Source organism: Paenibacillus sp. BAC0078, from assembly GCF_054483875.1.
The window spans coordinates 57,672-115,342 of sequence record NZ_JBTLRW010000019.1 but is presented as its reverse complement, the minus strand read 5'-3'; the positions used below and the strand labels follow the sequence as shown (position 1 = coordinate 115,342).

At 48.4% G+C, this 57,671-nt stretch carries 49 protein-coding genes and 1 pseudogene (1 of these 50 only partly in view); 36 read left to right on the top strand and 14 right to left on the bottom strand.

Annotated features, from left to right (window positions below; genetic code table 11):
* Positions 1 to 406: 406 nt before the first annotated feature.
* From purM to ilvA, 8 genes are all read left to right on the top strand, one after another.
* Positions 407 to 1,447 (top strand): phosphoribosylformylglycinamidine cyclo-ligase, encoded by a 1,041-nt coding sequence (gene purM, locus ACX1DY_RS25825; RefSeq protein ID WP_458967063.1) that lies wholly within the window; start codon positions 407 to 409, stop codon positions 1,445 to 1,447.
* Complete coding sequence (gene purN / locus ACX1DY_RS25820) at positions 1,447 to 2,061, top strand: phosphoribosylglycinamide formyltransferase (RefSeq protein ID WP_458967062.1); 615 nt, start codon at positions 1,447 to 1,449, stop codon at positions 2,059 to 2,061. The genes purM and purN overlap by 1 nt, the downstream gene beginning before the upstream one ends.
* 229 nt (positions 2,062 to 2,290) lie before the next feature.
* Positions 2,291 to 3,838, top strand: a complete 1,548-nt coding sequence (purH, locus tag ACX1DY_RS25815; RefSeq protein ID WP_458967061.1) for a bifunctional phosphoribosylaminoimidazolecarboxamide formyltransferase/IMP cyclohydrolase — start codon at positions 2,291 to 2,293, stop codon at positions 3,836 to 3,838.
* A 24-nt stretch (positions 3,839 to 3,862) separates the two neighbouring features.
* Positions 3,863 to 5,128, top strand: coding sequence for a phosphoribosylamine--glycine ligase (gene purD, locus ACX1DY_RS25810; protein WP_458967060.1), 1,266 nt, complete (start codon positions 3,863 to 3,865; stop codon positions 5,126 to 5,128).
* 184 nt (positions 5,129 to 5,312) lie between these two features.
* Positions 5,313 to 6,626 carry an SEC-C metal-binding domain-containing protein gene (locus ACX1DY_RS25805; protein WP_458967059.1) on the top strand — a complete coding sequence of 438 codons (1,314 nt, stop codon included), beginning with the start codon at positions 5,313 to 5,315 and terminating at the stop codon, positions 6,624 to 6,626.
* Between the two features lie 628 nt (positions 6,627 to 7,254).
* Positions 7,255 to 8,664: a helix-turn-helix domain-containing protein gene (locus tag ACX1DY_RS25800; RefSeq protein WP_458967058.1), complete on the top strand. Its 1,410-nt coding sequence runs from the start codon at positions 7,255 to 7,257 to the stop codon at positions 8,662 to 8,664.
* Between the two features lie 234 nt (positions 8,665 to 8,898).
* Positions 8,899 to 9,156 (top strand): aspartyl-phosphate phosphatase Spo0E family protein, encoded by a 258-nt coding sequence (locus ACX1DY_RS25795; RefSeq protein ID WP_458967057.1) that lies wholly within the window; start codon positions 8,899 to 8,901, stop codon positions 9,154 to 9,156.
* 326 nt (positions 9,157 to 9,482) lie between these two features.
* Positions 9,483 to 10,745: a threonine ammonia-lyase IlvA gene (gene ilvA / locus ACX1DY_RS25790; protein ID WP_458967056.1), complete on the top strand. Its 1,263-nt coding sequence runs from the start codon at positions 9,483 to 9,485 to the stop codon at positions 10,743 to 10,745.
* A gap of 58 nt (positions 10,746 to 10,803) precedes the next feature.
* Here the strand turns inward: ilvA and ACX1DY_RS25785 are convergent, their stop codons facing one another.
* Both ACX1DY_RS25785 and ACX1DY_RS25780 read right to left on the bottom strand, forming a co-directional pair.
* Positions 10,804 to 11,757 carry a hypothetical protein gene (locus ACX1DY_RS25785; protein WP_458967055.1) on the bottom strand — a complete coding sequence of 318 codons (954 nt, stop codon included), beginning with the start codon at positions 11,755 to 11,757 and terminating at the stop codon, positions 10,804 to 10,806.
* A gap of 40 nt (positions 11,758 to 11,797) precedes the next feature.
* A complete protein-coding gene (locus ACX1DY_RS25780) occupies positions 11,798 to 12,460 on the bottom strand; it encodes a DUF1129 family protein (RefSeq protein WP_458967054.1) in 663 nt (220 codons plus the stop codon).
* 182 nt (positions 12,461 to 12,642) lie between these two features.
* On the opposite strand from ACX1DY_RS25780, the gene ACX1DY_RS25775 reads away from it, so the two are divergent.
* The 8 genes from ACX1DY_RS25775 (at position 12,643) to corA (ending at position 18,991) form a co-directional block, all read left to right on the top strand.
* Positions 12,643 to 12,843 (top strand): hypothetical protein, encoded by a 201-nt coding sequence (locus tag ACX1DY_RS25775; protein ID WP_458967053.1) that lies wholly within the window; start codon positions 12,643 to 12,645, stop codon positions 12,841 to 12,843.
* A 171-nt stretch (positions 12,844 to 13,014) separates the two neighbouring features.
* Positions 13,015 to 13,845 (top strand): alpha/beta hydrolase family protein, encoded by an 831-nt coding sequence (locus ACX1DY_RS25770; RefSeq protein WP_458967052.1) that lies wholly within the window; start codon positions 13,015 to 13,017, stop codon positions 13,843 to 13,845.
* A gap of 84 nt (positions 13,846 to 13,929) precedes the next feature.
* The gene (locus tag ACX1DY_RS25765; RefSeq protein ID WP_458967051.1) at positions 13,930 to 14,706 is read left to right on the top strand and encodes a DODA-type extradiol aromatic ring-opening family dioxygenase; all 777 of its coding nucleotides are present in this window, start codon (positions 13,930 to 13,932) and stop codon (positions 14,704 to 14,706) included.
* A gap of 184 nt (positions 14,707 to 14,890) precedes the next feature.
* The gene (locus ACX1DY_RS25760) at positions 14,891 to 15,994 is read left to right on the top strand and encodes a DUF3048 domain-containing protein (protein ID WP_458967050.1); all 1,104 of its coding nucleotides are present in this window, start codon (positions 14,891 to 14,893) and stop codon (positions 15,992 to 15,994) included.
* 208 nt (positions 15,995 to 16,202) lie between these two features.
* Complete coding sequence (locus tag ACX1DY_RS25755) at positions 16,203 to 16,820, top strand: DUF47 domain-containing protein (protein WP_458967049.1); 618 nt, start codon at positions 16,203 to 16,205, stop codon at positions 16,818 to 16,820.
* A 13-nt stretch (positions 16,821 to 16,833) separates the two neighbouring features.
* Positions 16,834 to 17,823 carry an inorganic phosphate transporter gene (locus ACX1DY_RS25750; protein WP_458967048.1) on the top strand — a complete coding sequence of 330 codons (990 nt, stop codon included), beginning with the start codon at positions 16,834 to 16,836 and terminating at the stop codon, positions 17,821 to 17,823.
* Positions 17,824 to 17,837: 14 nt separating this feature from the next.
* Positions 17,838 to 17,984 carry a hypothetical protein gene (locus ACX1DY_RS25745; protein WP_458967047.1) on the top strand — a complete coding sequence of 49 codons (147 nt, stop codon included), beginning with the start codon at positions 17,838 to 17,840 and terminating at the stop codon, positions 17,982 to 17,984.
* A gap of 47 nt (positions 17,985 to 18,031) precedes the next feature.
* Positions 18,032 to 18,991 carry a magnesium/cobalt transporter CorA gene (gene corA, locus ACX1DY_RS25740; RefSeq protein ID WP_458967046.1) on the top strand — a complete coding sequence of 320 codons (960 nt, stop codon included), beginning with the start codon at positions 18,032 to 18,034 and terminating at the stop codon, positions 18,989 to 18,991.
* A gap of 53 nt (positions 18,992 to 19,044) precedes the next feature.
* Here corA and ACX1DY_RS25735 read toward each other — a convergent pair whose 3' ends face one another.
* Both ACX1DY_RS25735 and tnpB read right to left on the bottom strand, forming a co-directional pair.
* Positions 19,045 to 19,596, bottom strand: coding sequence for a tyrosine protein kinase (locus ACX1DY_RS25735; RefSeq protein WP_458967045.1), 552 nt, complete (start codon positions 19,594 to 19,596; stop codon positions 19,045 to 19,047).
* 443 nt (positions 19,597 to 20,039) lie between these two features.
* Positions 20,040 to 21,119 (bottom strand): IS200/IS605 family element RNA-guided endonuclease TnpB, encoded by a 1,080-nt coding sequence (tnpB, locus tag ACX1DY_RS25730; RefSeq protein ID WP_458967044.1) that lies wholly within the window; start codon positions 21,117 to 21,119, stop codon positions 20,040 to 20,042.
* A gap of 174 nt (positions 21,120 to 21,293) precedes the next feature.
* On the opposite strand from tnpB, the gene ACX1DY_RS25725 reads away from it, so the two are divergent.
* From ACX1DY_RS25725 to rlmD, 4 genes are all read left to right on the top strand, one after another.
* Positions 21,294 to 21,584, top strand: a complete 291-nt coding sequence (locus tag ACX1DY_RS25725; RefSeq protein WP_019913624.1) for a YerC/YecD family TrpR-related protein — start codon at positions 21,294 to 21,296, stop codon at positions 21,582 to 21,584.
* A 3-nt stretch (positions 21,585 to 21,587) separates the two neighbouring features.
* Positions 21,588 to 22,358 carry a sirohydrochlorin chelatase gene (locus ACX1DY_RS25720; protein WP_458967043.1) on the top strand — a complete coding sequence of 257 codons (771 nt, stop codon included), beginning with the start codon at positions 21,588 to 21,590 and terminating at the stop codon, positions 22,356 to 22,358.
* A 261-nt stretch (positions 22,359 to 22,619) separates the two neighbouring features.
* Positions 22,620 to 23,513, top strand: a complete 894-nt coding sequence (locus ACX1DY_RS25715; protein WP_458967042.1) for a diacylglycerol kinase — start codon at positions 22,620 to 22,622, stop codon at positions 23,511 to 23,513.
* Between the two features lie 203 nt (positions 23,514 to 23,716).
* On the top strand, positions 23,717 to 25,282 hold the full coding sequence (rlmD, locus tag ACX1DY_RS25710; RefSeq protein ID WP_458967041.1) for a 23S rRNA (uracil(1939)-C(5))-methyltransferase RlmD: 1,566 nt from the start codon (positions 23,717 to 23,719) through the stop codon (positions 25,280 to 25,282).
* 144 nt (positions 25,283 to 25,426) lie between these two features.
* Here rlmD and ACX1DY_RS25705 read toward each other — a convergent pair whose 3' ends face one another.
* On the bottom strand, positions 25,427 to 26,182 hold the full coding sequence (locus tag ACX1DY_RS25705; RefSeq protein WP_458967040.1) for an SDR family NAD(P)-dependent oxidoreductase: 756 nt from the start codon (positions 26,180 to 26,182) through the stop codon (positions 25,427 to 25,429).
* Positions 26,183 to 26,399: 217 nt separating this feature from the next.
* Here ACX1DY_RS25705 and ACX1DY_RS25700 point away from each other — a divergent pair, with 217 nt between their 5' ends.
* On the top strand, positions 26,400 to 27,299 hold the full coding sequence (locus ACX1DY_RS25700) for an AraC family transcriptional regulator (protein ID WP_458967039.1): 900 nt from the start codon (positions 26,400 to 26,402) through the stop codon (positions 27,297 to 27,299).
* A 164-nt stretch (positions 27,300 to 27,463) separates the two neighbouring features.
* Here the strand turns inward: ACX1DY_RS25700 and ACX1DY_RS25695 are convergent, their stop codons facing one another.
* Positions 27,464 to 27,697, bottom strand: coding sequence for a TetR/AcrR family transcriptional regulator (locus tag ACX1DY_RS25695; RefSeq protein ID WP_458967038.1), 234 nt, complete (start codon positions 27,695 to 27,697; stop codon positions 27,464 to 27,466).
* 95 nt (positions 27,698 to 27,792) lie between these two features.
* On the opposite strand from ACX1DY_RS25695, the gene ACX1DY_RS25690 reads away from it, so the two are divergent.
* Positions 27,793 to 28,005: an amidohydrolase family protein gene (locus ACX1DY_RS25690; RefSeq protein ID WP_458967037.1), complete on the top strand. Its 213-nt coding sequence runs from the start codon at positions 27,793 to 27,795 to the stop codon at positions 28,003 to 28,005.
* 126 nt (positions 28,006 to 28,131) lie between these two features.
* Here the strand turns inward: ACX1DY_RS25690 and ACX1DY_RS25685 are convergent, their stop codons facing one another.
* The 6 genes from ACX1DY_RS25685 to ACX1DY_RS25660 form a co-directional block, all read right to left on the bottom strand.
* On the bottom strand, positions 28,132 to 29,190 hold the full coding sequence (locus ACX1DY_RS25685; protein ID WP_458967036.1) for a hypothetical protein: 1,059 nt from the start codon (positions 29,188 to 29,190) through the stop codon (positions 28,132 to 28,134).
* Positions 29,191 to 31,029 (bottom strand): HSP90 family protein, encoded by a 1,839-nt coding sequence (locus tag ACX1DY_RS25680; RefSeq protein WP_458967035.1) that lies wholly within the window; start codon positions 31,027 to 31,029, stop codon positions 29,191 to 29,193. It lies immediately after the preceding gene.
* Between the two features lie 183 nt (positions 31,030 to 31,212).
* Positions 31,213 to 32,775, bottom strand: coding sequence for a response regulator transcription factor (locus ACX1DY_RS25675; protein ID WP_458967034.1), 1,563 nt, complete (start codon positions 32,773 to 32,775; stop codon positions 31,213 to 31,215).
* 26 nt (positions 32,776 to 32,801) lie between these two features.
* Positions 32,802 to 34,427, bottom strand: a complete 1,626-nt coding sequence (locus ACX1DY_RS25670; protein WP_458967033.1) for a sensor histidine kinase — start codon at positions 34,425 to 34,427, stop codon at positions 32,802 to 32,804.
* Between the two features lie 264 nt (positions 34,428 to 34,691).
* Complete coding sequence (locus tag ACX1DY_RS25665) at positions 34,692 to 35,573, bottom strand: carbohydrate ABC transporter permease (protein ID WP_458967032.1); 882 nt, start codon at positions 35,571 to 35,573, stop codon at positions 34,692 to 34,694.
* A gap of 17 nt (positions 35,574 to 35,590) precedes the next feature.
* Positions 35,591 to 36,535: an ABC transporter permease gene (locus tag ACX1DY_RS25660; RefSeq protein ID WP_458967031.1), complete on the bottom strand. Its 945-nt coding sequence runs from the start codon at positions 36,533 to 36,535 to the stop codon at positions 35,591 to 35,593.
* A gap of 241 nt (positions 36,536 to 36,776) precedes the next feature.
* Here ACX1DY_RS25660 and ACX1DY_RS25655 point away from each other — a divergent pair, with 241 nt between their 5' ends.
* The 11 genes and pseudogenes from ACX1DY_RS25655 to ACX1DY_RS25605 all read left to right on the top strand — a co-directional run bounded on the left by ACX1DY_RS25655 (position 36,777) and on the right by ACX1DY_RS25605 (position 54,102).
* Positions 36,777 to 38,291, top strand: coding sequence for an ABC transporter substrate-binding protein (locus ACX1DY_RS25655; protein ID WP_458967030.1), 1,515 nt, complete (start codon positions 36,777 to 36,779; stop codon positions 38,289 to 38,291).
* A gap of 61 nt (positions 38,292 to 38,352) precedes the next feature.
* On the top strand, positions 38,353 to 39,549 hold the full coding sequence (locus ACX1DY_RS25650; protein WP_458967029.1) for an MFS transporter: 1,197 nt from the start codon (positions 38,353 to 38,355) through the stop codon (positions 39,547 to 39,549).
* Positions 39,550 to 39,571: 22 nt separating this feature from the next.
* Positions 39,572 to 41,041, top strand: a complete 1,470-nt coding sequence (locus tag ACX1DY_RS25645) for a CE1 family esterase (protein WP_458967028.1) — start codon at positions 39,572 to 39,574, stop codon at positions 41,039 to 41,041.
* A 29-nt stretch (positions 41,042 to 41,070) separates the two neighbouring features.
* Positions 41,071 to 42,009: a hypothetical protein gene (locus tag ACX1DY_RS25640; protein WP_458967027.1), complete on the top strand. Its 939-nt coding sequence runs from the start codon at positions 41,071 to 41,073 to the stop codon at positions 42,007 to 42,009.
* 21 nt (positions 42,010 to 42,030) lie between these two features.
* The gene (locus tag ACX1DY_RS25635) at positions 42,031 to 43,734 is read left to right on the top strand and encodes an alpha-amylase family protein (RefSeq protein ID WP_458967026.1); all 1,704 of its coding nucleotides are present in this window, start codon (positions 42,031 to 42,033) and stop codon (positions 43,732 to 43,734) included.
* Positions 43,712 to 44,581 carry an alpha/beta hydrolase gene (locus ACX1DY_RS25630; protein WP_458967025.1) on the top strand — a complete coding sequence of 290 codons (870 nt, stop codon included), beginning with the start codon at positions 43,712 to 43,714 and terminating at the stop codon, positions 44,579 to 44,581. Before ACX1DY_RS25635 ends, ACX1DY_RS25630 begins: the two co-directional genes overlap by 23 nt.
* 739 nt (positions 44,582 to 45,320) lie before the next feature.
* A complete protein-coding gene (locus tag ACX1DY_RS25625; RefSeq protein ID WP_458967024.1) occupies positions 45,321 to 46,031 on the top strand; it encodes a hypothetical protein in 711 nt (236 codons plus the stop codon).
* A 125-nt stretch (positions 46,032 to 46,156) separates the two neighbouring features.
* A pseudogene (locus tag ACX1DY_RS25620) lies at positions 46,157 to 47,341 on the top strand (IS4 family transposase); the annotation flags it as partial.
* A gap of 763 nt (positions 47,342 to 48,104) precedes the next feature.
* Positions 48,105 to 48,692 (top strand): TetR/AcrR family transcriptional regulator, encoded by a 588-nt coding sequence (locus ACX1DY_RS25615; protein ID WP_458967023.1) that lies wholly within the window; start codon positions 48,105 to 48,107, stop codon positions 48,690 to 48,692.
* Positions 48,689 to 49,552, top strand: coding sequence for an alpha/beta hydrolase family protein (locus tag ACX1DY_RS25610; protein WP_458967022.1), 864 nt, complete (start codon positions 48,689 to 48,691; stop codon positions 49,550 to 49,552). The genes ACX1DY_RS25615 and ACX1DY_RS25610 overlap by 4 nt, the downstream gene beginning before the upstream one ends.
* A gap of 545 nt (positions 49,553 to 50,097) precedes the next feature.
* The gene (locus ACX1DY_RS25605) at positions 50,098 to 54,102 is read left to right on the top strand and encodes an S-layer homology domain-containing protein (RefSeq protein ID WP_458967021.1); all 4,005 of its coding nucleotides are present in this window, start codon (positions 50,098 to 50,100) and stop codon (positions 54,100 to 54,102) included.
* Positions 54,103 to 54,430: 328 nt separating this feature from the next.
* Here ACX1DY_RS25605 and ACX1DY_RS25600 read toward each other — a convergent pair whose 3' ends face one another.
* Positions 54,431 to 54,937 carry a phenolic acid decarboxylase gene (locus ACX1DY_RS25600; RefSeq protein WP_458967020.1) on the bottom strand — a complete coding sequence of 169 codons (507 nt, stop codon included), beginning with the start codon at positions 54,935 to 54,937 and terminating at the stop codon, positions 54,431 to 54,433.
* A gap of 15 nt (positions 54,938 to 54,952) precedes the next feature.
* A complete protein-coding gene (locus ACX1DY_RS25595; RefSeq protein ID WP_458967019.1) occupies positions 54,953 to 55,912 on the bottom strand; it encodes an NmrA family NAD(P)-binding protein in 960 nt (319 codons plus the stop codon).
* A 123-nt stretch (positions 55,913 to 56,035) separates the two neighbouring features.
* Between ACX1DY_RS25595 and ACX1DY_RS25590 the strand changes: the two genes are divergently transcribed.
* The 3 genes from ACX1DY_RS25590 to ACX1DY_RS25580 form a co-directional block, all read left to right on the top strand.
* Positions 56,036 to 56,917 (top strand): LysR family transcriptional regulator, encoded by an 882-nt coding sequence (locus ACX1DY_RS25590; protein ID WP_458967018.1) that lies wholly within the window; start codon positions 56,036 to 56,038, stop codon positions 56,915 to 56,917.
* A gap of 96 nt (positions 56,918 to 57,013) precedes the next feature.
* Positions 57,014 to 57,301, top strand: a complete 288-nt coding sequence (locus tag ACX1DY_RS25585; RefSeq protein WP_458967017.1) for a YciI family protein — start codon at positions 57,014 to 57,016, stop codon at positions 57,299 to 57,301.
* Positions 57,302 to 57,325: 24 nt separating this feature from the next.
* Positions 57,326 to 57,671: the 5' end (the start) of a tRNA dihydrouridine synthase gene (locus ACX1DY_RS25580; protein WP_458967016.1), read on the top strand. It continues 644 nt past the right edge of the window; only the first 346 of its 990 coding nucleotides appear in the window; it begins with the start codon at positions 57,326 to 57,328; its stop codon lies off the right edge, out of view.

The window sequence follows — 57,671 nt, the reverse complement described above, 5'->3', positions numbered from 1 at the left end:
GGGGGAGCTCTTGCCTAATGGCGCGCACGGCTTCGCCCCGTGCGCGAGCAAGCTCACGCCCCCCGCCCTGTTTGCTGCGCAAAAGCGGGGGAGCTCTCGCTAAGTGAGGCGCCCTTGGCGAAGCCGGGCGCCGAGCCTGCTGCCCCTGTGCAAGGCGCGTACAGCGGCTTGCGGCTGGGTTTGCCCCGGTGGCTTGAGTCATGGAGAGGAAGTTTGGAACTGTAGGAGCGATAGCGTTCGCCTTTATGGTTGGATTTCTACCGCAAACAGCGGTTCAAATCAAGGAAATCCAACCATAACAGCGACCGGAAGTCCAAACATTCCTCGTAATGACGATTATAGCCACCAACCAAATCCTGCCGCCCCGAAACCGCGCTCTAAACTAATTTAAATGAGGTGTCCAAAAGTGTCCGAAGCTTATAAAAACGCCGGAGTGGATATTGCGGCTGGCAATGAAGCGGTAGAACGCATGAAGAAGCATGTGAAGCGCACCTACCGTCCTGAAGTCATGACGGAGCTGGGCGGCTTCGGCGCGCTTTTCGGCTTGAATAAAGACAAATATGAAGAGCCGGTGCTCGTATCGGGAACCGATGGCGTAGGCACGAAGCTCAAGATCGCTTTCGCGGCTGACCGCCACGACACGATTGGCATTGATGCCGTAGCAATGTGTGTGAATGATATTGTGGTACAGGGTGCAGAACCGCTGTTCTTCCTGGATTATCTGGCTTGCGACAAGGTCGTGCCGGAGAAGATCGAGGCTATTGTAGCCGGAATCGCTGAAGGCTGCCACCAGGCAGGCTGCGCCTTGATCGGCGGTGAGACCGCCGAGATGCCAGGGATGTACGCTGCGGGCGAATATGATATCGCCGGATTTACGGTTGGCGTGGCTGACAAGGCCAAGCTGGTGACAGGCGCGGATATTGCGCCGGGGGATACGGTAATCGGCCTTGCTTCCAGCGGTGTGCACAGCAACGGTTTCTCGCTGGTGCGCAAGCTTTTGCTGGAGGATGGCGGTTACGGGCTGAACGATGTGGTTCCTGAGCTGGGTGCTCCGCTTGTGGATGTGCTGCTGGCTCCTACCAAGATTTATGTGAAGCCGTTGCTGGCGCTGCTGGAGCAGCTTCCAGTCAAGGGTATGGCCCATATTACAGGAGGCGGGTTCATCGAGAACATTCCGCGCGTGCTGCCTGAGGGTGTGAACGTGGAAATTAATCATGGCTCCTGGCCGATTTTGCCGATCTTCGATTTGCTGCAGAGCAAAGGCAATGTTAGCAACCGTGATATGTTCACCACCTTTAACATGGGTGTGGGCCTGGTGCTGGTTGTAGCTGAGGCGGATGGACAACGTGCACTCGAGCTGCTCCAAGCAAGCGGAGAAGAAGCCTACCTGATCGGCACAGTGACTGAAGGAGAACGCAAGGTTACCTTTACGGGAGCTGAAGTGTGATGCAGTGGAGCCGGATCGCTGTGTTTGCCTCCGGGCAGGGCAGCAATTTTGCCGCACTGGCAGAGGCCGAGAAGGCCGGTAAGCTTGGCGGGGGACGCATTGAGCTGCTGGTCTCCGACAGGCCGGAAGCGCCTGTGGCACAGCGCGCGGAGGCGGCGGGCATTCCCGCTCTTCTGCTGCGGCCGAAGGACTTTGCAAGCCGGGAGCTCTACGAGGCTGAGATTGTAGCCGAGTTGCAGCGCCGGGACATCGGGCTGGTCGTGCTGGCAGGGTACATGCGCCTGATTACTTCGGTACTACTGACGCCATACGCCGGACGGATCGTCAATATTCATCCCTCGCTGCTGCCGGCTTTTGCCGGAAAAGACGCGATAGGCCAAGCGCTGGATTATGGTGTGAAGCTGACAGGAGTGACAGTGCATTTTGTCGATGGGGGCATGGATACCGGTCCGGTAATCGCCCAGCGCAGTGTTGCCGTAGAGCCTGAGGATACTGCTGAATCATTAGCGGAACGTATCCATAAGGTGGAGTATGAGCTGTATCCTGAAGTTGTGGGCGCTTTAGCTGCCGGGAAAATAGAACTGGATGGCAGAAAGACGGTTATCCGGGAGTAGCGGCATCCATCGACATTCCACGGACAAGCCTCAGCGTTTCTGATATTTCTCGGGAAATATCGCGCGGGCGGATACCCGGGTGTCGAGCGACAGTAGATTTTGCTTGCATTGCAGACGATTGTCGCAAGACGCGGGCTTCTATGATCATTTTCACAGCGTTATTTTTCACATAGCAGATCAGCATTACCAGAAACTAAATCTTGTATTTTCCGGAGGAGGACTATTCAAAGTGAGTATCAAAAGAGCGCTGGTCAGCGTATCGGACAAACAGGGCATCGTGGATTTTTGCCGCGAGCTGTCTGCATTGGGCGTAGAAATCATCTCTACAGGCGGCACCAGCACACTTCTCGCCAAAGAAGGCGTACCGGTCATCGGTATTTCCGATGTGACAGGGTTCCCGGAAATTATGGACGGGCGTGTTAAAACACTCCATCCTGCCGTACACAGCGGCCTTCTGGCGGTTCGTGACAACGAAGAGCATACGAAGCAGATGCAGGAGTTGGGTCTCGACTACATCGACCTGGTAGTGGTCAATCTGTATCCGTTCGCGGAGACGATTGCTAAGCCTGATGTATCCTACGAGGAAGCGATCGAGAACATTGATATCGGCGGACCGACAATGCTGCGTTCGGCGGCGAAGAACCATGCTTTTGTCAGTGTGGTGGTGGATGCAGCCGATTATGCGACTGTGCTTGAGGAAGTGCGTGCAGGCGGAGATACAACCCTAGAAACACGCAAACGTCTTGCAGCAAAAGTGTTCCGTCACACGGCGGCTTATGATGCCTTGATTTCCGATTATCTGGCGAATGTGACCGGTGAACCGCTGCCGGAGCGCTATACTGTGACTTACGAGAAAATCCAGGATCTGCGTTATGGAGAGAATCCGCACCAGAAGGCTGCGTTCTACCGCAAGCCGCTGGCTGCACAGGATACGCTCACGGCTGCCGAGCAGCTGCACGGCAAAGAGCTGTCCTACAACAATATCAACGATGCCAACGCAGCGCTGCAGATCGTGAAGGAATTCGAAGAACCGGCTGTTGTGGCGGTTAAGCATATGAATCCTTGTGGTGTGGGTGTAGGGGCAAGCGTATATGAAGCTTATCAGAAAGCCTACAACGCTGATCCGACCTCTATCTTTGGCGGCATTGTTGCGGCGAACCGGATTATTGATGCCGATACTGCGAATTTGCTGAAGGATATTTTCCTTGAAATCGTACTGGCACCGGGCTTCACGGACGAAGCGCTAGAGATTCTCACGAAGAAAAAGAACATCCGTCTGCTCAAAATCGGTAATCTCAGCACCGCTGCGGCCCGTAAATCCAGCTTTGTCGTTACCTCCATTGAGGGCGGCATGGTTGTGCAGGAGAGCGACGTGCATTCCGTCAACCCTGATGAGCTGCAAGTTGTGACTGACCGTAAGCCTACCGAGGAAGAATTGAAGCAGCTCTTGTTCGGCTGGAAGGTCGTTAAGCATGTGAAATCCAATGCCATCGTGCTTGCTGCGGATGATATGACCGTCGGTGTAGGTGCAGGCCAGATGAACCGTGTCGGTGCGGCCAAGATCGCCATTGAGCAGGCCGGGGAGAAAGCCAAAGGCTCCGTACTGGCCTCCGATGCATTTTTCCCAATGGGCGATACGCTGGAAATGGCAGCAAAAGCAGGAATCACTGCTGTTATTCAGCCGGGAGGCTCCATCAAGGATGAAGAGTCGATTAAGGTTGCTAATGAATATGGTATTGCCATGGTCTTTACCGGCGTTCGCCATTTCAAACACTAGAACGCCAGGGAGGGCTTCATGTCTATGGATATTTTAGTAGTTGGCGGCGGCGGCCGGGAGCATGCAATCATCTGGAGCCTGTCCCGCAGCCCCAAAGCCGGTAAAATCTACTGCGCCCCCGGCAATGCCGGGATTGCGCAGCTTGCGGAGTGTGTGCCAATCGGCGTATTCGAGTTCGATAAGCTGGTTGCGTTTGCCAAGGAGCGGAAGATCGACTACGTTGTCATCGGACCGGATGATCCGCTGGCGGCTGGCATCGTTGATGCCTTTGAAGCGCACGGCATTCCAGTATTCGGGCCGCGCAAAAATGCGGCAGAAATTGAAGGCAGCAAAACCTTTATGAAGGATCTGCTCCATAAATACAGCATTCCTACGGCAGCTTACGAGAAGTTCAGCGACTATGATGCGGCGCTTGCCTACTTGCGTGGCCAGGGGCTGCCGATTGTCATCAAGGCGGACGGGCTGGCCGCAGGTAAAGGTGTAACCGTGGCCTACTCGCTGGAAGAAGCGGAGCTGGCCCTGCGGGATATTATGGTGACCAAGGTGTTCGGGGAAGCCGGTGCACAGGTTGTCATTGAGGAATTCCTTGCCGGGCAGGAAATGTCGATTCTGGCTTTTGTGGACGGGGAGACGGTGCGCCCGATGGCTGCTGCCCAGGATCACAAGCCGGCGTATGACGGGGATAAGGGTCCCAATACCGGAGGCATGGGTACGTATTCGCCTCTGCCGCATATTGATCAGGCCATTATTGATGAAGCGGTGGAGACGATTATCAAGCCGACGGCCAAAGCGATGGTGGCGGAAGGCCGTTCCTTCAGCGGTGTGCTGTTCGCCGGTCTGATGATCTCACCGGACGGCAAACCGAAGACGATTGAATTCAACGCCCGCTTCGGTGATCCCGAGACACAAGTGGTCCTTCCAAGGCTGAAGAGTGATCTGCTGGAGATTTTCCTCGCCGTAACCGAGGGCCGGCTGGCTGACATCGAGATCGAATGGAGCGAGGAAGCGGCGGTCTGCGTGGTATTGGCTTCTGAAGGGTATCCCGGAACGTATCCCAAGGGTGTGCCGATTGCCGGGCTTGAGAACAGACCGGATGAGCTGATCTTTCATGCCGGAACTGCACGCGGTGAAGACGGAAGCTGGGTAACGAACGGTGGCCGGGTGCTTGGAGTCGTTGGCATGGGCGCAACCATTGCCGAGGCGCGTGCAGCGGCATACGCCAGCGCGGAGACTATTTCTTTTTCCGGGATGCACAAGCGCAGCGATATTGCAATGAAGGCGCTTGTCTGAGGATAAAGAACTGTATTACAGCAGGCTTTTACGCTATTAGTCCTAAAAAAGGACTGACAAGTGATAGAAGAAGTGCTATAATACAACTCGTACGGGGGAAAAATGTGCGGAAATATACAGATAAAGGGTCTTTCCTTTCAGGAAAGGCCTTTTTTAAATCATTAGCTTCAAGGGGGAATTACTTTTGAGTAAGGTTGGAAGAAATGAGCCATGCCCATGCGGAAGCGGGAAAAAATATAAAAGATGCTGTCTGGACAAAGAAAAATCTGCAGTACAATCCATATTGCGGATGGTAACAGCCGAGGAAGCGGCTGCCCATGAGGCGGCAGACATCCAGCCGGAAATAGAACAGCCGGTCCAGGCAGCCGCGATCCGGCCTGAGAGCAAGCTTACATTGACCAAGCTGAAAAAAATGGTGGCGCGTGAGATGCAATGGGAGCATCCGGCTCATGAGCAGCTGGCGCTGCAGCTTATTGAGAGTATGCGGAATGAGTATGAGCGGGAGCTGATTTTTGAAGCGCTGGTGCTGTGGAACGGCTATTCCCGCCAGGCTAAGCCTGCCGTGAAGAAGGCAGGCTCCTTCTGCGCGGCTATCGAGTATCTGCTGTCCGAAGAATACGGCTTTAATATTTCGCAGGCTAAGCTTGCTGGCAAATATGAGGTTACAACGGCGACGATTTCACGCAAGGTTAAGGAAATGCTTAACTATATTGAGGAGTACGGGATGGGCGGCGAGGCTGATGAGCTCCTGGCGCTGAACGGCCCGGGCACACCTAAGGATAAAGCGCAGGCCCTGCTCTACATGGCGATGGAAGCGACTTCTTCCAAACGGAGAATACAACTGGCACAAGCAGCGCTGGAAATGTATCCGGGCAGCTCTGACGCTTATCTCATTCTGGCCGAGGAGTCGGAGAACGAGGAAGATGCCCGGGCTTATCTCAAGGCGGGAATCACTGCAGGCGAACGCGAGCTGGGTGATCTGTTTTTTGCGAAGAATAAAGGACACTTCTGGGGCCTCCAAGAGACCCGCCCTTATATCCGCATTTGCAAAAGCTACGCCGAGTCCTGCTGGTTTGGTGGAAACGCCGAAGAAGCGGCGCAGACCCTGGAGCATATCCTTGAGCTGAATACGGAAGACAATACCGGTGCACGCTACCTGCTCGCTGCTGTGTACCTGTACAGCAACCAGTTGGACCTGGCGGAGCAGGTGCTGGAGAAGTACGGCAAGGATGATGCCGCTGCCGCTTTTGCCTATGACCGGATCATTCTGGAGTACAAGAAGAACGGAATCACTTCCCAGCTTAAAATGCTGTACCGCGTGGCACGGGGTGTGAACAAGCATGTGCCCGATTACCTGCTGGGTGTGAAGCGTCTGCCGCATAACCTCCCGGATTTTGTCGGGATGGGCGACCCGAATGAGGCAATCGAATATGTGATTATGCACTCCCGTCTATGGGCGAGTGTACCGGACCTGCTCAAGTGGATGCTTAAGCAGTAGGATATCATCCAGACAACCAATCACAGCCGCATGCGGCTGTGATTTTTTTTGTTGTTAGGAGATTATGATTTTCCGCCTCTTGTGGAATAAGGCGTGTATAAAGTTGGGGATAAGCTACTTTTGGTCCCAATTTCCGCAGGACGAATGTGATTTGCTTCGCGGAAGAGGCTTGGAGGTTATGATTCCCGGAGTGAAGTGGAAAAAGTAAACATAAATATACTCAAAAGCGTTCCGTAGGGACGTTAGTGGGAATAAGTAAACTTAATTGGAGCGATTCCAGCTAGAATGTTGCGAATCGACCGGATTAGGTGGACTTTTTCCCACAAACGCTTGCTATGGAGCGGAAGGGGACAAAATTAAGTTCCCTTTTTCCACTTGGGTCTGTCCCCGCAGGGCAAGGTGACTCAATCACAATGCACGATGGGATCACGCGATATCCAACAAAATTCAACGCGAAAATTGACGTATTATATAACATGATGCAGAAAAAAAGAGAATGCAAAAAAAAGAATTGACCTGGGCGAGTTTTATGGTTATATTTGCAATATATTAGGAAATATTATCAAATGCTAGCGAAGCTGCAACGGGGATTTCCGACATTGTGAAGCGTGCCTAAGGGGTGGTTTATTTGAACAATACAACCACGATTCGTACCGAGCTGGAGAGTTTTATAGAACGCGAAGGGCTAAGCTTTAGCCAATTGGGAAGGCTGGCTGGCCTCAACGCAGGTACGGTGAGTTCCATCCTGAAGGGCAACCGGATTATGGCTGTGGATCAGTTGGACCGGATGACTGCGGTGCTGGATCTGAATCAAGGTCATTTCTACGAGCAGTACATTCAGGAGTGTATGGTGCAAGCCGTGCCGAATTGGCGTAGAGTCAGACCCTTGCTGTACCGTTGTGCGGAGCTGGACAAGCTGGACTGTATCGAGCAAATGCTGCCGCTGCTGCTCGACAATCTGACTTATTCGCCATTGCTCTTCGAGGTAGCTGAGGAATTCTTCGCGGAAGGCAAGCACGCTGCGGCGGCCCTGCTCTATGAGAGTGTGGCGCTCAGTGAGAGACGGCAGCATTCCGAACGGCTGGCTTTTTGCCAGTATCGTTTGTTTACGCTCCGGTTAAGCGATAATCAGGAGGACAACCTCCAGTGTGCGCTGCAATTTGAGCCTTTTGTGGATCGGCTTGACGAGATAGACCAGCTTGATGCACTAAGAGACCTGGCGAATACGTACCGTTCGCTGAGGCGCTGGGACAAGGTGGATCGGATCGCCCAGGAAATGGGGCGTCTGGCCCATATTCAGCTTTTTACGCCTGTCCAACCAACAAGAGTAAGGCAGGAGCCTAGGAAGAAGCCGAAGAAACCAATGTTTGTATATTTGGCCTTCTCTTATATGCTTCGGGGAAGTGTCTGTAATGCCAGGGGCGATCATGAGCAAGAGATGCAATTTGCATGCGCTTATGAGGACTTGAGCTGGGTCAAGGAAACGGATGAGGACACCTTGCATTGGCTGAAGCTGTATAAAGGATGGGCAGAGGCCAATATGTATGTGTCCAAGCTGATGCGCGGGGATGAAAGCGTACTTGCCGATTATGTATCCTATATAGCACAGAACAAGGATGAGCTTCTGGTTGGCTTATTAAACATTACAGAGGCGGCCAATCTGTTTGATCTCAATGTGGATCACATCCTGCAGTATTTTGATTCCGAAATTAACGGCTACATGCAGATGCAGCATCAGGAGGCTGTGGGTGTATATACGAAGCAAGTGGTTTCCGAGCAATATGCCCGTTTTCTGCACGGGGTTGCCCAGTATTATCTGAGGCAAGGCCTGTACCTGATGGGTTTTGAATACTTATTGGCCGGTTTGTACACGTCATCTCTCATCAACAACGAAACCCGTATTCTCGCTTTTGTGAGGCTATTTGAGAGATATAGAGCATTTGCATCCCATGAAATACAACATAGATATCAGAACCTATTAAAAGAGGAGGAAGAAGAACATGAAAAGAAAATTAGCATCCCTATTGGTCGTAGCTAGTTTTGCTTTAGTGTTGGTTATTCCAATTTCTGCAGGGATCAATCATTCATTCAGCGCTTTTTCTGAATTTCATGGAGGTTAATCTATTTCTATAGTTCTGGAGTTAACGATATAGCTTGGAAAGACCAGTCTTGCGGCTGGTCTTTTCTTGATTTCTCCATAAAAATTATCAGAAAAAAATTTCACCCCGAAAAAGACATAGCCCTCTAAAATACTAACTAAGGAGGGATAAGAGTGAGAGAAGTAGAATGTCTAAAGCAAATTTTGGAAGAGGCTCGGCAAGACCTGAACAATCTGCAATATCAGTACGACTTGGATCATCCAGCCGTGCTTCATCAGTCGATGGTGCTCGACGAACTGATTAACCAATACACGAGAAGCAATGTCGCACAAGTAAGAAAAAGATCAGGTTCAGCAGGCGGCAGGCTGCCTGGTGAGGACCTGTGGAACGCCCATTCGCAGCTCTATCGTACTGCAAACTCCGCCTCATAAAACGGAGGCAAGAACCACTCTACGCACTACACAGCCTTCTTTGTTTCTTCTAACGATTACAGCAGCTTTGATAGAATGGAATAGCGGGGCGTTACACTGCAGGTTTTTTCTTTTGAGCAAAGGCTTATAAAGTACTGCTGTTGTTGCGCCTCATATTTCTGTAAGATCCCCCTTCCAAACCTTCCTGCCATAAAACCCAACAACTCTCATCCCCGCTGAAGCGGTATTTGTATTGCCCGGAAAGGACAATGCTTGATAAAATGTCCTCGGAAGAGTATGTTACAAGAAGCGATATGATTAGACAGAAGACAGTGAGGCGAGGATAAATGAGAGAAGGCGAAGACCGGATCGTAGGAATGGAAGATATTGTGCGGGCACATCATGTGCTGCGGGAGGTTATTACCCGTACCCCGCTTCAACTGGATGGGGTGCTGTCGACCAAATACGGCTGCAATGTGTATCTAAAACGTGAGGACCTGCAGATTGTCCGCTCTTTCAAGATCCGCGGCGCGTATAATATGATTCGCAGTCTGTCTGCAGAGGACAGAGCCAAGGGCATTGTCTGTGCCAGCGCGGGAAACCATGCGCAGGGCGTAGCGTTTTCCTGTAAGGCTCTAGGAATCAAAGGCAAGATCTACATGCCTAGCACTACCCCTAACCAGAAGATTAAGCAGGTCCGGAAGTTCGGCGGCGAGTACGTTGAGGTGATTCTGAAGGGGGACACCTTCGATGATGCGTACGATGAGGCGCTCCAGGCGTGCATTGATCATAGCATGACACTGATCCATCCCTTCGATGAACCGCGGATTATCGCCGGCAACGGCACCATTGCTATGGAGATTATGGAGAGCCTCGACAAGCCGGCGGATTTTGTGTTCGTCACCATCGGCGGAGGCGGCCTGGCTGCCGGTGTCGCCACCTATGTGAAGACGGTTAGCCCGTCCACCAAAGTTATAGGCGTAGAGCCTTCTGGAGCGGCCTCCATGAGTGAAGCGATTGAGCGTGGAGAAGTGGTTACGCTGAAGGAAATCAATAAATTTGTCGACGGAGCGGCTGTGAAGCGGGTCGGCGGATTGACCTATGATATTTGCTCCCGCCGCCTGGATGATGTCGTTAAGGTGCCGGAAGGCAAGGCATGCACAACCATTCTGGAGATGTATAATGAGAACGCAATTGTTGTGGAACCGGCGGGCTCGCTGCCGATTGCGGCGCTTGATCTGTACCGTGATCAGATCAGGGGCAAAACCGTGGTCTGTATCGTCAGCGGCGGCAACAATGATATTGACCGGATGCAGGAGATCAAGGAGCGCTCGCTGATCTATGAAGGCTTGAAGCATTATTTCATGGTTAATTTTCCGCAGCGGGCCGGAGCATTGCGCGAGTTCCTGGCTGAAGTACTGGGACCCGGGGATGACATCACCCGATTCGAATACACGAAGAAGAACGACAAGGAGAACGGCCCGGCGCTTGTTGGGATCGAGCTTCAGCACAAGGAGGACTACGCCCCGCTCATCGAGCGGATGCAGCAGAAGGGCGTGGATTATCTGGAGATCAACAAGGACCCGAATTTGTTTAATATGCTGATCTAATATATAAAAAGGCCCGCCCCAAATGATTAAGGGGCGGGCCTTTTGCAATGTAACAGGATCAGGAGAGCGGCGCTTCCGTCTTCAGGTATTGCTTTACACCGTCATCCAGCTTATAGTCATTCTCTTTCATCAGCTTCATGAAGCCTTCCAGCTTTTGCAGAAACGGGCTGCTGCCGGTATTCTTCGTCAGAATGCCGCTGTAAGCCTTCTGCGCCTCCAAATCCATCTCCAGGTTGTCGTAATGGAAGAGCGGCGTATTGTTCTGTCCGTAAAAGGTATTGATAACATACATGGAATACAAGGCCTTCACTGCTGATATCCGGTTGGATTTGGGATAGGACTGAATGAACTGCTCCTGGGCCAGCGCCCTAGCGGCAACATCGCCCCAGGAAATGATGAGTCCGTTATCCTTGGAAGAGGGCAGATCTGCTTCTGTACCCATAATCGAAATATAATCACGGATGTCGCTGGTAACATACAGCTTATATTTACGGTAGGCTGCATAATCAATCACTGGAAAAAAGGAACCTTCAGCCGTCTCCAGCTTGTACCCGCTTTCTCCCGCGCTTTTCAGCAGGCTCCGCAAGGACACGTCCTCTGTGCTCTCGGCCAGCTTGGCCATACTGATACCCGCTTTATACACCGAGGTAAGCTTCCGCTGGGTAATGCTGCTGCTGAACTTGCTCTCCCAGGCCTTCAGGGCGGCTTTGTGGAGATTTTCCAGCTTCAGGGTCAATATAGTCGCCTGATAGGGGGTGACCGCATAAATATTGCTGTTCAAGTATTGAATAGCCTCCGGGAGCTTAGCGGAAGAGGCCAGCAGTGTCAGGGCCGTCTTGTAGACGGCATCAGCGTGGCTGCCGGTCACCACAGAAGCCGCCTTGCTGCCTGCGGCGGAAGCCCCGCCAGGGCTGCTTCCTGAACCTTCGGCAAGCACATGCCCTGCAAGGCCTGATTGCAGTCCCACAGCTGCAGCTATTGCTATGGAAAGAATGGTGTGTATCTTCTTCATGGAAGTTTCCTCCTGTATAAGCCCGAAATGAAATCGCCATCTATGATTTGAAGAATATAAATTTCAATCCAAGCCCTCCAGCCACGGCAAGAGCGAGGCTCACCCACGGGGAGAGAGAAATAACCGGAAACAGGTTGTCGAGATATACCCCGAGGAATACCGCGATGACAGCGATGCCGACATAGATTCCGAGACCTTTGATATCGAACTTCTTGGGCTTCGGGGCATCGTCCTCGGACAAGGAGGACATCCACTTCATAATCAGCTCGATGAGGACAATAGAGCCTGCCCCGGCGACCACGATTGTGAAGATGCTGATCTGGCCGAACATGCCTGCGGTCCCGGAGCTCCATAGCAGGAAGAGTCCGGCAATTGCGTATATAGCGAAGAGGCCGGTAAGCGCTGCCCAGGGAATCATCAGGTAATAGTTCAGCTTGCTGCGTTCAGTTCGTGCGGGAGCACTCCCGGCAATCTCCTTGAAATAATCCTCCGGGTGCTCGCCGAAAATCTGCTTGGCATTTTTTCCTTTGCCCTGTCCCTCCAGCAGGAGTGCCGCTGCCTCAAGAAGCAGTTCCTCCGTGCGGACCGGATCTACCTTGCTGGCCCGGAGCGCCAGCAGCATATCTTCATAATAAGAGCGGTTAAACGGTGTCATCTGCTCGCGCAGCACATTATTTTGCTTAATCATAGCTTTGACTTTCATTGTATGGACGTAAACCTCCAGTATGGTTGATCGGTACAGCCTTCAACCTAAAGTATACGTTTGCCTGGCTGCTGTGTGCAAGGACATCCATGCTCCCGGGAATAATCCTTGTGAATAAGTGAACACTGTTAAAGAATCTGCATCTGCTTCACAAACTAGGCTAAAGGAAGGCAGGGAGCGTTATGGAAACTGAGAAAAGACAGCGATTCGGCAAATTCGTGGGTGACGGCTTCGCGCCTGTGCCAACGTATGGAGTAGGGGATTGGGGCAATTCCGATGGCTTCAGCTTATGGGACTCCTCGCAGGATTCGCTGGAGAATGGGCTGGGGGATTGGCCAGGCAGACGGGAAACCCATGATATGTTTCACGACAGCTACGATTGAGTGAAGCGGTAACCTGGCATGTTTGAGGCCTCTTTTGTTCCTTGTGGAGCGAAAGAGGTCTTTTCTGTTGACAATAATAACGCAAGCCGTATAATTAAGATATAAATCTTACTAAATTAATCGGAATTATTATAATTTAAGATAAATTACCTTTCTGAGGAGGGTTCGGCAATGGAACGGAATATTATCATCCGGCATAACGGGGAAGAATTAACAGCGAGCATCCATTATCCATCCGGTGGAAAAGGGGGCTCAGGGCGCTGCAAGGACCGGGTGCCACTAGCTGTAATCTGCCACGGGTTCGTAGGTAACCGGATCGGTGTGGACCGGATCTTCGTCAAAGCAGCCCGTGAGCTGGCTTCGGACGGATATATGGTGATTCGCTTTGATTATGCGGGCTGCGGGGAGAGCAGCGGTAATTATGGCAGCGAGAACATGGAGTCCATGATTGCCCAGACCCGGGCTGTGCTCGATTATGGCATTAGCTCTGCAGATGTGGACCCGCAGCGTGTAACGCTGATCGGACACAGTCTTGGCGGAGCAGTGGCGTTATTGACCGGGGTACGGGACCGCCGGGTCAAGAATCTCGTACTGTGGGCTGCGGTTGGCTATCCGTTCAATGATATCGTAAAGATTGTGGGAAGGGAAGCCTACGACCGTGCGGTGCAGAGCGGGTCTTCGGATTTTGCCGGATATAACTTCACCCCGGTCTACTTCAACTCGCTCGCTGCGTTCCAGCCTTTTCAGGAGGCAGCTAAGTTCAGCGGCGATGTGCTGGTGATTCACGGAACCTCCGATGATGTAATTCCAGTGGACTATGCCTTCCTCTACCAGAAGCTGTTCTGGACACGTCCTGAGGGACGCTGCGACAAAGAGGTGATTTTTCAGGCTGATCATACATTCTCTTCAGGCCAGGCCCAGACGCAGGTGCTGAAACGGACCAAGGATTGGATGAATCAGCAGGAGCATGTGCAGGAGGAATGGCAAAACTGGATGATATAGGATTGTCCCAAGCTCGCATTAACTCAGAATAAGCGGTAAAATATAGGGGCAGACCATATACTGGGTTATGGAGGTTGGCACCCTATGAAATTACCGGCATTTTTTATTGCACACGGCTCACCGCTCCTTGCCCTTGAGGACAACGAATATACCCGTTTCCTGGAGCGGCTGGGGGCTGATCTGGGGACACCACGCGGCATAGTTGTCTTCTCTGCGCATTGGGACAGTCCGGAGCAGCTGCTAACGGTGGACGAACAGCACGAAACCTTGCATGATTTCTACGGATTCCCGGGCGAGCTGTATTCGCTGGCCTATCCGGCTCCGGGTGACCCCGCACTCAGCCGCCGAATCTCCGGGCTGTTTACAGACAAGAATCTTCCTCACCAGCCTGTGCTGGGCCGGGGACTCGACCACGGGGTCTGGGTAATTCTGAAGAAGATGTTCCCGGAAGCCGATATTCCGGTAGTGGTCTTGTCCGTCGATTCCCTGCGTTCCCCTGAGGAGCAGTACCGTATCGGCCAAATGCAGGCGCCGCTGCGCGAAGAGGGAATTCTGCTGATTGGAAGCGGCGGCCTGGTACACAATCTGCGCTTGCTTAAACAGGATGACCAGCCGGAGCAATGGGCGCTCGATTTCGATGCCTGGATAGCGGAGGGGCTTGCAGCATGGGATTTGCCAACACTGTTCAGCTATGACACGAAAGCGCCGCATGCACGTAATGCGGTTCCTACATACGGAAGGGAGCATTTTGTTCCGCTCTTCTATATTATGGGAACGGCCGATGAAGGCAGAAGGGCGCAGCTAATGATTCAGGCTTACCAATACGGAACACTCAGCCTGAATTGCTGGATGATGGATTAGACATACAATAAACGCAGGATACAGCCGGACATTTGGGCTGTATCCTTTTTAATGCGCCGGGATCAAGACAAATGCCGCCCGCTGTGATTAAATGGAAGATAACTGACAGCACAGCAAAACGGCTCGTACAAAGCAAGCTTTGCTGTGAAGCAAAATCAAAAGAAATTAGGAGGAAACAAAACATATGACCCTTAGCGGCTATTCTTCCCGTCTTATATTATGCTGCATGCTTGCGGGCCTGCTGCTCTCTGCCTGCGGAACCCGGCAGCCGGAGGCTGTACCCTCACCGCCGGATGCGCCTACCCTCGCGCCATCGCCTTCTGCTTCGGCCGAGCCTTCGCCGACAGCCGAGCCTGTTAGTGGAGGGCTAACCTCCGGTCTGACAGGGCTTCCGGTCCAGGATAGCGTCCTCCCCCGGCCGCTAGCGGTAATGATCAACAACGCGCCGGCCGCCCGGCCGCAATCAGGAATCAGCGAGGCCGATATCCTATATGAGGTGCTGGCCGAAGGAGGGATTACGCGGCTGATCGGGATCTTCCAGAGCCATACCGGCGTCGTCAAAATCGGACCCATCCGCAGTATCCGCCCCTATCTGATCGACCTTGGCGAGAGCTACGGGGGCGTGACGGTACACGCCGGAGGAAGCCAAGCGGCGTATGCCATTCTCCAGAAGGAGAAAAAGGATGACATGGACGAGATTGGCCGGGCCGGGGCTTATTTCTGGCGGGACAAGGAGCGTAAAGCGCCGCATAATCTGTACAGCAATGCCGCCAAGCTGCGCGAGGGGGCGGACAAGCTCGGATACGCCGGGACCGTACAGGTTCCGGGCTATCTTTTCACAAATCCAGATTATATTCCAGTCGAAGGGGAGCCTGCTGCCGAGTTCAATGTTCAGTTTCAGCTAAAGAGCTATACTGTGGGTTATAAATACAGTGAGGAACGGGGAACTTATTTGAGATGGGTGAACGGCAGTCCGCATCTGGATCTGAACAACGGGAATCCGGTGGAAGCCGCCAATGTCATCGTGCTGGGAGCGGATCATAAGGTGCTGGATGATGTGGGGAGACTGCAAATTGATGTGGAGCTGGGGGGAGAAGCACTGCTCTTTCAGCGTGGACAGGTGATCAAGGGCAGATGGGCACGCAAGCCGGATGATGTGATCCGCTTTGTGAAGAAGGACGGCAAAGAGGCGCTCCTGTATCCCGGCGTGACCCATTTTCTGATTGTGCCGAACAGCCCGTCCTTCGACAGCCATGTAGATATCTCGCCGGCTCCCGGCAAGGCTTGAAGCAGCGGAAAACCATGCAAATCTGACAATTGTTATGGATATTCTAGAAATATGTCATTTTAATGTTAAAAAGTTCGGTTCTTTGTCTTCAATACCTTCTATCGATATGATAAGATAACAAGGGTTGTCATTCATTTTCATGATGTTTACATATGAATGGCTTCACATTTCATTTACACGGCAATTTTATGTAAAGGGGCTTAATCGAATGAAGTTGAGAAAAAAGGACATATTCTTTGAGACATTGGAAAATATGGCCGATACCATTGTCCAGGCGGCAGACTATTTCGCTCAGAATATTACCTCTCTCCGGGAAAATGTCGAGAACTTCGCAGCGGTGATGAAGAAATATGAATCCCAATGCGACACTTACACGCACACCATCATCAAGGAACTGAACAAAACGTTCATCACTCCGCTGGAACGGGACGACATTATGGACCTCACTACAAGCATGGATGATGTAATTGACGGTCTGGAAGCTTCAGCCTCACGTTTCTATATGTACAGCCTGCTGGATCCGGATGAATACATCGTGCAGTTCGCAGAGATTCTCCGCCAGTCCGCCTATGAAATTCAAAAAGCGGTTCACCTGCTCTCCCAGAAGAAGCTGCTTGCGATCCGCGAGTATACGATCCGTCTAAACGATCTGGAGAATCAAGGCGACGAAGTGCTCCGCATCTGCACCAAAGCCCTGTTCGAAACCGTTAAGGACCCTATTGAGCTGATCAAGCGCAAAGAGGTGTACGAGCGGCTCGAAACTACAACCGATAAATGCGAAGATGTAGCCAACATGCTGGAATCGATCATCATGCGCAACTCATAAGGGGCTTAGAAATATGGAAACATCATTATTTGTGCTAGGATTTGTTATTTTTCTCGCGCTTGCCTTCGATTTCATCAACGGGTTCCATGATACGGCCAACGCCATCGCCACCTCGGTATCAACACGGGCGCTTCGGCCGCGCACAGCCATTCTTCTGGCAGCCTCGATGAACTTTATTGGCGCATTGCTCTTTACCGGAGTAGCCAAAAAAATCGGCGGCAGCATCACCGATCCCACCCTGCTGGACAACGGGGTAGATATCGTCATAGCTACGCTGATCGCCGCGATTATCTGGAACCTGGTTACCTGGTGGCTCGGCATCCCATCCTCCTCTTCCCATGCGCTTATCGGTGCGCTCGCGGGAGCGGTATATGTGGGAGCAGGCGATGAGCATATCAAATGGAACGGCTTCATTGAAATTGTCGAGGGGCTGATATTCTCCCCGCTGATTGCTTTTGCTATCGGTTATATCGTCATGACGATTCTGAAATGGATCTTCGCCAGACGCAGCCCGCATACGGTGAACAAAGGCTTCCGCTCGATGCAGATCATCACCGCAGCCTTTCAGTCTTTCACGCACGGCACGAACGATGCCCAAAAGGCGATGGGGATCATTACCTTTGCGCTCGTAACCTCGGGCAGGCTCGATACAATGGAGGTTCCACTCTGGGTTAAGATTGCTACAGCAACCTCAATGGCGCTTGGTACGTCAATTGGCGGCTGGAAGATCATCAAGACTATGGGAACGAAGATTTTCAAGATTGAGCCGATCAACGGCTTCGCAGCGGATATTTCCGCCGCTTCCGTTATTTTCTCAGCTACATTGCTGCATTTGCCGGTAAGTACGACGCATGCCATCACATCATCCATTCTGGGTGTAGGCTCGGCCAAACGGTTCTCCGCCGTGAAATGGGGAGTAGCCGGACGTATTGTCATTACCTGGTTCATTACGATTCCGATCAGCGCAGTGCTGGCGGGAATTGTGTTCAAAATCATATTCTAAGCAGCATGAATGAGATGTCACGACAAGCCACGGACGGCTGCGGACATCTTTTTTTGTACGCCGTCAGACCGCTGGAATGCGGGCTGGCGGTTTTTTTGTGGAAACAGGCTGGTGGCTATAACCCTGAATTTGGGGGAGAACGGCTTCATGCTGTACAATGATTATGAACAACGGCAACGGAATATTGCACCTAACGGAGGACTCATAGATGATACGAACACTGGCGGTAACACATAAGGGTGAGGTGATAACAGATCTGCCGCTTCAAAGTATTGTGCTTGCGGACTATGCCTGGATTTGGGCGGATTTTGCCACACCGACAATGGAAGAAACGCTGCTGCTGGATACCTATTTTCACTTTCATCCCCTGGCGATTGAAGACTGCATGCATGTGCTGCAGCGGCCGAAGCTGGATTATTACGAGGATGTCCAGTTTTTCGTGCTGCATGCGCTGAATGAACAGACCTTGGAGGCGGAAGAAATAGACCTTTTTCTCAGCAAAAGCTTCCTGGTATCCTACCACCATCAGGAGAAGCCGGAGATGGACGAGGCCTGGGAATTAGTGAAGTCGGAAATACATAGCCGCAAAGGCTGGTCGGGCGGTCCGATAGCTGCTGCGTATACGGTGATGGATAAGCTGGTGGATCGCTATTTCCCGAGCCTGTACACTCTTGAAGACGAATTGGCCGATCTGGAAAGCCAGGGCGGCCAAGAGTCGGTGGAGGAATTAATGAGTCAGGTGTTTAACGTGCGCGGGAGATTGCTTAAGCTGCGCCGGACCATTGTGCCGATGCGTGACCTGATGTACCGGATTGTCAATTCGCAGCATGTGCAGAGCAATGGGGAGGAGCGGATCTATTTTGGCGATATCTATGACCATCTGCTGAAGCTGACCGATATGATTGAAGTAGACCGTGAAATGACCGCCGATCTGCGCGACAGCTACATCTCGCTCAACTCCAACCGTATGAATTCTATTATGAAGACGCTCACGGTAATCACCACCGTATTTATGCCGCTGACGCTGATTGCCGGGATCTACGGAATGAACTTCAAAGTAATGCCGGAGCTGGACTGGAAATATGGCTACCTTGGGGTGCTGCTGCTTATGCTGGTGCTTGGCGTGGGGATGTTTCACTGGTTCCGGCGCAGCGGCTGGTTTAAGTAGCTCTATAACTCAGAACGATTAACGACTGCCTGCTAAAAGCGTTAAACGCCGCCTTATCTGCGGCGGCGTCTAACGGAGGAAGGGGCGGATCTGCGACGGTTCTTCGGAGCCGTTTTTTTGCGGGATTGTGATCCCTGGCGTCTCTTCTTACGCCGTTTGGGGCTGTAGAGCGCTGCATCTTCCTCTGCCGCCTTTTCCCCTGCTGCCGATTTCTTGCCTTTGCCGAAGTTGCTCATAAGGAGCTTCACCATAGGCGCCATCTGCTGAAACCCCTGCATAACCTTCTGTACTTTGCCCATAGAACTTACAATCCCGTCTACGCCGCCCAGCCGGTCTATAATCCCCTTAATCTGGTCCATATTCGGCAGATTTCCAAGTCCCCCGAGCAATCCGCCGGCCTTGGAGGCTGCCGCTTCGGCAGCGGGTGCAGCGAGCGAGGTATCCACAACTTCCGTCCCTACTGCAGGGAGCAATGTGGCTTCACCAAACTGTGGCGTCTGAGGTGCCTGGGGAAATGCGCTAATCCCGGGATATGGCGATGAAGGATATGACCCGGCCAGTGAACGCCCGTTCCGGCGGGAATGATTATAGTAATGATCAGGCATAACATCACATTCCTTCGTTAGTGGTTTGCTATACTGTATGTCATAGGCGAACATAAGGTATAGACGAACGCCCGGTTTACCGGGATAGCAGCGGAAAAGGGCGAACGCCTATCCGGCAGCTTCGGAAGTGAAAAAACCGTGTCCATGCTTGATTTTCAGTGCTTATGTAGTACTATAGTTAAGGTGGCAAATCCTATGAATTGTGGAGGAGAAAGTGATTAGCTGCAATAATTGTGTGCGTGTGGGGTGGACGTTTGTCCATCGTTTTCATTCTTTACAGCGTGAAATCGTTAATGCTTGAAAAATGTGCTCTAGTACAATATAGTAAAGGCAAGATAGGTGAACTACACGCCACCTAAGAGGTGGGTGCTTCTTGGTCAATAGAGCTACTGCTCCAAGTTTACCCAAGCTTAGAGGATAGTTCCTATCCCGATCAGTGCCATTTACATGGCTAATTTCAGAAGATTCACAGCAGCATTCCTGTCTCTGTCGTGTTCTGTACGGCATTCAGGACAAGTCCATTCACGTACAGCAAGGTTTTTAACTGCTGCGTTTTTATAGCCGCAGCAGGAACATAATTGACTACTTGCGAAGTTTTTAGGAGCAATAATCAATTCTCTACCGTGCCATTCAGATTTGTATTTAAGCATTTCTCTGAACATGCTCCAAGATACTTCCGATATGGCCTTAGCTAATTTGTGATTCTGCATCATGTTCTTTACACGCAAGTCTTCCATCACAATCACTTGGTTATCGCTGATCATTTGGGTTGACGTTTTGTGCAAGAAGTCTTTACGCTGATTCGCTATTTTTTCATGAAGCTTGGCAACCTTCAGCCTTGCTTTATATCGGTTATGGCTCCCTTTCTTCTTTCTCGACAAGTCCTTTTGAAGCTTGGCTAATCGTTGTTCAGATTTACGTAGATGTTTCGGATTTGCGATTACTTCACCACTTGAAGTCACCGCAAAGTCTTTCAGTCCCAGATCAACGCCAATCTTGTTTTCTGTTTCTGGCAATGGGGTTATCTCTGTTTCAACTAATACGGATGCAAAGTATTTTTCTGATGGTGTTTTGGAAATCGTGCAGGACTTGATCAGCCCCGTGAATGGACGATGTACCTTAATTCGGATTCTTGATTTTAGCTTGGGAATTTTGATCGTTCCATCTTGAATCGCTATCGTTCCGTTTTGATTGTTCGTTGTGAAGCTATTGTTGTTCGTTTTCTTGCTTTTGAAATTAGGGAAGCCCACGCTCTTATCACGAAAGAAATTCTTAAAGGCTTTCTCCAGGTTGAGCTGGGCGTTCGCTAATGCAAGGCTGTCTACTTCTTTCAGCCACGGAAATGCTTTCTTGTATCTGGCAGGTGTATTATGGAGCAACTTCTCTGTTTGTTTATAGTGTTCGATCTTATCCGCAAGCATTTTGTTGTAGATAAAACGGACACACCCGAACGCCTTTGCTAGATATTGTTGTTGCTCATGGTTTGGATAGATGCGGTACTTATAAGCTTTACGTACGAACATGCCAAATCAACTCCTTTCCAGGAATTTAGGAATCCATTATAGCACAAATGTTCGTATGTATGGAAGTTGATTTCCTTTGGGGAAGAAAGCCGTTGCCATTCTTTCCGCCACTTATAAATGGGGGAATTCTGACAACTGATAGTTAAATTTAGGCTATTTAGGGGATGATAATCGATGCAGCTTAAGAAGCTAAACGATAAAAGTATAGACCAATTATTTGAGGCTATTTTAACATTGAAAAATATGGAAGAATGCTATGTTTTCTTCGATGATTTGTGCACAGTTAACGAAATTCAATCCCTCTCACAACGCTTGGAAGTAGCGCGTATGCTGGGCAAAGGTTCTACATACAACCAGATTGAAGCGGAAACGGGAGCCAGCACAGCGACGATTTCGCGTGTGAAGCGCTGCTTGAATTACGGAAATGACGGATATAAATTAACGCTGGAACGTTTGGGACGATAATTCATGAAGCCGGGCGTACTCATCATCAGTCACGGCTCCCGCGATAAGGCCTGGGTGTCTTTGGTTGAGGAGGCGGTAAGCCATTTATCGCTGGGAGAAGAGCTGCCCGTAGCGGTGTCTTTCTTGGAGCTGGTAGAAGGCCGTCTGATTCAGGATGGCATACAGAGCTTGGAACATGCAGGGGTCACAGATATCTTAGTGATCCCCTTGTTTGTGTCTTCCGGCAGTACGCATGTCGATGAGATAGAGTATGCGCTGGGAGCCAAACCTGCGCCGGAGAAGGAGACGGAGCTTGAACGCTTTGCGGTCAAGGCGAAGGTGCACTTCGGCTATCCGGTCGATGATGACCCGGATATTGCGGTCATGATCTGGGACAAGCTGCGCGGGCTGTCGAAGCATCCGCAGCGGGAAGCGATACTGCTCGTGGGCCACGGCAGCAGGCATGAAGGCTTCCGCCAGCGCTGGCAGCAGGGCATCTCCTCGCTGGCGGAGCGTGTGCGCCAGATCAGCGGGGTCGCGGCGGCGGATTACGGGCTGCTGAACCCGGACAGTGTGCGGAGCAAGGTGGAGTACTGGAAGGAGCAGGGCTATGAGGTGCTGGTGGCCCCGCTCTTTTTAAGTGCGGGCTATTTCACCAAACATGTGATTCCGGAACGGCTACGGGGTCTGCAATACGCCTATTCGGGCCAGACGCTGCTGCCGCATCCTTTGCTGCCGCATTGGATTGAGCAGCAGGTGAAGCTTATGCTGGAGCGGTTGCGGGGACAGGGCTGAGCTGTTTTTTTTGAAATGGATACAGTCCTTATATGGACGGCGTAGCCGTTTTTACTTGGAATAAAAAGATAGCGTTTTCTGGTATCTATTTTACCTGCTGAGGCATACATATATTTATGCTTTTGGCTGGCGCATTGGGCTTGCTGCTCCTGTCGATGCATAGAAATATTCCTCTTCCCGGTCTCCGACATTGCTTGTGGGGTCCTGAATTGGGTATAATCAGTAAAGTTATCTATCATATAAACAGGTGGCGTTCCGGTAATGAAAACTGCGAGATTGATTTATAATCCCACTTCGGGTCGGGAAGAAATGAAGAAGAGGCTCGCCGATGTTTTGGACCGGCTGGATATTGGCGGCATAGAAGCTTCCTGCCATGCAACAACCGGAGAAGGCGATGCTACAGCAGCGGCAGCGGAAGCCGTAGAGCGCGGATGTTATGATTTGATTATAGCAGCGGGCGGCGACGGCACATTGAATGAGGTAATCAACGGGATGGCCGAGAAGCCGAATATGCCTCCGCTTGGTATATTGCCGCTGGGGACTACCAATGATTTTGCCCGGGCGATGGGCATTCCGAAGAACTGGGAGGATTCCTGTGATCTGATTCTCCGCCAGGAGTCGCGGCTGATTGACCTCGGCAAAGCCAATGACCGTTATTTCATTAATATAGCCGGCGGCGGAAGACTGACCGAGCTGACATACGAGGTTCCCAGCAGACTGAAGACCATGATGGGCCAGCTTGCCTACTACCTGAAGGGTATTGAAAAAATGGCCAGTCTCTCTCCGCAGGAGCTGTACATCCGCGCGAATGGCCAAGAGCTGATCCATGACGAGTTCATGCTCTTCCTGATCGCGAATACCAATTCCGTAGGCGGCTTCGAGAAGCTTGCTCCAGATGCCCGTATCGACGACGGGCTGTTCGACGTAATCGCGGTTAAGAAATGCAATCTGGCTGAATTCATCCGTCTCGTTAGTCTGACGATCCGCGGTGAGCATCTGCAGGACAAGAAGGTTGTCTATTTCCGCACCGATGCCATGGAAGTCACCTCGCCGGGGTATGTCCAGCTTAACCTGGACGGTGAGCTAGGCGGCACCCTGCCGGGCAATTTCAATATACTGCCGCAGCATCTGCGGATTTTTGCGCAGAATAATTGATCGGGGTAGCGGTATTAACACCTTCAATAGAGGAAAAACTCCAACTAAATGGGCCGAAAAGCCCCCTGTGCGCAGAAATAGTTGGAATCGCTCCACTTAATTCGTTCAATAAGCTCCAATTTGGATGTTGAGCGGCGGATTAGCTGGAGTTTCTCCATTTAAAAGCTTAATAGATCAATGTAATGAAAGAAGTGAACCCATAGATGAGTAAACACCGCAGTGGACGCAGTGCAAGCCGCCGGGAGGGCGCGGCCCCTGCCGCCGACCTGCCAGTGAACAAGAATGACGAGGTGATGCTGGATATTGTCGGCATGACCCATGAGGGGGAAGGGGTAGGCCGCGTAGAGGGCTTTACCCTTTTTGTGCAGGGGGCTCTTCCTGGTGAGAAGGTCCGGGCCAAGGTCCTGAAGACCAAGAAGCAGTATGGCTACGCCAAGCTGCTGGAGCTGGTGCAGGCAAGCAGCGCCCGCATAGCGCCGCCTTGCCCGATCTATAACCAATGCGGCGGCTGCCAGCTGCAGCATATGGATTACACCGCCCAGCTCGCGTGGAAACGCCAGCTGGTGGTGGACAACCTGCAGCGGATCGGGAAGCTGCAGATTGCAGGTACGGATAGCAGCCAGGACAGCCGCATTGGTGAGGGTGTTCGTGATGGCGATGGTGCTGAGAGAGCTGTTGCTGACGGTGAGGTTCTTTCCGGGCAGGCTGCTCTTGCCAACCCTAAAGCATCCCGCACGGAAGGCATCGTCGTCCGGCCTACCCTGGGCATGGCCGAGCCTTGGCGTTACCGGAACAAAGCCCAAGTGCCGATTGGCGTCACCGAAGGCGGACTTGTTGGCGGGTTCTATTCGCGCGGCAGCCACCGGATCGTTGACATGGAGACTTGCCTCATCCAGCATGAAGACAATGATCAGGTTGTGGCCGCTGTGAAGAGTATCGGCAAGGAGTTGGGGATTACCGCTTATGATGAAGAGACCGGACGCGGACTGCTGCGCCATGTCGTGGTGAAGAAGGCCTTCCGCACCGGAGAAATGATGCTCGTCCTCGTGACCAACGGCCGCGACATTCCGCACCAGGACGCCTGGATCGGCAGCATCCGCGAGTTGCTTCCACAGGTGGCGAGCATCTGCCAGAACGTCAACACCCAGCGCACGAACGTGATCTTCGGCAGCGAAACCCGCGTCCTGTGGGGCAGAGACGTTATCTATGACTACATCGGCGATGTGCAGTTCGCCATATCCGCCCGTTCCTTCTACCAGGTCAACCCGGTCCAGACCGAGGTGCTGTACGGTAAAACTGTAGAGTATGCCGGTCTTACAGGTAATGAGACCGTCATCGACGCCTATTGCGGTATCGGCACGATTTCGCTGTTCCTGGCGCAGCATGCGGCTAAGGTGTATGGTGTGGAGATTGTGCCTGAGGCTATTGAAGATGCGCGGGGGAATGCCCGGCTTAATAATATGAACAACGTAGTGTTCGAAGTAGGAGCATCCGAGGATGTGATTCCGAACTGGAAAGAGCAGGGCGTCACGCCAGACGTAATCGTCGTCGATCCGCCGCGCAAGGGATGTGATCCGCGCTTACTGGATACGATCCTGGCTATGCAGCCGGAACGGGTGGTGTATGTGTCGTGCAATCCATCGACCCTGGCAAGGGACCTGCGGGTGCTGGAGGATGGCGGGTACAAGACGGTGGAGGTAACTCCGGTGGATATGTTCCCGCATACGACACATATAGAGTCGGTCATTTTGATGGTTCGCAATGGATAGGCGATCCCCAGAATGCCGCAAAATGAGGGGTGTCCCATAAGTCATGATAATGACGATGGGACACCCCTTTTTATCCGGGCTAAACAGCAGTCCACGCATTAATTGTTCTTCCGAATCGTACATTACATGGGGAACATAGCTTTCTTAAAGCAAATGTCCGCCAGACACTTCAATGTCCTGGGCTGTAACCCAGCCGAAATCATCGGACAATAAGCTCACAATGACCTTCGCCATATCTTCGGGTTGGCCGATTCTGCCAAATGCAGATTGCTCAGCCAGCGGCTTAATGAATTCAGGATGTTTATCAAACACTCCGTCGCCAAAATTGCTGTGCGTAGGACCGGGCGAAACTGCGTTGACCCGAATTTGGCGGGGTGCAAGTTCTTTGGCAATGTAGCGAGTCCAAGCTGAGAATGCTGCTTTTAACGACCCGTAGATGGAGTAGCCCGGAAATGATTGGTTTTTAGATGAGCTCGTGGTATTTACAATAGCTCCAGCATCCTCCATGAATCCGACAAGTTGTTGTGTTAAAAAAGTCGGTCCTTTGAAGTTCGTATTAAGAATCTTGTCGAAGTATTCTTCGCTCATCTCAGTGAACATCATGGGCCCGCCGACACCACCATTATTAACTAAGTAATCAAAAGTTGTTCGGTTCCAAATGTCCTGGAGGCTCTTTTTCACTTCTAGAATAAAGCCTTCGAATGTTGATATTCGAGTCAGATCCAGCTTCAGTGCGAATGCCCGAACTCCTTTATTCTTCTCAATTTCCTTTACGACACCTTCTGCCCGGTCCTTATAGGAATTGTATGTGAGAATAACGCTAATTCCGCGTTTGCCAAGCTCAAGCGCCGTCGCTTTTCCAATGCCATTACTTCCACCTGTAACAATCGCAATTTTCATAAGATCCTCCTTGTTTTGTGTTCGATCTGGCTTTAATTTTAGTCGCATCTGTGGCAATAAAATAGACCTGAAAATGCCTTTTGATTGCCTAAAAACACCACGTTACTTTTCGATTTACCCGAATTACCCTTTATATCTGACACATTAGTAGCCCAAAAATGCCTATGTATATAACGCTGTGTTGAGGGATAAGAAAGTCGTGTGATAAACTAAGTGCATGAATAACGTCCTTGATGAAATAATTGATCTGATGAAAGGCGCAGGCACTCGACAGATTGAAACCGGAGTACCGGGGCTAAGTATGATTAAGGGAGATATCCCCGCTCATCAACTCGCAGCGCTCTACGAGCCGATGATTGGTTTTACAGTTCAAGGAACAAAGATTCTTTCAATCGGGGAGCGTAGCACTGACCTGGAAGGGCCATCATATTACGTGTTACCGGTGCATGTTCCTGCAACGGCGAGTGTACATCCAGACCGTTATGGCCGTCCTTACATGTCACTTGGTCTCAAGTTGAATCAGAACGTTCTTCAGAGTTTACTTAGAGATATTCCTGAAAATCTATTATCGACTGCTTCCGAGCATTTCGCAGCCTGTGAAATGGATATTGAATTTATGGAGGCATGGCTGCGCTTATTGCGATTGTCGAAAACATCAAGAGATATTCCAGCTCTTGCACCAGCTTATGAGCGCGAAATCCTTTATCGCGTTCTGATGGGACCGCAAGGATGGTATCTGAGGCAATTTGGTCTGCGGGAAAGCAATTTATCCAAAATTTCCGAAATTGTAAAATGGTTTCGCGGTAATTTTATGAAGCCAATAGACATTGGCGAGATAGCATCAAAATCTGGTATGGCTATAAATACCTTTCACCGTCAGTTTAAAAGGGTAACGGGTTTAAGTCCTATTCAATTTCAAAAGCAATTAAGGCTTTTGGAGGCTAGGAACCTCATTGCATTTGAGGGCTATCCGGTAGCAAGTGCCGCATATCATGTTGGCTATCAAAGTCCCTCACAGTTCAATCGAGAGTACTCCCGCTTCTTCGGTTCATCTCCAGCCCGGGACACTGAGAACCTGAGACGAATCGAAAGCACGCGGATATCCCCGCTTAATTGAATATCGCCGGCTGTTTGCCGAAAAGCTTGTTTAGTGTCTCCAGTACATCCGGCGGATTGTCTTCGTTAAACTGAGTAATCGCAACGCGCAGAGCGGACAAAAGCATTGCCGTGCGGACTTGTATAAAGTACTGCCAGCTCCTGTCATCCAAACCGATCCTTTCTTTAACGAAGCTCAGTTTTTGGCTGAGGATAGCAGATCTCAAATAAAGCCTCAACCATCGCGTTGGAATCGGAATAAGTTCCCACACTCCTTAGTAATTCAGTGAAGACTGATTCCATCTGGTACAGGACAACATCCGACTTGTCGTCAAACAACCGATAAAAGGTCGCTCTGCCCACACCGGAGGTGTTGACGATGTTGGTTACGGTGATGTCATTATAATCAAGCGTCCGCATTAATTCCTCCAGGCCCTTACAAACCAGTTTTGCCGATTGTGTTTTCCGTTTATCATTGCCAATACGATACATTACCGCCGCTTCATGTTCTTCAGATGACAACTCTGAATGGGGCTGAATTTCTGGATCGGATGAACGATATGGGCACCGTGGATATTGGCAAAAACGCCGATATGGTCCTTCTGGACGCCAACCCCATAGAAAGCGTACAAAATCTTCATAAAATTAACGCTGTGATACGGGCGGGTGCTTATCACGATAATCAAAAGCTTAGCTCCATTAAGCAAAAGCTGGGAACGAATCAGTGAATGCAGTTTGTCTGCAAAAGATTGGAACGCATAGTGTCTGCTTCTCAACACAAAAAGCAGCCCCCAATACGGGAGCTGCTCTTTGCCGCGCCTGTCCTTAATCAAGGACGGCTGCCGGAACACAGCCTACAATTGTTGCAAGAGTGTGGTATAGTAGGCGTTACCGTTTCGCTTATCCAGCTTTTCCGCTGTGGCGAGAGCTAATTTCTGGAAATTCTTCGCGAGCGACTCAACCTCCCCGGACTGGCGCTCATACGGGTGCCCTGCCGGAAGCTTGACCTGGAACCGGATGGATTCTTCCGCCAGCCGGCGGAACATCTTGGCCGAATAGGCATTGAATATCATCTGATCGACCGGGTTCTCATGATCGAGAGAGGAGGCGATATACTCTTCAAAGACCTCCAGCGCCTTGATTGGATCGGTCAAGGTCAGGTAACCAATGTGCTCTCCCTGGTGATACAGAAAGTCGCGGTTTCCCTTTACCAATTTGTAGCCTTTCTTCTGAAGCTTATCCGCTTCCTTCTGACGGCCCAGCCGCAGGAGGGGGAACAGCACCTTCGTGATGGTCACATGAGGCACCTCGCCGCAGCTCATTTTCCCTTTGAGAATCGGCTCGGCAGCCTTCACGGTTGCTTCGTCGTCTTCCCGCTTCGCCAGAAACTCGACAAGGTGGTGCTGCTCACAGGCAAGACAATCGCTCATTTCATCCCGGTCCATAGTCCGCACAATGTCCCATTCGGCCTGGGAAGCGTCCAGTTCCCCGAACTCTGCAAGGATGTGCGCCCGGTAGTAGTGATAGGTCCGGCTGCTGTAGCCTTCGGCCGCAAAGCGGGTCTTCATATCCTCCAGCAGGTTCTCAATCTGGACACGGCTAATATCTGCAAAAGCGGAGATGCGGTCCAGCACCCACTTGTACGACCACATCAGGCTATAATCATCGAACCGGCCCGGGTTCTTGTCATACTGTCCCAGCTGCCAGGAAAAGGCGACCAGCGCCTTCATCGGATAGCCGTGGAAGCTGCCCAGCTCTACGATTTCGCTGCGGGCCTCATAGCCCTGATCGATATCTCCTGCGGCATCTGCCACCCGTACCGCCTGCTCCAGCAGCTCCAGCTTAGCCTTGCCTCCCGGCAGGCCATAGGCTTCTTCCATCAAGTCGTCGAAACTCATCTCGGTAAAGTTCATCTATTCGTCTCCTCCTTTGACGTGACTGGCCGTCAATCCCCAATCAATAAATTGAATAATGCCTTTGTTCAGGAGCGCGATCTCCTGGCGGTTCATCGGATAATGTCCCATCATCAGCGCATTGCAGTACAGCATTTCGACAATGGGGGGCAGCATCTTCTGGTGCGCCCGATGAAATGCCCGCCCGATGACCGGGTTGTTCAGGTTGAAGTAGAGCGTGGCGTATGCCGCATCCTTGAGCGTAGCGCCCAGGCTGCCCAGCACGGAGGACAGGGCGTCAGTGCTCACTTCCTTCGTTGCCTCAAGTACGCGCCACTGGGCGGACTCCTCGGACAGCGTGTAGAGTACAGGAATCTCCTCCGGCTTGAAGCGGCGCAGCTGCACCTGGCAGCGGAATTTCTGCAGGACACTGTCTGCGAGTCTTACGGATTCATAGTAGTCCAGCCGCTCTTGAGGGGTAATATCGGTAAAGGATAACGATACCTCCTCCGGCAGCAGCCGTTCAGTCTCCACGTCCGGGTCAACGAGCGGCAGCCGGGACAGCAGCTCGGCATCATAAATAAATCCGCCATTCACCACCAGCATGGATTGGGCCGAAGCCACATGGGTAATCTGGCGGTATTCGTCCAGCGTCGCAGTGAAGTAAAGAGGAGGCTGCTGCTTCAGCTCGCCAAGCGGCTTCCTGCCAAATGTGCTCTCAAACGGCAGCCACTCATGAATAATCGAATAGAATGACAAATCTTCCACCGCGAGGGCCTTCATGGATAAGGCGTGCAGCGAAATGATAGATTGCAGGCGATCCGGGTCGTACTCCGCCATCCGCATCAATTCCTGACGTATGGAGTTCCCCAGCTCTTCCCGCACCTGCTCCAGCTGGGCATTCTCATAGAAATGCTCCCGGGAAGCGGTCGGCTGCAGCTCATCAGTCCAGATCAGGCATTTCACGAAGAACGCCCAGTCCGGCAGGATATTGCTGGCAGCTTCAGAGACCAGCATGTGCTTCAAGTACACCCGGTGATTGCGTTTGGCGTTGAGGTTCACCGCCTGCGGCAGAATGAAGGCGATGCCTCCCGTCCGGCCCGAGGTGGTGTGCAGGGGAATGAAATCGCGGAACGTCTCTCCAAGCACCTGCTTGCCAAAGGCCAGCACCTCGTCGCGATGCTTCCGGGCCAGCTGCGGGTCTTTGACCCACGGCGGGGACTGCGGATTAATCAGGCGGGTGGTATGATCTGACACCAGCTGGATAGGATAAGGCAGCAGAGCGCCGTAATGGAATAGCCATTCTTGCAGATTGCCTTCCTCGAAGTAAGCTTCGGAGCCTTCTTTGCAACGCAAAAAAACCTTGGTGCCCGGAGCATGTTGCCCTTCGAGCTTGCGGATCGTATAGGTGCCGTCCGGCTTCCCGCGCCATTCCAGTGCAGGTCCGCCCTTGGCGGATTGGGTGACCATGACGATATCATCACTCACCATGAAGCAGGACAAGAGCCCGATGCCAAACCGCCCGATAAAAGAGGTGTTGGTGGAGAGAAAGTCTTCACCCCGCTTGGAGGATTGTCCGATCATCGCCAGGAACTCATGAATCTCTGCTTCGTTTAACCCGATTCCGTTATCTTCTACCAATAAGGTCGCCCCGGTTGAGGTCCCGCTTACCTCGACATGAATCTTGCCTTCGTATCCGTCAGGGGAATAAGCCTGCCGTGCAGTAATCGCATCTATGCCATTCTGCAGCAGCTCCCTTAAGAATACCTTCGGGCTGCTATACAAATGGTTAGACAAAATGTTGATCATACCGCTTAAGTTGACCTGGAAGCGGTAGGTATCCCGGTTCTGGTTCTCCATTCTTGTTCTCCTGTTCTGTAATCATTTGATATGTAGACGGATGCAACTCTATGTATTACCCAGAAGCCGCATTATAAGAAACAGATATTGCCAATCCTCCCGTGATCCCGTTTGCATGATGTCTTGAAATACAAAAGAAACCCAAGGGCTTTAAAGACCTGGGTTTCTGTCAAGCTTCAACGGTTACGCATATAATTTCTGCTTTCTGTATTCGGTGGGAGTGACTTTTTCATGCTTTTTGAACATTTGTGTGAAGTGGGAAAAGTTACTGTAACCAAGCTCTGCCGCCACTATATTGATCGGGATGTTAGGATTCTCCAACAAATCTTTAGCAGCATCTACCTTAATTCTAAGGATGTAATTCTTGACGTTTTCTCCCATTTCCTTTTTAAATAATTTGGAGAAATATTCAGGAGTAAAATGTACATAGTCCGCGACATCTTTGACGGAAATATCGCTGGAGATATTATTCAGTATAAAATCAATTGCGCGCTGGACATTATCTTTGGAGCCCTCATCCTCGGAGGCCATGGATATAGCCTTAATGATGAATGTGATGCCTTCCTTAAGGGAGTCAATGTCTTTGAAGCTGCTCATATAATCATTGTAATTGTACCTTTCTGTAAACAGGCTCATGATGTCAATATTCTGTTTGTGGGAAAACACAAATAGAATTTTGGTTAAGGACTGGTGGAAATCACATAAGCTTTTCAGATTAAATTTGCCGATCGTTGCGTTGTAATTGATAAAGGACAAGATATTCTCATGCACGGATTCAAATTGGCTGCTGTCAAGCAGCCTTGTCCATTTCGCGATGCTTGCAGAGAGGCTTGCCGTTTGATTATTGATGACATCGCTTTCAGGAAAATACAATCCGGGTTTCTTGGCCACATTATTCTGTAACAGAACATGGCAGGTGTAGGTGATAGCATGGATGTTCGCAAGTGTATCGAGAGCGGTTACATAACTGGAAATATTAAAGCCCATCTCTGCACAAATACCTTCGTAAAATGATCTGTAAGCTTCCGGGCTAACCGTATAGATGGAATCGCTATTGGAGAATAGCAGAATCACAAATTGCTTGTATCGGTTAATACAAACCAGAGCATGGAGATCAGGTACAAGAAGATGTTGCTTAGCGTGCTCAAGCAGCTTGCCGAAAATATGCATATCGGAAATAGTATGGGAAGCCGTCTTGGAATAAGGATAGATATCTATGATGATGGCCTGGATGATCGACTGGTTATGAATCGGATATCCTATCTGGTTAAGCGCTTCAATCGACTGATGTTTATTCGCCGGATTGGATGAGAATAGGTTGACGACAACATTGCTCAGCAATTCAGCCTTATAGGTGTGGGCTTGCTGCCGGTCCGACATGATCTTGGAAATGGCTCTTACCATAGCGTCTTCAATTTCATGATAAGGTGCGGGTTGAATAATGTAATCGAAGCAGCCAAGCTTAATGCTCTGTTGGGCATACTTGAACGACGCATGGGAGGTAAGCAGAATTCTCAGCATCGCCGGATCGTGTTCATGCACCCATTTGTTCAGAGAGAGGCCATTCTCTCCGGGCATTTCGATATCGGACAGCAGGATATGAATCTTGTTCTCCTGTATGATCTCTTTGGCATCCGCTGCATTGGTGGCAGTGAATACATTATGGATTCCGAGGGAACTGAAGTTGATTCCGTTCATCATACCATTCAGCACCGACAGCTGATCATCAACAATTAAGACATTCATAGATAGACACCCCATTTTGAAAAAGATTATTTTGCCGATGGTTCTACTAACGGCAGATAGATTAAGGCACAGGCTCCGCCGCCGGGTTTGTTATAGAATGCAAACTGGAAGTTTGACTTGTAGATGAGTGCAACCCTTTGCTTCAGATTAGACACGCCTACATGTTCTTTTCTGAACAAATCATTCTCTGACTGATTAAGCTGGTCGAGCATGTCTTGATTGTATCCGGTTCCATTATCACTGATTTGAAGCTGCATCACCGGAATGCCTTCAAGCTCGGCTAAGGTGATATTTACCTCGAAAATAAGCAGCTTGTCCGATTGCCTGTTATGCTTGGCGGTGTTCTCCAAAAACGTCTGAATGGTTAGCGAAGGGACAGCGTATTTGAGCAGGGAATCATCATCGACATGGATGTTCAGGATCATTGGGGTGATTCTGTCCAGCATAATAATGTTGTAGTAGTCATTGACCTCAGCAAGCTCGGATTTCAAGGGCACTAATTGCAGATTATCATGGAAAATGTAACGCAAATGATTGGAAAAGGCGATGATCATCCGCTGCATTTTTTCGTGTTCATGATTCGCCAGCATACTGTACAGGCTCTTTAGACAATTGATAAAGAAATGCGAACTCGTCTGAAGATGATAGTACTGCAGCCGGGCGTGGTCCTTCTGGAAGGCTTCCGCTCTTTTGTGGTTGTCCAGTGATATTTTCTGATCGATCAGGTTGGTGAGTGCCTGGTTTATGTTCTGATATTCGGTGATATGGCTGTCTGTAGGGCTGATGAACTGTACTGAGTCTGTTTGTTCAAGATGCTTCGTGGCGGCATTAATCTGCTTCAACGGATAGATGACTAATTTGTTTAGTCGAAGCATGATAAATATAAGCATGATACAGGAAATACCGGCAAGGAGTATAAATAAAAGGACAGCGATTTTGGCAAATGACCACATATGGTTGGTGTGGAAGACGGCAAACATGCTGATATCCGTACCCTCCATCGGGACGGTCTTGAGATAGTGATCCCTGAAGAACGAATTCCCGTTGGCCTGGTTCAAATCATCGATGCTGATGTTCAGCTTCGAGAGGACCTCAGCGTTGCTTAACACCTCATTGCGGCTGAAGAAGCCAAAGTCCATATAATTGTCGTTGGATCTATTATACTTTAATATTTCAAATTTGTTTAAGTCAATGATTGTGCAGATAAACACATTATTAATCTCCTGGGCAGCCATGATTACGGAATAGTGCCCGTCCTTAAATAGAATCCATTGGTTAAATTGCGGGGAAGGGTCGCTCAGCCAATAGGCTCTCAGATTCTCCTTCAGACGGTACGTATGCGGTAAATCAAGAAGCGAAAAGGAAGACCCGGAGACATAAGCAGATACGCTTTGATCCTGGTTGAAGATAAAGATAGACTCATACGGGGCGACCTGCCGTTTAAGAGCCTGGTTCACATTGTACAAGTATTGTACTTTATCGCTGCCGGACAGATTGGGTAAAGTCAGCATTTTAAAGGAGACATCGGTGCAACACAGCTTTTGCCCGAATTGTATGGCATCGTCCATCTCTTTTTCCAATGAATATTTGTAATAATCGGTAACCGTTGTGGTGTTGTAGTCGATCTGCTGGGATGTTGTTCTTAGAAACATGGCGCAGAATAAAAGCAGCACACCCGATGTGCAAAGGAACAATATAAGGAAGTATTTCTTGAATAGACCCCGGATTGAATATGAAGATGGTCTTGTTTGTCTAATCATATGAGCAGTCCATTCCATGTATAGTTCTTTTAGGTGAAGTCTACCACAGCTTACGGTAAAAGCAAGGCGAATATAGGTGTTAATTAATAACAAAAATACCGGTTTGAGGCTGAATGGCCATGAACCGGTATTTGGTGCTGGATCGTCTCCCGCCGGTTACCCTTTAACAGACCCGACAGCAATTCCTTGCACGAAGGATTTCTGGAAGAATGGATAGGCGATAAGGATCGGCAGAATGGCTATAACTGCAAGAGCCATACGAATACTTATATTGGGTAATTCTGAGATTTTGACATTCGGATTGGTCTGGGACTGCAGGAACGCCAAGTTGCTGAGCACTGAATTCAAGTAGTTCTGAATCCCGTACAGATCGCGGTTGGTATGGATGAAGTATACACCGTTGGTCCAGTTGTTCCAGTAGCCGATCGCCGTCATCAGTCCAATCGTACCGAGAATAGGCATGGACATCGGAAGGATTACCTTCAGCAGCGTATTTCCCTCATTGGAGCCGTCGATGGTGGCCGCTTCAATCACCTCGTAAGGAATGTTTGAGTTGATGTAGGCGCGGACCATAATGACGAAGAAGGCATTCATCAGCAGGTAAGGAACGATCAGCGCCCAGATCGTATCTGAAATGTGAAAGATTTTGGAGTAGATCAGGTAAGTGGGCACGAAGCCGCCATTAAATAACATGGTGAAAAAGGTGAAGAAGGAAAAGAAGCTGCGTCCCGGAAGATCCTTACGTGATAAAGGATAAGCAAACAAGATCGTCATAATAAGGCTTAGGGTGGTACCGACAATAGTGACCAGGAAGCTCATTCCGTAGGCTCTTAGAATATCTTCTTTGATATTCCAAATGTATTTATATGCGGTTAATGAGAAATCCTTCGGTATAAAGCTGTAACCGTATTTTGTGAGCGCAACTTCGGATGAGAGTGAACTCACTAATAGTAGAATGAAGGGCAGAATACACGCCAATACCAGTAACAGCATGATGAAACCCATGACTAAATCATATAGTTTATTTTTATAAATCATTGCCTAGCCCCCTGTTGTTAGAATAAGCTGCTGTCTTTGTCATATTTAGAGACTGCGGCATTGGCAGTAAATACAAAGGCGAAGCCCAGAATGGACTGAAGGAAGCCGCCCGCCGTTGCTCTGCCGATATCATTAAGGTTCAGTAATGCACGGTAAACGAAGGTGTCAACGGTCTGAGTTGTCGAATACAGTAATCCGCTGTTCATAGGAACCTGGTAGAACAGGCCGAAATCGGAGTAGCAGATTCGTCCGACAGCCAGCAGAACAAGGATAATAATGGTCGGCCGGAGTGACGGTAAAGTAATGCGGAAAATCTGCGACCAGATCCCGGAGCCGTCAATTGAAGCGGCTTCATAATAGGACTTATCGACCCCGATTAAGGTGGAATAATAAATGATAGAGCTGTAGCCCATAGTCATCCACAAATATACAATCGTAAGAATGATTGGCCAGTATACAGGCTCATTGTACCAGCTAATCGGATCTATTCCGAAGAGCGGCAGGATCGACATATTCATGAACCCGTTCTGACCGCTTAAGAAGGCAAACACGATATAACTGATAATTACGGTTGAGAGCAGGAACGGAATAAGAATGATGACCTGGCTGGTCCGCTTAAAGAACTTGTTGCGGAGCGCATCCAATCCAATGGCTATGAATACACCAAGGATATTGCCTAGAACGATGAAGGCTAAGTTATAAAGAATGGTATTTCTGAAGAAGATAAAAGCATCATTGGAACTGAACAAGAAATTAAAGTTTCGTAGTCCAACCCAAGGGCTGTCAATGAAACCTAGTGCGTAATTGACCTTCTTAAAGGCCAGAGCAAGACCTGCCATCGGCAAGTAGTTGTTGATGATCAAATAAATAATCCCCGGCAGCATCATAAGGTATAAAGGGATATAACGTTTCATCCTCTGGGCGGACATCCCTCTCTTGTGCTTCGTTTCTGCTTGTCTCATATAGACCTCCCTGATCATATGCTTCAAAAATGATGTATCGCTAATGTATCAAAAGAAGGCACAGGGACTCTATCAAATTTCTAGTTTAAACTATCAAATTTCCGTTATAGATTGAGGTTCGTCTGCAGCCGGTACACAAGGTTATAAAAACGATAGTTCAACATAGAAAAATGATAGAAATGAAGATTGGCGATTTGCTATTGTGTCAGTGTAAGTCATCAGAAAGAGAGAGGGGTTAGCTATGAAGAAGACAATATCAGGCATAGCTGCAGTAAGTATGGCGGCCGTTCTGTTCGCCGGGTGCAGTTCAAGCACAGACACGGGGGAGAAGGACAACGCGGCCAAGGGTGACGCCAATTATCCGGTAGTCAAGATCGCCTATCCTTATGCTTACCAGCCGACGGATGAACAAGCAATCGAACAGGAACTTAACAATATTATGCGGGAAAAAGCAAATGCAGAGGTTGACCTGGTAGGTATCGAATTTGGGAACTGGGCCACCCAGCTCAACCTGATCCTGACAGGCGGCGGCAAGGAATCGATCGACCTGTTCGACTCCTTCCTCTACACCTCGCTTGCCAACCTGGTGACGAACGGGCAGGTCATGGACCTTACGGAGCTGATGGAGAGTCAAGGGAAAGAGATTACCGGCTTATTCTCGGGCGGGCTTGAAGGCTTTTTGGAGACAGGCAAGATTAACGGCAAGCAGTATGGTATCCCCAGTCTGACGGCCTATTCCAATGAGAATTTCTATTATGTCCGCAAAGAAGATGCCCATAAGGCAGGCATTGACTGGTCGAAGGTGAATAACCTGGATTCGATGTCAGAGGCGATCCTTAAGCTGAAGGCGTCGAATCCGGACAAGGCGTACATCCCTGGCTCCACACAGATCTATTGGAATCCTAAGAACATCGATTACCTGGGCGACACCAACTTCCTTGGCGTGCTGCTTGATCCTACAAAGAGCACAACGGTGGAGAATTACTATGAGTCGGATTATTTCAAGACATTCTTGGGCTATGTGAAAGAGTGGAAGAAGAACGGCGTATTCAGCCCCGATCCGTTAAGCAACAGCAACCCGACCCTGAATAACATCCTGATGGGAATCACGAATGGTACAACAGGCTATGCCTGGGATACGAATGCGAGTATGCTTGCCACAGAAGCCCAGAATAACGTGAAGCTGGAGGGAGCGAAAGTAACCGAAGCGCTCTCAACCACCAGCGATGCTACAACCTTCCTGTGGCACATCAGCGCCTTCAGCAAGAATCCGGACGCGGCTATGCGGGTGCTTAGTGTGTTATATACCAATCCGGAATCCGCCCAGCTTGTAGGTAACGGGATTGAAGGGCTGGATTACGAATTCAATGATGACGGACAGATGGTCTACCCTGCAGGCAAGAAGGACATGTCAGAGCTTGGCTGGCAGGCGGCTTCACTGGCGTATTGGCCGAATCAGATGCTCAACAAGACCTGGTATTATGAACCGGTAGATATCTACACCAGAATGATGGAGAAAAATAAGAACGCTAACAAGTCCCTGGCCTTAGGCTTCTCCTTCGATTCCACCAAGGTTGCGGATCAGATCACAGCCAGCTCCAACGTGATCGCACAGTACTATACACCGCTTATGTACGGTGAAGTAGACATCGATTCTACACTTCCTGACTTCCAGAAGGCGCTGAAGAGCGCCGGAATTGATGAGATTATTGCGGAAAAGCAGAAGCAACTGGATGCCTGGCTGGCAAGTAAATAAAAATACATTTACTTTGGGAAGGGCAATGCCCTTCCCATTTTAAAACTAGAAGGAACTTATTATGAATGGAACCATATGGAATAGACACTATATATCAGTGCTTGTTATTAACACATTGAATTTCTTCGCGTTCTATTTAACGGCGACCATCCTGTCCAAATATCTTGTCGGTATTGGAACAACGGTGGCCATGGCAGGATTCATCGTCGGCCTGTTCGCATTGACCTCCCTATGCTGCAGACCCTTCAGCGGGGTAATGGCAGACAGACTTAGCAATGTCAGCATTCTCAAATGGAGCAATATAATTATCGGAATCGGACTTCTGGGATTTACGGTTACTACCAATATATCGTTATTAATACTATTCCGAATCATTATTGGCGTCGGGTTCGCTTTCTCAGGAACATCGCAGATTGCCCTGGCCTCCAAATATATTCCTAACGATAAGATGGGGGAAGGCATCGGATACCTGGGAATGGGTATGGTGATCGGATCGGCAGTCGCACCGGGACTGGGATTGGCAATCGCGGATGCCTACGGAATGGAGAGTGCTTTCCTGATCTCGGCTGCATTGGCAGGAATCGCGTATACGCTCTTATGCTTCTTCAAAGATGAGAAAAAAAAAGCTGCTGAAAAGAAGAGAATTAGCTTAAACGATATTATTGCGTTAAAGGCGCTTCCTTTCACTCTGGTATCAAGTTCCTTTTCGTTTGTGAATGGCATTGTAGCTTCATATTTGATTCTATATGCGGATGAAATTGATGTTACTGGAATAAGCATCTACTTCACCGTATACGCGATTGTACTATTTGTCACCAGACCTCTCGCGGGAAAGCTGATGGATAAGAAGGGAATCAGAGTCGTAGTCATTCCGGGGCTGATCCTTACAGCGGCCGCAATGTTCATTCTTGGCAGAAGCAGCTCATTAATGATCATCCTGACTACAGGAGCGATAAGAGCGCTTGGACAAGGGTCGGGACAGCCGGCGCTGCAGACAGGCTGCATCGAGATCGTAGGGAAAGAGAAGAGCGGTGTTGCCACCAGTACTTATTATCTGGGCGGAGACGTAAGCCAGGGTGTTGGGCCGATGATCGGCGGGTTCATCGTGCAATCGATTGCTGGAGTTAACGGGTATACAACCTTATTTGATGTCTGCGGCGGTCTGGTATTATGTGCTCTTGTATTTTTTATCTTCATTACGAGAAAAAGTAAAAATTATAGAGCCCACGTAAGCGAAGGCATTGAAAGTATGAATTAGTAGGGTGTAAAGGAGTTTTTATATGAACCATAAAATTAGACTAGTCCCGGGAGTTCCGGACGATGACAACAGACATTACCTTCCGGAAAATTTGAAAGAAAGTAATATCGTTATTAACGAAAACGGAAATAACTCACAGGTGTATCCTGAAAACTTGAAAGAAATGAAAGGAAAAATTATAGATGAAGTAGAGGATGTATGGTATGAGTACGTGCCTGACAGTTATGATCCCTCTAGGAAGACACCCTTAGTATTCTCAATGCATGGCGGCCTGATGACCGGATGGGGACAGTGCGTGTATACATCCTGGTCCCATATAGCAGACAGAGAGGGATTCATTGTTGTATATCCCGACGCTCATCTGCGGAGATTCTGGCAGATTGAATGTGAGCCGCGCATATTTGAACTGCTCTCCGCGCCTAATGATGCAGGCTTGTATATGCATGATTGTCCCGAGGATATGAGCGAGAACAAAGATGTCCAGAAGGTATTCAAGCTGCTGGAGATGATGAAAGAGAAATACAACATTGACGAAGAGCGGATCTATATGCAAGGCATGTCTATGGGAGACCAGATGACTTCGATGATGGCACGATATTTCGGCAATCAATTTGCAGCCATGGCCGGCTCGGCAGGACCGGCTACAGTCGGACTGTTATTTGATGAGAACAACCATCCCGTTAATGAGGGAGGGCCTGTTACGATATGGCAGTCCAGAATGGAATTCGATATAGCGCCTATGGGAAGCGAATATTCCATTGAAGAGGTTGTAGTCAAGAACAGGGAATATTGGCTGAGAATCAATGAGTGTAATGAACTGCCCCGGATTAAGATTGCGGGTGAGAATAATTTAGCCTTTTATACTGGAAGCAAAGCAGATTATGTGTTCAGAGATGTCAAGAACAGAGACCACGGCCAGACCTTCGATGATGCGGAGCTTGTCTGGGATTATCTATTCTCCGGCTCAAAGAGAAGAACGGATGGAACGATTGAGTATACAGACCCTGCCATGGAACGGACGGGGGATCAAGTGTCACTGGCGGTTGCCCCGGATTGTGAGTATGCCTGGGTAAATGGCAGCAAAATTAAAATGCCTGGAAAATCAGTGATGTGGAGCAAGCTGAAATACCACGGACTGGAGGGCAACGCAGAGGTTAGAGGAGCATATTGTATGATTCCTGCTTCATTTATTGCCAAGTGCTCCGGTGCTGCTTATCTTGAACAGGAGGGCTGGGGAGAAATCATCTTAAAGAACGGAACCGTTATACAGCTCGCAAGAGGATGCATTGGATGCACCATTAATAACAGAGTTTATTCTATGTTATGTGAGCCAATCGAAAGGGATGGGATGTTGTATATCTCTGTTGAATGGTTTTGTAAAGAATTATGCAACATGCATGTTTCAACTTGTAATGATGTGATGTATGCAACAGATCACTACTCCGTATTATCCTCTAACATGGCAAGACTCATCAAGGATGTATTAAAATAAAGCGCTCAAAATCGATGGAGGAGTATATTATGAGTAAACTTGAAGAACTATTAAAAAATACACAAGAATGGGTAGCCCCGGAAATAGGAAGGGATATTCCCTGCGGTGATATACCGGGCGATAAGGTTGAAATCAGTCAGGATCACATTGCTAAATCCAAGCTTGTATTTGCGGAACTGTTACAACAGCTGCCGAAAGCTATGGAGAACAGCAAAAATCACAAAATCGTGATTGCCGTCTGCGGAGGCTCCGGGGTGGGCAAATCAGGGATCGCCGCGCTGATATCCTATTATTTTAACCAGCTTGGGATTGGAAGCTACACCCTCTCAGGAGACAACTATCCCAGACGGATTCCTAAGTACAATGACGCCGAGAGACTTAGAATGTTCAGACAGTGTGGAGTCCGGGCATTAGTCCAAGCGGATATGATGAATGATGAGGTATTCAAGGTTCTTCATGAATTACAGGAGCAAGAGAAGGATGCCGACACAGACTATATTGATAAATACCCGTGGTTTAAGACATACCTGGATGGGGCAATTGAAGGTCTGAGAGACTATCTGGGAACAAACCATGAGATCGATTTCGGTGAAATGACTGACCTGGCAACTGCATTCAAGAAGGGTTCAGACTGGATCTGGCTGAAAAGAATGGGCAGAACGGAATGCGACCTCTGGTATGAGAAGGTTGATTTCAGTGAAATTAATATCCTGGTCATTGAATGGACGCATGGCAACAGTGACTACTATGAAGGCGTGGATATTCCAGTATATCTTAACAGCACACCTGAAGAGACACTCATCTATAGAACCATCAGGAACAGGGATGGAAACACAGATAGCCCATTTACAAGCAGAGTCCTGGAGATTGAACAGCAGATGCTGGATTCACAGGCGCATAAGGCCAAGGTAATCCTGTCTAAATCCGGTGAATTTCTTACATTTGAACAATACCAGGCATTAACGTAAGGACAGTGAGGAGGAGTCACCATGCACGGAATCAGTGCGAATCATGCCCCGATGCTCAATGCTTACCCTGATAGCATGGGGGGAACCTTAGCCGATATTATCGAGGTGTTACAGAGGCCTGAGTTCCAGAACACCTTCGGATCATTCTACATTCTGCCTAGTGTCTTCAATACAGATTTAGACAGAGGCTTCTCCGTCATTAATTATGAGCTGAATAAGCAGCTTGCTGCCAGAGCAGATCTTGAAGAATTAGAGAAGCTGGGGATGGACTTGAAGCTGGACTTCATCCTTAACCATGCTTCCGTTCTCTCAGAGCAGTTCCAGGATATGATTGCCAACGGCGAGGAATCCATATACAAGGACTTCTTCATCGACTGGAACAAGTTCTGGGAAGGTCACGGACAGATGACACCAGATGGCTACATTCAGCCGGAGGAAGAGCTGATTCAGAATATGTTCTTCCGCAAACCGGGACTGCCCATTCTAATGGTACGGTTCCCGGATGGCAGGGATGTGCCCTACTGGAATACTTTTTACCAGGAAATCAAATATCCCGTGGTAGATGCCCAGGATCTGATGAAGCTTGCCGGTATCCAGTATTATTCAGCAGAGGAGATTGCCTCAATCGTTAATACAGCCATTGCCAATGGCATCAAGCCCAGGGACATCGAATTTGGAAAATATAATGCGTACAAAGCAGCAGTGGTTGATTATATGGAAGCTACTAAAAAATATCTGGGGCAGATGGATCTTAATATTAAATCTCCAATAGTCTGGGATTTCTACGATGGAGTGTTGAAGCAGTTATCCGAATACGGCGCTTCAATCGTAAGGTTAGATGCCTTTGCATACACTCCTAAGGAACCCGGTGAGAAGAATTTCTTGAATGAGCCGGGGACATGGGAGGTATTGGAGAAGGTCAAGCAATTGGCAGACCCATATCACCTGTCATTACTGCCGGAAATCCATGCCAGCTACAGTGCGAAGAATTATGAAGCCATCGCGGCCAAAGGTTATATGACCTATGACTTCTTTCTGCCGGGACTGATGATTGATGCACTGGAAAATGCGGATGGGACTACGCTAAAAACATGGGCAGATGAGGTTATAGCAAAGGGCATTCAGACGGTTAATATGCTGGGCTGTCATGATGGTATTCCGCTTCTGGATCTAAAGGGGCTTATACCAGAGGAACGTATTCAGCAGCTTATTGATACCGTGGTCTCAAGAGGCGGGATGGTCAAAGACCTGCACGGGCAGCAACAAGTATATTATCAGGTGAACTCGACCTACTACAGCGCGCTGGGTGAAGATGACCAGAAGCTGCTTATGGCACGTGCCATACAGTTATTTATGCCTGGCAAACCGCAAATCTGGTATCTGGATCTGTTTGCTGGCAAAAATGACTATGAGGCGGTAGAAAGAGCAGGCGCCGGCGGTCATAAAGAAATCAATCGGACCAATCTGTCCAAAGAACAGATCGAACATGCCCTTACCATGGATGTAGTTCAAAAGCAATTAGAAATGCTCCGGTTCAGATCGTCATTCCCTGCGTTTGCGTTGGATTCAGAGATTAACATTGAAGCAGATGGACACCGGATGAGATTCACATGGGAGAAGGATGGCTGCGTGGCCACACTCCGTGCAGATCTAAAGGCAATGACCTACGAGCTGGAAGGCATCCGAAAAGGGGGAAATGAAGATGAGAAAATACGAATATCATGATGTGAATCTGCGGGGCACGCTGGAAAAGATAACCTACATGACCACCAACCGGGAGAGGGAGTCCCGGGATAAATATGCCAACGTCTATTTGCCGTATGGCTATGACGCTGCAGACACTGGCAAGAAATATAATATTCTGTATGTCATGCATGGCGGCGGAGGGAATCCGGATGCCTGGCTGGATGGCTGTAAAGTGAAGAATATGCTGGATTACGCGATCGATGCCGGAGAAGTAGAGCCGTTAATTGTGGTGTTTCCTTCATACTACAAAGAAAAGATTTCAAGAATAGGCAAACCGGATGCGGAGCTCGAAAGAGAAAACGTTATGTTGTTCCAGAGAGAGTTAGTAGAAGAGCTGCTGCCTGCCGTTGAAGGCGTATATCATACGTATGCTGAAGATCTGACCAAAGAAGGGTTGCAGGCTTCAAGAAGGCACAGAGGGTTCAGCGGGTTCTCGATGGGGGGCTGTACCACATGGTTCGCGCTTATCAATCACCTTGATTATTTCGCGGAATTCGTTCCGCTCAGCGGAGATTGCTGGGCCATTGAAGTAAAGGGAGCCTTAAGCAAACCGGTTGAGACCGTAAAAGTGTTGCATGACAGTGTTATCAAGTCCGGGTATGGGACAGACGAATTTGTAATTCATGTGGCAACCGGCACAAAAGACCCTGCCTCTGAACCGCTGACAGCACAGGTGGAGGAAATGAAGAGGTACCCGCAGACCTTTGTCTACGAGGATGACTTCTCCAAGGGGAATCTCCATTATCTGCTCGCAGAAGATGAAGTTCATTCGTATGAGTCGGTATATCAATTCCTGTATCATTTCCTTCCTTATATGTTCAAATAAAAAGTATCGATTTTTTTGGATTTAAAGTGGTTGGACACATCCGATGTATTTAACTGAAAATGTGAGTATTCAAGAGAGCGTCCTTAGTTTGGCGTTCTTTTCTTTGTATGCTTATCTGTAAGAATTCCTCAAGCAATAAGTATTCCCTTCTGTGACGTGCAATCGACTTGCTGTGGTGCAATTATTTTAAATAAATACGGATGCAGGGAAGGTGAACCCCTTGGGATAAATTTAAAGATCTGGAGAAACTGATTAGCTTATTCTCCACTAATTTCACCAAATCTACCTTCTGGTCCAACGGCCACCTACCATGTAGGCCCTGTGTGCAAACTGGATAACGATTGATTATCGCTTTTCTGGTTCGTCCAGGGAGGCTTGTTAGCTTTTTAAAGCCCTTTTCTAATACTGAGGGACATGGAATCCAATAAAGCAGGTTGCCAATAGAAAGATTCTTATGTAAATGGGCCGGAAATGGGGTGGTGGTCAATGTAATAACTGGATTGGTTCAGTATCGGAGAAGCTTCGCCGAATGAATCATAAACTTTAAGCCGGTAGAAGTCGATTGAATAATTAAGGCTTATATACATAAATTCCCTATATTAATGTATTTGCTTTTAATCTGGGTGTGGAAACGGTAAAGGCAAATTCCGTATATTATGTTTCTACAACGGGGAATGACATCACTGGAACCGGTACACGATCAAATCCATGGAAAACCATACAAAAGGCAGCAGATACCATGACAGCCGGAGATACCTGCATCATACGAGGCGGTACATACCGGGAAACAGTAACACTTCATACTTCCGGAACTTCTGCAAATCCCATAAACTTTAAGGCTTATACAGGAGAGAACGTAACGGTATCCGGTGCCGATCCGGTTACTGGCTGGAAAAATCACTCCCGGTCCATCTATTACGCGAAAATGACGGGTTCCCTTGGAACAAAAGATCAGATATTTGTTAATAAGCAAATGCAATTTGAAGCCAGATGGCCCAATTCACCAACATTTGATCCCTTAAATTCAACATATGCAACAGTTGATTCCGGTTCCGCTACAACCATCAAGGATGGGGACTTAACTCAGGCACCTGGATACTGGGTTGGCAAAACGGTTTGGAGTGTTCCGGGAACAGGCTACAAATCTTATAAAAGTACCATTACCGGCTCAAGTGGCGGCTCCATTACCTTTGATCAAATGGCTGCTGCAGCGACAGGCGGTAACAGCTATTATATTACTGGTAATCTTGAAGATCTTGACAGTGCGGGAGAATGGTATTATGACAGCATAACTGGCAGACTTTATTTATGGGCCCCTGGTGGAGCTGATCCGAATACTTTGACAGTAGAAGCAAAGGAGCGGACTTATGCCTTTGATTTAAGTTCCCGCTCTTACATAAATATTACCGGAATTAATATCTCAACTTTCGCAGAGCCAAAACTGACTTGAGCTCAAGTCAGGCTTGAGTTGGAGCAGGATAATGTAAGGGTCTTGCGAACATAGAAAAACACCACTTCATTTGGTAAAGTGAGATTGTCGAAGATCCACTAAACCACAGAAGAGGTGTCCCTTCTATGATAAAGCAAAAGTCGTCCCTAGATCAACTCCCACCTGAAATGAGACCTGCCTTTCAGGAACTCGGTGTACTGAAGCACCTGAGAAACGCAGGATTCAAAAAGGCTTTTGGCTATACCTGCTCCCATCTGTTCCTACTCGTTTTCGTGCTACTCTTCCATCAGAAAAACTGGTTTCGCCTGCTGGAAAGTGCCAAAGGTGAAGCTTTTCCTGGTAAAGATACGGTCTATCGGTTTCTCAATCATAGCGGCTTCGCTTGGCGGCGCTTCTTAACTTCGCTCAGCAGTGACACGGTGCAGCGGGTCGAAGCCCTGACTTCCGTCACGAGAACCTCCGTGTTCATTGTGGACGATTCCATGTTTGAACGAAATCGCAGCAAAGCTGTAGAACTGCTCGCTCGTTTCAAGGATCATGCGACGGGGGCTTACTATAAAGGGTTTCGTATGCTGACCTTGGGCTGGTCGGACGGCCATGCGTTTCTCCCTTTGGACTTCGCCTTGCTGAGTTCTGTGAAGGCCGGACTCACCGGCATGAATCCGGGAATAGACAAGCGCTCCTGCGGGTACAAACGCCGGAAGGAAGCCTTACTTTCTGCCCCGCATCTGGTTTCTGAGCTGCTCGAGCGGGCTATCGCTTCCGGGGTTTCTGCGGCTTACGTACTCATGGATAGCTGGTTTACACATGCCCCCCTGATCGGGCGGATTGTAGACCGGGGCCTTCACGTCATTGGCATGGTGAAAAACGACAACAAGCGGTATCTCATTCATGGCAAACAGGTTGATCTCAAAGGTCTTTACCAAGCCGCCTCGCGCGTCCAGGGGGGGCATCGGAATATTTTGCGCCAGATTTATACAGAGCTGGTTCCCGGTATTCCAGTCGTAGTCGTTTTTGTCCGCCATCGCTCTAAGAAAAACGAGTGGCTCGCCATTCTGTCGACGGATCTTACGCTGACGGCACCGGAAATCATTCAAACGTATGGTCTCCGCTGGGACATTGAAGTCTTTTTTAAATGCACCAAGTCCTTGCTGCGTCTACAAAAAGAGTTTCAAGGCCGCTCCTACGATTTGCTGATTAGCCATACCACGATTGTCTTTTCCCGCTATATTCTGCTGGCCTGGCAGCATCGGCAAAGCACCGATCAGCGGACGCTCGGCGGACTAAGAAGCGAATACAGAGACAGACTCGAATTGTGTACTCTGCCAGCAGCAACTTTCAGCTGAAGCTCATGGAAGGCAAAGAAGTTTTGAGTCTTTTGCCCTCGTTGAACATTTTTCTCTTAATATCTGTCACAAAATCCGCACTTCATCGGTTCCTCACAAAAACAAAATCCCCCTGTAAGTGCTTTTCAACAGGGTGGGGGTGCCGATGCCTTGTAATGTCATATCCTCTTACCTTGCACTACCTGGGGCTGGTGCTAGTTAAACCTGATTGATGTAAAATTGATGTAAAACATCAACAGAAACGTGTGGAAATCAGCTTCCTAGAACGGAAGTGTATTGAAAAAAATCCGTCAAATCAAGGTTTCAGCGGATTACTACAGATCGTATCCAAGGATAATATGTTCCCGCATACGGTGCATATCGAATCAGTCGCATTACTGGAGCTGAAGTAGTACAGTGGAGGGAAGCTTTGTGTATCAAGGGGCTTTGTGCTGATACAGAAGCTGGGAAGTTAGTGGGACAGCGAGCCTGATTGTGTATTGATGTGAAATTGATGTGAAAAACCTAAATAATCACCAGTAAATAAATATAATTCGACATAAAAGAAAGCAAGAAGGCGCTCGGGAATTACTCCTGAAGCGTCTTTGTTGTGCTTAAGCAACTAGCTAATTATATGGCTCAGTGATTAGATTTGAGAAGTCAATTTAATAATTTTCTTGATAGGGGCTGAAATATTTGCTAGTATAAAACCGAGGATACTGTCGGTTTTATAGGGAGATGATGCACTATGAAAAAAGGAAGTAAGCGAAAATTGGAAATCCAGAAAGTGTCGAAAGAGCTTATCATAGAAAAGGGATACTCTGCCGTTACAATGTCTGATATTGGACAGCGCATCAATCTTTCTGTTGGCGGCCTTTATTATCATTATCGTTCCGTAGAAGAAATATTTTTGGATTTAGCAGCTAATGAAACCGATAATGTATGGAGTATTTTTGAGGAAGTCAATGATATAGAAAGTTTAATTAATGTTTTTAGAAAGTATTTTAAAGCGGAAAAGACAGATTTATTAAATGTTGAAAATACACTTAACTCGATTTCCTATCAATACTACTTTAGTTTTCCGGCAGAAATTAGAAAAAGCAAAATGCAAGCTGCTTATACTGAAACGATAGGCAAAATGACCCTTATTCTTTCAAAAGTATTTGAAAATCCTCAGACCACGGAACAGTTGTGCAATCATATATATGTCATGTTGCACGGATTGAATGTTCTTGCGCTGACAGGACAAATAACAGAGGATATTATTGATTATGAGTTCAAGAAAACTGAAATATTAATGCGATGCCTGTATTCAGAAAGCGAGGAAGTACAATGAGCATAAATACTACGGTAGTGGCGACACATGCGTTTGGCAACATTACGGTGACGGAAAAGCTCATGAACTGGAATAATACACATTGGCGTTATACTGTTAGTGGTAATGGAAACAGATTTATTTTGGCTATACTGTCAAACACCACTGGTCATCTGCTAGGCTTACCTTTGGCGGAGGAATTCAGTGATACATATACAACGATTGCATTATCCGTGCCGCCTATACAATCTTTTTGTGAAACCGCAGAAGGGTTAAAGACATTGTTAGATTCTGAGGATGTTAGAATCTGTAACGTAATCGGGCATTCCAACGGTGGTGTGCATCTGCAAAACCTGATAAGCCGTTACCCGAATGTAGCGGATAAAATTATATTTTCCCATAGCCTTACCTCTATGGATAAAAACGATGCTTATACTACCAATGCATCAGAGGTAAAAGCCTACAAACTTATGCGCAGGATGCTCAAGGTGCTTCCGGTATCTATACTGACTACTGCCCTAGGAAGGATGGTTTTTCCAAAGTTTTCTTTACAATCAGGTCAGAAAGATACAGATCGGTTGATAGGGCTCTGTAAAGAAGATATGAAAAGATATAGTAAGCAGGATTTTCTTATGATGGCAAGTTGTATGGAGGATTTTCTTTTCAATTATACATTTACCTCTGAGCCGTATGTAAATAAGCCACAAGAGGTTTTGATCGTGGACAGCCCTACTGATAAAATCGCCAACCCTATGCAACGGGCACAAATGTTAAAATTATGCCCAGGTGCGCAAGAATATCATTTTAAGTCTGGTGGTCATGTAACGATGGTAAACTGTCAAGATGAGTATTTTTCTCTGCTGAACAGATTCTGGAAATGAGATGAATTGGATTGAGTGAAAGTCAAGGTTTTGGTCGTGCTGGGCCTTGGTTTTGACGTGGAGTGTGTAGCGGAAAGGAGGGCATAGCCCCTCTTTTTTTTTGGCTTATTTTGTACTATAATGAACATTTTGTGGCGTCAACGCGACTCCCTTTTTACATAGGATCAGATGAGAAGTTTATCTATTTTCGTAATATATTAAAATGATTCGTGCATTACCCATATTTAGACTTTCCCTTCCTGTTGTTAATATGAAAGCTGATACAGGGAGTAATTGGCGTTTAAGTGCTGCTGGGGAAAGCGCATACAATTATCATCGGAAGGGGAGAGGGCATCTTTATGTTATTGCGCAAGACCTTTTGACGGATCAGCGTGATCAGCAGAAGCTGGACTGTATTCAAATGTTAGGGCTGTAGATAATCGAGGCCTTCTACCCGTTCGCTTTTATGAATGCGTTTTCAGATCTTCAACCGAAACAACATATTAATTGGGGTGACTCTAAAACGAGACTTTAGAGGCTTCCTTAAGAAAAGGAGTCAAACTAAGATGAACAGTAGAAAATGTGTAATCAACATCTCCCGCCTCCTCGTCATCATCATGTTGTTCTCCGTATTCACGTATGCTCCCGTACCGGCTGCTGCGGCCGGAGATGAACTGCCAGTTGAACTGAACGACCTCATTGCTCAAGCCGAAGCTTTAAAAACAGGCAATCAGGAATTCCCGCTCCAAGTCAGTCAGTCTGTCTATGGATCCGTCTATGGTTCCGATGTGAACCGAGCTCTTCCCTGGGTACACGTCGACGAACTCCAAGCTCTTAATAATGCTCTTGAGTTCGCGCGCAATGCGAACACTCCCACGGCCGAAGCTATAGCCATTCTTAAAGAAGCAATAGTGAATTTCACTAAAAATATCAAATCAGACGGTTCTGATCCCTATTTCCGTCTTGATCCGGGTCCTGGTAAAGTTCCTGTAAAAGTTACTGCGCCCACTAATAACTGGACTGCAAGAACTCCGCTTGACAACCGTGTTCCCGCCGACTTTGCCGGTGGCACATTCAAAATGATTCCGTATCCTTTTGCAGATTCCCAAGACAAAGCTGAAGTGCTCCAGATTAATTACGCCCATAGCGGAAAAGGCACGTTCGGCGGTATAAGTATTGAATCCCCGTTGTCCCCGGCCGTAAATGTCACAGAGGGTTCAACTATTGAATTCGATGTCTTCTACCCCAAGAGCGCGCAGGGCAAATATATGAGGTGGAGAATCAGAAATACTAACACTAACCTCGATGCCTACCTCAGGGATTATCAGTACAACAACCTTAATCCCGACTGGGTTGGCAGCTACAACGGTGAATCCTGGTTGAAGGCTCACCACAGCATTACCGCCTCAGCGGGCGTTTCCTCGAACTTTATTCTTGAGCTCCATGGCGAGAATGCTCGTCCTGCAGAAACCGGTATGCTGCTTGTCGCCAACATCCAAATTACCGCACCTGATCCTAACGGCATTGCGCTTCCCGACGTAGTCAACAAGGAAAACCAGAGTGCCGTAGCGCCTCTAAAGAGTGTTTACAATAAGGAGAATGGCCTGTTCATGGTCGGCTCGATCGGAACCGGAGCAGTAACCGGAACCAGAGCCAATCACTATGAAATCTTTGTCGACGGCAACAATCTAAAGGCCGATGGAACGCATCCCCGTGGCCCCGAGTGGCTGAAAGACGTTACCGGAGCGGCCCTGAACGGCGCAACCACTACCCCTGGCTTAGCTGAATACAGTTTCCCGACCAACTCTTATCAGGCGATCAGGGATTCCGGAACTCCCGGACAGTACAAGTCTCACGGCCATGTTTTGGCATGGTACAACCAGGCCCCTGGATGGATGACACAGATTATTCCCGCGAACCTATCTTCCGGGTATAATGGCTCTACTAATTTCTACGGACTTGGCAATGGCGTTACAACTACGGTTAAGGTAGACAAAGAAATGGCGAGAAGAGTGCAGTTTAACCACACCATGTATGTGATGCGGCACTTCCTGACCACAGATACGAAGTACGGCTCAAGCGTATCCCGTGGAGTAATTCCCTTCAATTCATGGGATGTACTCAACGAAGAGGTTCACGAAAGCCGCCACAGCGAAGTCATCCCCACAAATGCGGACAGCTGGAGAACGAGCCTTAAACACACCAACTGGCTTGCTGCAATGTCGGATGATCAAATTGGCGGCGATATCACCGAGCATTACATTTACCTGCTCTTCAAAAACGCGCACATCGCGGCCCCCAACGCTAAGATGGCAGCAGCTTACAAGGCCAATTACGCTAACCTTCCGGAGTACATGAAGCTCGACGGACACGACAACGACGGCAGCATTGACGCTTACATCGTTGACAATCCTCCGAAGCTGACCTACAACGATTACGGACTTGCGACCCGCAGCAAAGCGAGAACAGTATACAACATGGTTCTCGAATTAAATACCGCATGGCGCTCCGATCCGCTATATGATGGAAGACCCCTTATCGAAGACATCGGTATCCAGGGACACGACGCGGTTGGCAAGACCCTTGCAAGCGATAACCAATATGCGATGGCTCTCTATGCCTCTCTCGTTGACCGGGGCCTGCTATCTGGTATTACCTATTCAGAGCTTGACCTTAAGGTGCCGACCGATGCCCCCGGAGGCGGCGCGACCGCTCCCGCAGTGCTCAATGTCAGACAGTCGGACGCCCTTGGTTATGAGTACGCGCTGCTGTACAAAACGTTTACCAAGTTCGCCCCGTATATAGATCACATCATCAGCTGGGGCGTATCAGGTTCAGGATGGCAGGGAAGCTATGTCCTGTTTGACGGTCAGAGCAATGCTAATGCCGGCTACTATGGCGCCATGAATCCGGACAGATTCATTCTTGGACATTCGTATCTGGATGGTTTCTTTGCAGGTGAATACGAGAAAATCCAGAATGCTGCCGTTGACCTTGGCGATCTTGGAGTCTATACACCCGGTAGTGTGAGTGCGGACCTCAGCGGCTTGACACTGAGTGCGGGAACACTCCAGCCGGCTTTCAACGCAGCCACCACAGAGTACGATGTATCCCTGCAGGATGCCAGCAGCATTACAGTGACAACAACAGCGGCAGACAGCAGGTCATCTATTAAAGTGAACGGCACGGTAGTTGCCAGCGGTACAGCTTCCGGAGCCATAACGCTGACACCTGGTACAAAAGCAGATATAAAGGTAGAGGTGACAGCTACGGACGGTACGGTAAAAACGTACACCATAAAAGTAAATAATGGCAGGACAGAGGCTTCGCCTACTCCAAGCTCCGGAACACCATCTGCAACACCTACACCTGCGGCACCTTCAACGCCTGTACCTGCAGCATCTTCAACCCCTGCATCTGCAGCACCAGTTGTTCAGGGCCAGACAGTAACCATGCAGACAATTGTGAAGAATGGAACCGCATTTGTTCCGACACTGGATCTGGCAAAAGTAAAAGAATTTATGGATAAAAATGTTACCCTAGACATACCTGTGGCGCAAGGAGTGAATTCATACTCCGTAGGCTTGCCTGCTGAAGCACTGTCAAGCGGAACAAAGGATGACAAACTTACAATTTCTACGGAATTGGGCAAGGTAGTAATATCCGGTAATATGTTGGCAGGCACAACTGAAAGCAGCAGCAAGGAAGTAGCGCTGGAGATTGGAAAAGGCGACAAGTCCAAGCTTCCGGCGGAAGTGAAGGCGGATCTCGGCGATAGACCGATCATACAGCTTAGCCTTAAGGTGGACGGAAAAGAAACGGCCTGGAGCAATCCCATTGCACCTGTAACCGTATCCGTGCCTTACAAGCCGTCTGCGGATGAATTGAAGAGTCCCGAAATGATTGTTGTCTGGTACATTGACGGAAGCGGCAATGTTCTAACAGTACCGAGCGGACGTTATGCTCCCAAGACCGGTATGGTAACCTTCACAACAACTCATTTCAGCGACTACGCAGTAGCTTACGTATCCAAGACATTCACAGATCTCGGAAAGGCAGCATGGGCCAAGAACGCAGTCGAAGTACTTGCATCAAAGGATATTCTCAAGACAGAGGGTGATGTATTCAATCCGTCAACCGATATCACAAGGGCAGATTTCCTTTACTCCCTTGTCAGGGCGCTTGGCTTGACTGCAAAAGTAGATGGAAATTTCAGCGATGTACAGAAGAATGCTTACTACTATAATGAAATTGCAATTGCCAAAGCTCTTGGTATTGCTAATGGCATAGACAACGACAGATTCGGCAGCGCTCATAAGATCACAAGACAGGACATGATGGTATTGACCGAAAGAGCCTTGAAGCTTGAGAAGAAGTTGAATACCCAGGGTGCGGCTGCGGATCTGGAGAGATTCTCCGACAAGTCCGAAGTTGCTTCCTATGCCGTGAACAGCGTAGCTGCCATGGTTAAGGAAGGGTTGATCGAGGGCAGCGGCAACAAAGTCAATCCGACTGGAAACACAACCAAAGCAGAAGCTGCGGTATTCCTCTACAGACTGTATAATAAGTAAAAGATTCGCATAAGAAAGTTGGAAACCGCGACAGCTATTGCTGGCGCGGTTTTTGTTAAGGTGCATACACCGTTCATTTTAAAGGCGCAAAACATTAAAACTTAACCGCTCTGCCTTGTGCTCTAAAGAATCAAGGTCAGTTTGCTCCAAAAGCGACGTATTGAGTATCTGCTCCGTACAGAGAGCTGAGATTGTAGTGGTGGAGCGGGTCAGGGGAGTAGGGTTACCATATGAAAAATCGGCCTTGTTCGCATTGCATGCGAAGAGGCCGATTTTTATTCTTCTTCAGTTTGACCGAATCATTTCGGTAATTCGTTTTTAGATTTACTTATTTCAATTTTCCTGCACGGATGTCGTCTGTCATCCCTTTATAAGGCGCTTTGGAAATTAATTCTTGATTGTCAATACCGGCGTTTTCCAAAAATGTGATATCAGCAAATTCAGGAACAACATATTTTGGATAAGTTTCATATTTTTCGCGCGATTCTTTCATTAATTCAAGATGATCATTTTGATAACAAACCGTAATTTCCGGATGTTCATGAACCCACTTTGGGAAAAAGATAACACCGTGCATTCGTTTTTCATTTGGCATAAAGTTCAAGGAAACGTCCGTTCCTGTTGGCTCGGTCCATGATACTTTATAAACGCCTTCTGTTAGTTTTACAATATCAACTTCCTGGTCACGCACCCAGCGGCCCGCAACCATGCCGCTATGGATACGATAATCAATGGTATGGTCATTCTTGATGTAGATTTCGTATTCCCAACCAATTTCATAAGTATAAATCATATGGCTTCCTACAAAGTCTTTTAAACCTTCTTTTGGTTGCATATAGAGTTCTCCTTATTATTTCATATCCCGCCAGTTTTGGATATTGTTCTCCCAAATATATTTATATTTTCCGATAATATCTCTTGCTGTTTTTGGCTTTTGTCCAGTCAAAGCTTCAATAGCATCGGATTGAACGTTTAAAAGCCCTTCTTTAATGCTGGCATCGGTTGTCACGAGATCATCGCCGCAGAATGGAACAGGCGAGTTGGAGAAATCTCCGGTAATTTCTCTGGGAATGTGCAGTTTTTCCAGGTGTTCGTAATATTGCTCCGCATTCACGGGAGTATACTCCAGGTCTCTACCGGAAACTTCTTTAATTAGGTTGCACAGATCCCTTACGGAAACAGACTCTGATCCTACGATATTATAAGCCTGGTTATCCTTGCCTTTTCCGAGTAGGGCTGCGGCTGCGGCCCTTGCGCAATCATCTTTGTGAACTAAAGTAGCCCGTTCTTCGCCGGCAGTGCTCAACCATTTATTGTCGGACATTAGTGCCAACATCGTATACATAGTCAGATAGTTTTCTAAATATAAGTTATTTCTCATTGCATTGTAGGTAATGCCTGTTGACTTTAAGTAGTTTTCAGTTGCTGTATGGTCTGGAGTTACAAAAACGTGAGCGTAATTAGGATCTGTCGCACCGATAAATGAACTATACGTGATGTGAGAGATTCCTGCTTTGATTGCTGTATCAATCGCATTTTTGTGTTGTTGTACTCTTCTGCCTACTTCAAGGCCAGAGACAATATAGATACGATCACCATCTTTGAAAGCCCGTTCCATGGATGGAATGTCATCATAATTGATTTCAAAGATTGTGACTCCCGCATTCTCCCAACGTTGAACCGTATCTTTGGGAATTCTGTCTTTCTTCATGCATGTGAAGGTTAAATTGCGACCATCTACTTCTGCGAGAACCGTTTCCGCCACACGGCTTGCTAGTTGACCATCTACGCCTGTTATAATATAACGCATGTTTATTCCTTCTTTCCTAGTGATCACTTTCACAAGGAGAGAATAGCATAGGTTGACAATAGAGTGAAATTACCCTATGTTATGATTTATAAAAAGGATTTATTATTAAAAAGGGTGTTTCAAATGAATATTCAGCAATTAAAGTGCTTTGTTTCTCTTGCCGAGACACTGAATTTTTCAACAACGGCTGAGAAATTAAATTTGACACAACCTGCTGTAAGCCACAACATAAAAAGTTTAGAAAATGAGCTGGGAATCATTTTATTTGTTCGCAACAAAAGGACTGTTAATTTGACTTTAGCCGGCAAAAGCTTTTACGAAGATATGGAAGGACTGCTATTTAGATTAGACCAATCCATTAAGAAAGCAAAACGGCTCTCGGAAAAATATGAAAGCACTTTGGTTATCGGATACACGGAGACTGTTTTTGAGAAGAAGGTTTTGCCGGACATGATTAGGCGATTTAAGGGAAAATACCCGCAGATTCAAATTCAGTTGAAAAAGTCTAATTTGACTAGAGAGAAAGAAGATTTATTAAACCAAAAGTTTGATATCATATTTACTTCGGAAGATAATTTGGGAAAGGACATTGATTTTTGTTTTTATCGGGTACTTCAAGGGTCCTATGTTTGTGTACTGCCCAAAAATCATCCTTTCGCGAATGAAAGTGAGCTGGACATTGAACAATTAAATCATCAATCGATCATTTTATTTGACGAACACCAATCCCCCCCAACCCTAAAAAGGATGAACAGGAAAATTATTGAGAATTGTCCCGATTCCATTTATACCTATGGTGATACCATAAATACAGTCCATACCATGATAAAAAGTGATCTTGGCGTTTCGGTTCTGCCGGACTTTGTGATTGGAGAGGATAGCGAGATCGCCATTGTTCCTTTAAGCTATACTGAGGAAGTGGTTTACGGTCTTGCTTGCCTTAGAAGCGAAGAGCGCTTAGAAGTAAAACGCTGGATTTCAACTATAAAAGAGTTACTCACTTAAACCGAAACCTGAACCGGGCAATGAGAAATCTTTGCTTTGACTTCAGGTTTTTTATACTAGTCAAGTGAATGCATCCTACTGCAAGGAGGACACGAAATGTATATTGCAAATTTGACTTATGTAAAACCTTTGGCAGAGGTGGAAGAATATTTAGAAGAGCATATTGCATTCTTGGAAAAGTATTATGAATTAGGAAAATTCATCTGTTCAGGGAGAAAAAATCCTCGTGACGGAGGAATTATCTTATTTAATGCAACAGATGAAACTGAAATGAATCAGATTATATCAGAAGACCCATTTCACGTAAATAAGATTGCTAACTATGAAATAATTGAATTCTATCCAACAAAGTATTCTCCCGATTTCAAATGCTTCATTGATTAGAAAAAGGGCTCGGAGGTTTTTGATATGACAAAACATTTTTGGCGTGATTTACCACGGCCTTTTTTTATACTGGCGCCCATGGAGGATGTGACGGATGTTGTTTTTCGCCATGTCGTAAGTAGAGCGGGCAGACCGGATGTGTTTTTTACGGAGTTTGCGAATACAGAGAGCTATTGTCACCCGGAGGGAAACCATGCTGTGCGCGGGCGCTTGATGTTTACAGAGGATGAACAGCCCATTGTAGCTCATATCTGGGGAGATAAGCCGGAATACTTTCGTCAAATGAGCATTGGTATGGCGAAGGAAGGATTCAAAGGCATTGATATCAATATGGGTTGTCCTGTAGCAAATGTAGCAGAGAACGGGAAGG

Coding starts and splice junctions, on each gene's coding strand:
- purN (WP_458967062.1), top strand. CDS start 1,447: ATGCAGTGGAGCCGGATCGCTGTGTTTGCCTCCGGGCAGGGCAGCAAT.
- purD (WP_458967060.1), top strand. CDS start 3,863: ATGGATATTTTAGTAGTTGGCGGCGGCGGCCGGGAGCATGCAATCATC.
- ilvA (WP_458967056.1), top strand. CDS start 9,483: ATGAGAGAAGGCGAAGACCGGATCGTAGGAATGGAAGATATTGTGCGG.
- ACX1DY_RS25785 (WP_458967055.1), bottom strand. CDS start 11,757: ATGAAGAAGATACACACCATTCTTTCCATAGCAATAGCTGCAGCTGTG.
- ACX1DY_RS25780 (WP_458967054.1), bottom strand. CDS start 12,460: ATGAAAGTCAAAGCTATGATTAAGCAAAATAATGTGCTGCGCGAGCAG.
- ACX1DY_RS25775 (WP_458967053.1), top strand. CDS start 12,643: ATGGAAACTGAGAAAAGACAGCGATTCGGCAAATTCGTGGGTGACGGC.
- ACX1DY_RS25770 (WP_458967052.1), top strand. CDS start 13,015: ATGGAACGGAATATTATCATCCGGCATAACGGGGAAGAATTAACAGCG.
- ACX1DY_RS25765 (WP_458967051.1), top strand. CDS start 13,930: ATGAAATTACCGGCATTTTTTATTGCACACGGCTCACCGCTCCTTGCC.
- ACX1DY_RS25760 (WP_458967050.1), top strand. CDS start 14,891: ATGACCCTTAGCGGCTATTCTTCCCGTCTTATATTATGCTGCATGCTT.
- ACX1DY_RS25755 (WP_458967049.1), top strand. CDS start 16,203: ATGAAGTTGAGAAAAAAGGACATATTCTTTGAGACATTGGAAAATATG.
- ACX1DY_RS25750 (WP_458967048.1), top strand. CDS start 16,834: ATGGAAACATCATTATTTGTGCTAGGATTTGTTATTTTTCTCGCGCTT.
- ACX1DY_RS25745 (WP_458967047.1), top strand. CDS start 17,838: ATGTCACGACAAGCCACGGACGGCTGCGGACATCTTTTTTTGTACGCC.
- corA (WP_458967046.1), top strand. CDS start 18,032: ATGATACGAACACTGGCGGTAACACATAAGGGTGAGGTGATAACAGAT.
- ACX1DY_RS25735 (WP_458967045.1), bottom strand. CDS start 19,596: ATGCCTGATCATTACTATAATCATTCCCGCCGGAACGGGCGTTCACTG.
- tnpB (WP_458967044.1), bottom strand. CDS start 21,119: ATGTTCGTACGTAAAGCTTATAAGTACCGCATCTATCCAAACCATGAG.
- ACX1DY_RS25725 (WP_019913624.1), top strand. CDS start 21,294: ATGCAGCTTAAGAAGCTAAACGATAAAAGTATAGACCAATTATTTGAG.
- ACX1DY_RS25720 (WP_458967043.1), top strand. CDS start 21,588: ATGAAGCCGGGCGTACTCATCATCAGTCACGGCTCCCGCGATAAGGCC.
- ACX1DY_RS25715 (WP_458967042.1), top strand. CDS start 22,620: ATGAAAACTGCGAGATTGATTTATAATCCCACTTCGGGTCGGGAAGAA.
- rlmD (WP_458967041.1), top strand. CDS start 23,717: ATGAGTAAACACCGCAGTGGACGCAGTGCAAGCCGCCGGGAGGGCGCG.
- ACX1DY_RS25705 (WP_458967040.1), bottom strand. CDS start 26,182: ATGAAAATTGCGATTGTTACAGGTGGAAGTAATGGCATTGGAAAAGCG.
- ACX1DY_RS25700 (WP_458967039.1), top strand. CDS start 26,400: ATGAATAACGTCCTTGATGAAATAATTGATCTGATGAAAGGCGCAGGC.
- ACX1DY_RS25695 (WP_458967038.1), bottom strand. CDS start 27,697: ATGCGGACGCTTGATTATAATGACATCACCGTAACCAACATCGTCAAC.
- ACX1DY_RS25690 (WP_458967037.1), top strand. CDS start 27,793: ATGACAACTCTGAATGGGGCTGAATTTCTGGATCGGATGAACGATATG.
- ACX1DY_RS25685 (WP_458967036.1), bottom strand. CDS start 29,190: ATGAACTTTACCGAGATGAGTTTCGACGACTTGATGGAAGAAGCCTAT.
- ACX1DY_RS25680 (WP_458967035.1), bottom strand. CDS start 31,029: ATGGAGAACCAGAACCGGGATACCTACCGCTTCCAGGTCAACTTAAGC.
- ACX1DY_RS25675 (WP_458967034.1), bottom strand. CDS start 32,775: ATGAATGTCTTAATTGTTGATGATCAGCTGTCGGTGCTGAATGGTATG.
- ACX1DY_RS25670 (WP_458967033.1), bottom strand. CDS start 34,427: ATGTTTCTAAGAACAACATCCCAGCAGATCGACTACAACACCACAACG.
- ACX1DY_RS25665 (WP_458967032.1), bottom strand. CDS start 35,573: ATGATTTATAAAAATAAACTATATGATTTAGTCATGGGTTTCATCATG.
- ACX1DY_RS25660 (WP_458967031.1), bottom strand. CDS start 36,535: ATGAGACAAGCAGAAACGAAGCACAAGAGAGGGATGTCCGCCCAGAGG.
- ACX1DY_RS25655 (WP_458967030.1), top strand. CDS start 36,777: ATGAAGAAGACAATATCAGGCATAGCTGCAGTAAGTATGGCGGCCGTT.
- ACX1DY_RS25650 (WP_458967029.1), top strand. CDS start 38,353: ATGAATGGAACCATATGGAATAGACACTATATATCAGTGCTTGTTATT.
- ACX1DY_RS25645 (WP_458967028.1), top strand. CDS start 39,572: ATGAACCATAAAATTAGACTAGTCCCGGGAGTTCCGGACGATGACAAC.
- ACX1DY_RS25640 (WP_458967027.1), top strand. CDS start 41,071: ATGAGTAAACTTGAAGAACTATTAAAAAATACACAAGAATGGGTAGCC.
- ACX1DY_RS25635 (WP_458967026.1), top strand. CDS start 42,031: ATGCACGGAATCAGTGCGAATCATGCCCCGATGCTCAATGCTTACCCT.
- ACX1DY_RS25630 (WP_458967025.1), top strand. CDS start 43,712: ATGAGAAAATACGAATATCATGATGTGAATCTGCGGGGCACGCTGGAA.
- ACX1DY_RS25625 (WP_458967024.1), top strand. CDS start 45,321: ATGACAGCCGGAGATACCTGCATCATACGAGGCGGTACATACCGGGAA.
- ACX1DY_RS25615 (WP_458967023.1), top strand. CDS start 48,105: ATGAAAAAAGGAAGTAAGCGAAAATTGGAAATCCAGAAAGTGTCGAAA.
- ACX1DY_RS25610 (WP_458967022.1), top strand. CDS start 48,689: ATGAGCATAAATACTACGGTAGTGGCGACACATGCGTTTGGCAACATT.
- ACX1DY_RS25605 (WP_458967021.1), top strand. CDS start 50,098: ATGAACAGTAGAAAATGTGTAATCAACATCTCCCGCCTCCTCGTCATC.
- ACX1DY_RS25600 (WP_458967020.1), bottom strand. CDS start 54,937: ATGCAACCAAAAGAAGGTTTAAAAGACTTTGTAGGAAGCCATATGATT.
- ACX1DY_RS25595 (WP_458967019.1), bottom strand. CDS start 55,912: ATGCGTTATATTATAACAGGCGTAGATGGTCAACTAGCAAGCCGTGTG.
- ACX1DY_RS25590 (WP_458967018.1), top strand. CDS start 56,036: ATGAATATTCAGCAATTAAAGTGCTTTGTTTCTCTTGCCGAGACACTG.
- ACX1DY_RS25585 (WP_458967017.1), top strand. CDS start 57,014: ATGTATATTGCAAATTTGACTTATGTAAAACCTTTGGCAGAGGTGGAA.